This is a genomic window from Roseateles sp. (assembly GCF_039595295.1).
In the GTDB taxonomy this organism is placed as follows: Bacteria; Pseudomonadota; Gammaproteobacteria; order Burkholderiales; family Burkholderiaceae_C; genus Roseateles.
In genome coordinates this window covers 1-55,183 of the sequence record NZ_JBCNLU010000016.1, presented here as the reverse complement: position 1 = coordinate 55,183, position 55,183 = coordinate 1, and the positions used below count along the sequence as shown (strand labels likewise).

Sequence of the window (55,183 nt, the reverse complement as noted above, 5' to 3'; positions counted from 1 at the left end):
GGGCGCCAGCGCGGTCGCGCCGTGGAAGACCCAGCCGCGGCCCTCGGCCCGGCCCAGCGCGTCCACGTCCAGCACCAGGCGCCAGGGCGGGTCGGCCAGCTTGAACTCGGCCAGCGTGCAGCGCCGCCACAGACCGCGCGGATGGGCCTCGTCCTGCCAGAGGTTGTAGAACCAGTCGCCGCGGCGCGCGACATGCGGAATCCGGTCGCGCGCGTTGAGCACCTGCAGCAACTCCGCGTACAGCGTCTCGAACTCGGGTTGCGCCTTCAGCGTGGCCAGGGTCTGCTCGTTGCGCTCGCGCACCCATTGCAGCGCGCGTTCACCTTCGGCACCGTCCAGCGCCTCGAGCCAGAGGAAGGGGTCGTCGCCGGTCGGGGGCGCGCCGGCCGGGCCGGTCGGATGCTGCGGATCTGCTTGCACAACGGTCTCCTGATCGAGGACGGACACGGCATGGTCCGTGCCCGCGGGCGGGGGGCCGAAACGCCCCGATCGTGCGGAGCGCCCCGGCGCCTTCTTCTGCAATCACGCCTCGGCTTCCTTCACCAGCTGGGGCGTGATCTCCACGCTGCCCTTGTCGGTGCTGACGTAGGCGGTCCCGTCCTGGATGCTGACCTGCCACTGCATGCCGCGCTCGGCCAGCGCCGCCAGGGCCTGCGACTGCTCCGCCGGAATCTGCCACACCGCCAGCTTGGGCGTGCGCTGCAGCTTGTTCTGGATGCCCGTCCACCAGACCGGCTGGCTGGAGGCGTAGCCGATCACGGTGACGCGCTCGGCCCGGCCATGGGCCTGGCGCAGACGGCGTTCGTCGGGCTGACCCAACTCGATCCAGTGCACCACCTCCCCGGTCAGGTCCAGTTGCCACAGCGGCGGCTCGTCCACATCGGACAGGCCCTTGCTGAACTCCAGCTTGCCGCGCAAGTCGTCCGCCGGGACGTTCAGCGCGTAGGCCAGGATGCGGATCATCATGCGCTCGTCGGTCTCCGACGGATGGCGGGCGACGGTGAGGTTGTGCTCGCCATAGACATGGCGGTCCATGTCCGAGATCTGCAGCTGGGCTTTGTGGATGGTGGCCTTGAGCGCCATGGTGGGGATTCGCGGTAAGACGGGTCAGGGGGCGGCATGAGAACTGCCCGCCGAGCACCCGGTTGGAACGGAGGCCGCCCGGGTCCTGGGACGCGGAAACGACTTGAAGCCGCGCATTATCCGGGTCATGGCATCATGCCGACCGCGCCGCCCGGCCCAGGCCGGGCGAGCTCCGCAGGCCGCCGTCTGCGCGGACCCCAAACGGGCCCCGCGGCGGCCGACGTATCGACGAGACTCGGCGCCCATCCGGCGCCTCGACCCGAGAGCACCCCACATGAACACACTCCGCACCTCCGTTGCCGTGGCCGTCCTGCTGGCCAGCGGTCTGGCCGTCGCCCAGTCCACCGGCACCCCCGCCAAGCCGGCCGCCAAGCCCGCCGCGCAAAGCGCCGCCCCGGCCGCCAAGCCCGCCGCCAAGGGCAAGCTGATGACGCGCGACGAGCTGCGCAGCTGCATGGCCAGCAACCAGGAGATCGACGACCAGGCCGCCAAGCTCAAGACGCGCCAGGCCGACGTGCTCAAGGAGCGCGACGAGCTCAAGGCGCTCAAGGAAACGAACGCCAAGTCCGACTCCGACCTGGGCACCCAGGGCGATGCGCTCAAGGCGGAGATCGCCGCGACCAACGCCGCGGGCGAAGAGCTCAAGGTGGCCGCGCCCAAGATGGAGAAGGCCGAGCTCAAGGCCAAGCAGGAAGAGTTCAACGCCCGCGCCGCCGCGCTGCAGGCCAAGATCGACGCCTACAACGCCGCGCTGACCACGGCCCGCGCCGAGGCCGCCAAGGCCGTCGATGCCTACAACGCCCGCGTCGATGCCTTCCAGAAGCACACCGACGACTTCAACGAGGCCGTCGAGGACCTGAACGACAAGCGCAACGCCTGGAAGCTCAAGTGCGGCAACCGTTCGTACGACGAGAACGACGAGATCGCGATCAAGAAGGAACTCGCCGGCAAGAAGTAAGCCGACGGAGAGCGCCGCCAGGCGGGCGGCGACGCGCGACGCGATCCTCGGATCGCCATGGACAAGGGGGCCTCAGGCCCCCTTGTTCGTTTCGGATCGATCCGCCGGCTCGACCTCGGTCTCAATCGTCCTTGGCGTCGTCCACGCGGATCGCCCGGTCCAGCGCCGTGGGCGCGACGCGCGTCTGGCCGTGCGACTTGAAATAGTCCTCCAGCGCGTCCACCGCCAGCGGACCGGTCTGCACGAAGCGGGCCTGGGTGAACACGGTGAATCCGTCGCCGCCGACCTGCAGGAAATCGTTGATCGCCACGCGCAGGGTCTGCGTCGGCGACACCGGCTTGCCGTCGAGCATCAGGCTGCCCGGCACGAGACGTGAGCCCACCGGCCGGCGCTTGTCCCAGCGATAGGACAGGCCCTTGGAAACCTGCAGCGGCAGGAACTTGCTGTCGCCCGCCTGCCATTGCTGCTCCAGCAGTTGGTGCAGCTGGGCGCCGCTCATCTCCACCACGACCAGCGCGTTGGAGAAGGGCAGGGCCGCGAACAGGTCGCCGAAGGTCACATGGTCGTCGTCGCGATGAATGATGCCGGTGCGCACGCCGCCGATGTTGGTGAAGGCGACTTGCGCGCCGCCGTTCTCCGGCGTACGCATCACGGCGAGCATCGAGTCCGCCACCAGCTGCCCCACGGTCGAGCCGCCACCGGCGTTCTTGTCCTCGCCCTCCTTGCTCACCGCCTTGGACAGGAAGCCCACCGGCCGGTCGATCAGCGGCTGCGCCACGCGCTGGTAGCTGTTGATCAGCAGGGTCTGGCGCGGATCCTTGTCCAGCTCGGGTCGCACGACGACGTTGTCGGCGCGAGCCTCGATCAGCCGGCCGCTGGCGCGGTCCAGATTCAGGTCGATCTCGGTGACCAGGGTACCGTACTTGTCGCCGCTGGTGACCAGGCGGTCGTCGATGCGGCAGTTGTAGGCGCGGTGCGTGTGGCCCGAGACGATCAGCCCGACGCGCTTGTCCAGCTTCTTGACGATGTCCACGATGGGGCCGGAGATGCCGGGGCACTCGTTCATGCCGCCGGTGGGCAGGCCGCCCTCATGGATCAGCACGACGACCGCGTGCACGCCCTGTCGCTCGAGCTCCGGCACCAGGCGGTTCACCGTTTCCGCCTCGTCCTCGAAGCGGACGCCCGCGATGGCGCGTGGGCTGACCAGCTCCGGCGTGCCCTTGAGCGTCAGGCCGATGAAGCCCACCGCCACGCCGTCGAAGCGCTTGATGGCGTAGGCCGGCAGGATGGACTGGCCGGTCTGCTTGTCGAGGGTGGATGCGGCCAGGTACTGGTACTTGGCGCCCTTGAACTCGGTCGGGCCCTTGCAACCGTCGGTCGGATGGCAGCCGCCGCGCTGCTTGCGCAGCAGTTCGGCCACGCCCTGGTCGAACTCGTGGTTGCCGACCGAGGCCAGGTCCAGTCCCATCATGCCCAGCGACTCGATGGTCGGCTCGTCATGGAACAGCGCCGACAGCAGCGGGCTGGCGCCGACCAGGTCACCCGCGGCGACGAAGACGTGGTTGGGATTCTTGGCCTTGATCCGCGCGACCAGGGTGGCCATGCGCTCGGCGCCGCCGGCGGCGACGGTCACCAGCTTGGACGGGTCCTGCGGATCGGGCAGCTTGATGCCCCCGGACGGGGGCATCAGGTTGCCGTGGAAGTCGTTGATCGCCAGCACCTTGACGGCCACCGAGCCGGTGGCGACGGGCTTGGCGGGCGCGCTGGCGCCCAGGGTCGGCGGCATCGGCGCCGAGGCGGTCGGGCCGGTCGAGGAGGACGGGCTCAGCGAGCCGCAGGCGGCCAGCAGCGCCGCGCTCAGCAGCAGCGAGAGCGCGCCCAGCGGGCGGCGGATCAAGGGACGGTTCATCGGGGGAGGCTCCAGAAACCCGGGTCGCGGCGTCCGCAAATGTTTGCGGATGCAAAACGGCGGATTGTGCCTCGCGCGTTTGGCGATGCCGTGAGGGCGGCGTTCAGCTGCGCGGAGGGCGACCGGCGCCGCGGCTGGCGTGCTCGCAGTCCGGGTCGTCGCACAGCTCGCAGCGCCAGTCGCCACCGAGTTGCTCGCCCCGTTGCAGCAGGCGCCCGAAGAGGCCGTCCTCGCGGCCCAGGTGCGGGCGCAGCAGCGGACCCAGCGCGTTGAGCGCCTGCTGCAGGCGCTCCGGGCCGGCACCCGAGACCAGGCTGTAGCCCAGGCCCGCATCGCGCAGCGCGCGCCGCACCAGGCGGTCGGTGGGCTGCTGCGCATGCGGGCCGTCGCGCATCTCGTCGGCGATCCAGCCCAGGTCCAGCGCCATCAGCAGCGTGGCGTCCATGCGGGCCTGGACCTGGAGCGCGAAGGGATAGAGCGAGACGTCGTCGAAAAGCAGCTCGCTGTAGACGGCCGTCATCAGCGGCGTGGTGTCGTGGATCACCAGGTCGTGGGCGAGGGCGGCGGCTTCGGCTCGCCGCCATTGCTCCTCGGCGATGGCGCGCTGCTCGTCGGGGCGCGGGGTGCGCAGCTCGCGCTCGCACCATTCGCGCAGGTATTCCGGGATCAGCGCGCAGCGCAGGCGCGTCTGAGCGCTCAGGTGCGCGAGCAGCGCGACGCCGAGCTGGCTCTTGCCGGTGCTCTCGGCGCCGACCAGGGCGATGTGAAGCGCCATGGCGGGGCGCTCAGGCGGCGGCGGTCGCCGGCCGCAGCTGGCGCTGCCACGAGCGCCAGCCCGCCACCGACATCGGCACGAAGACCGCGTACAGCACCACCGTCAGCCAGTAGCCCTTGAACGCGAACAGCGCGATGCTGACCAGATTCACCATCACCCAGACGGGCCAGTTCTCCTGGTATTTGCGGCCCAGCAGCCATTGACCGGTGATGCTGGCCACCGTGGGGAGGGCATCCCAATAGGGGAGGGGCGAATCGGTGCGGTGCTGCAGGAACAGGCCCAGCAGCGGCCAAGCCGCCAAGGTCACCAGCAGGGCGGTCACGCGGCCGCGCGGACCCAGCGTGCGCACATGCAGCGAGTCGCCCTCGGCGGTGCGGCCGCGCATCCACTGCCACCAGCCCCACAGCGCCAGCCCCGCGAAGAGCAGCTGAAGCGTGGCCTCGCCATACAGCTTGCCGCTCCAGAACAGCAGGAAGTAGAGCAGCGAGCTGGTCAGCGCCAGGGGCCAGGCCAGCACCTGCACGCGCATGTTGCAGATCACCATCCAGATCGCCAGCACGAAGGCGACCAGCTCCAGCCAGCTGATGGGACTGCCCAGCGCGGTGAAGGCCGGCGCGAGCGCCGCGGCGATCGCCGCGTCCATCGACGTGACCATGGCGTGGAAGAGGGCGGGCAATGGCCCGATCAGGGCATCCATCGTCGACAGCATGCGGGACCCGGAGGATTCAGCGACGCAGCGGGACGAAGACCTCGTCCGGCTTGACCATGCCCAGCTCCATGCGCGCCTTTTCCTCGACCATCTCGAGGCCTTCGCGCAGGTCGAGCAACTCGGCCTGCAGCTGCGCGTTGCGCGCGCGAGCCTTCTCGTTGGCCTCCTCCTGCAGTCGCAGCTCGGCGCGCAACTGGACGCCACGCGCCAGTCCGCCCTTGCCGAGCCAGAGCTGGGCCTGGATGGCGCAAAGGAAGGCAGTGAGGACGATGGCCAGGGCTTTCACAGGCCGCGAGTGTAGCCGCCTGCGCGTGAAGAACACGTCCGCGGACGGATCGCGGACACCGGATTCATGGGAGGCGCGGGCTCGACGAGGCGTCGCAATGTCGCCATGAAAAAAGGCGAGCCCGTCGGACTCGCCTTTCGATGGGGGTGGGCCTCCCCCTGGGGAGGCAGCATCAGTCCGGATCAGCGCAGGTTGTAGAACGCCGCGCGGCCGGGGTACACGGCCACGTCGCCCAGGTCTTCCTCGATGCGCAGCAGCTGGTTGTACTTGGCCATGCGGTCCGAGCGCGACAGCGAGCCCGTCTTGATCTGGCCGGCGTTCAGGCCGACGGCGATGTCGGAGATCGTCGAGTCCTCGGTCTCGCCCGAGCGGTGCGAGATCACGGCGGTGTAGCCGGCGCGCTTGGCCATCTCGATGGCGGCGAAGGTCTCGGTCAGGGTGCCGATCTGGTTGATCTTGATCAGGATCGAGTTGGCGATGCCCTTGTCGATGCCTTCCTTCAGGATCTTGGTGTTGGTGACGAAGAGGTCGTCGCCCACCAGCTGCACCTTGGCGCCCAGCTTCTCGGTGATGTGCTTCCAGCCGTCCCAGTCGCCCTCGGCCATGCCGTCCTCGATCGAGATGATCGGGTACTTGTCGACCCAGGTGGCCAGCATGTCGGTCCATTGCTCGGCCGTCAGCTGGATGCCGCCTTCGCCTTCCAGAACGTACTTGCCGTCCTTGTAGAACTCGCTGGCGGCGCAGTCCAGGCCCAGGGCGATCTGCTCGCCGGCGGTGTAGCCGGCCTTGTCGATCGCTTCCAGGATCATCTGGATCGCGGCTTCATGGTTCTCGACGTTGGGAGCGAAACCGCCCTCGTCGCCGACCGCGGTGGACATGCCCTTGGCGTCGATGATCTTCTTGAGCGCGTGGAAGACCTCCGCGCCCCAGCGCAGCGCCTCGCGGAACGACGGGGCGCCCACGGGGATGATCATCAGCTCTTGCAGGTCCAGCGTGTTGTTGGCGTGAGCGCCGCCGTTGATGACGTTCATCATCGGGACGGGGAGCTGGTTGCCGCCCATGCCGCCGAAGTAGCGGTACAGGGGCAGGCCCGACTCTTCCGCCGCGGCGCGCGCCACGGCCATCGACACGGCCAGCATCGCGTTGGCGCCCAGGCGGCTCTTGTTCTCGGTGCCGTCCAGGTCGATCAGGGTCTTGTCCAGGAAGGACTGCTCCGAGGCGTCCAGGCCCAGCACGGCTTCCGAGATCTCGGTGTTGATGTGCTCGACGGCCTTCAGAACGCCCTTGCCGAGATAACGGGACTTGTCGCCGTCACGCAGTTCGATGGCTTCGCGCGAGCCGGTGGACGCGCCGCTCGGGACCGCGGCGCGGCCCATCACGCCGGACTCCAGCAGCACGTCGCATTCCACGGTGGGGTTGCCGCGGCTGTCGAGAATCTCTCGGCCGACGATGTCAACAATGGCGCTCATGGGAACAGTCTCCAGAAGTGAAAAAACTTGTCGGCGCGCATGGTGCCAGCAACGGGTTACCTGCGCTGAACAATCAGACGCCGTCCACGACCACCATGCGCATGACGCCGGCGTGCTCGCGCAGCGACTTGGCGTGCTGGTAGGTCTCGGAGTGATAGAAGCGCTTGGCCGCCTCGCGGTCCGCGAACTTCAGCACCACCAGGCGCGACGGGGTCCACGGGCCTTCCAGCACCTCGAACTCGCCGCCGCGCACCAGCACCTCCGCGCCGTGCTCCTGCATGGCTTTCGTGCTCCATTCACGGTACTTGGCCATCTGCTCGGGATCGGTCACGGTGACGTCGGCAATGATCAGTGCGGGCATGGAGAGGGGTCCTGGTGAATGCGGTGAGGGCGGTGATGCAGGCGAGTGGTTCGAAGGCCCATGCGCGAGCGGCTCCTCTCGGAGCCGCTCAGGGTCATGTCATCAAGCCACCTTGGCGGTGGCGCCGTGGCCGGCCTTGGCCTTGTGCTCCAGCGCCGCCTTGATGAAGGCGATGAACAGCGGGTGGCCGTCCCACGGGGTCGACTTGAATTCCGGGTGGAACTGCACGCCCATGTACCACGGGTGCACGGCACGCGGGAGCTCGACGATCTCGGTCAGCTTCTCGCGCTGGGTGATCGCGGAGATCACCAGGCCGGCGTCCTGCAGCTGGTCCAGATACTGCTCGTTGGCCTCGTAGCGGTGGCGGTGACGCTCGGTCACGACCGGGCCGTAGATCTCGTGGGCCAGCGTGCCCGGCTTGACGTCGGAGCTCTGGGCGCCCAGGCGCATGGTGCCGCCCAGATCGGACTTCTCATCGCGCTTCTGGATGGAGCCGTCGGCGTCCTGCCACTCGTCGATCAGCGCGATGACCTTGTGCGGTGCTTCGGGTTCGAACTCGGTGGAGTTGGCGCCGTCCAGGCCGGCCTTGTGGCGGGCGTACTCGATGGTCGCGACCTGCATGCCCAGGCAGATGCCCAGATACGGGGTCTGATGCTCGCGCGCGTACTGGGCGGCGAGGATCTTGCCCTCGACGCCGCGCTTGCCGAAGCCGCCGGGGACCAGGATCGCGTCGTACTTGCCGAGCTGCGCGACGTGGTCCGCGTCCAGCGTTTCCGAATCGACGTACTCGATGTTGACGCGGGCGTGGTTGTGGATGCCGGCGTGGCGCAGCGCCTCGTTCAGCGACTTGTAGCTGTCCGACAGATCGGTGTACTTGCCGCACATCGCGATCGTGACTTCGGTCTTCGGGTTCTCGACCTCGTTGACCAGCAGGTCCCAGCGCTTCAGGTCGGTGGACTTGGTGTTGAGCTGCAGCTTGGTGCAGATCAGCTGGTCCAGACCCTGCTCGTGCAGCACGCGCGGGACCTTGTAGATCGTGTTCACGTCCCACATGGAGATCACGCCGTACTCCGGCACGTTGGTGAACAGCGAGATCTTCTCGCGCTCGTCGTCCGGGACGCGGCGGTCGGCGCGGCACAGCAGCGCGTCGGGCTGGATGCCGATCTCGCGCAGCTTCTGCACCGTGTGCTGGGTGGGCTTGGTCTTGAGCTCGCCGGCGGCGGCGATCCACGGGACGTAGGTCAGATGCACAAACGCGACGTTCGTCGGGCCCATCTTGAGCGACATCTGACGCGCGGCTTCCAGGAAGGGGAGCGACTCGATGTCGCCGACCGTGCCGCCGATTTCCACGATCGCGACATCCACCGCGTCCGGCGTGCCGTGACCGGCGCCGCGACGGATGAAGTCCTGCATCTCGTTGGTGATGTGGGGGATGACCTGGACGGTCTTGCCCAGATAGTCGCCGCGGCGTTCCTTCTCCAGCACCGACATGTAGATCTGGCCGGTGGTGAAGTTGTTGCTCTTCTTCATCCGCGTGGTGATGAAGCGCTCGTAATGGCCCAGGTCCAGGTCGGTTTCCGCGCCGTCGTCGGTGACGAAGACTTCACCGTGCTGGAACGGGGACATGGTCCCCGGATCCACGTTGATGTAGGGATCCAGCTTGATCAGGGTGACTTTGAGGCCGCGGGACTCGAGAAGCGCCGCGAGAGAGGCCGATGCGATGCCCTTGCCGAGGGAGGACACGACACCGCCGGTGACGAAGACGTACTTGGTCATTGTCTTGCAGCGCCTGATTTGGCCGGGTGCGTCGTCCCGGATCTCAAAACGCCGTGGTGGTAAAGCGCGATTATAGCGACGTCGAATTGGCCTTCATCCGGCCCGCATTTCGCCGATCAGCTCGAGCACCAGATGCGCGGTGTCGTCGGGCCGTTCGAACGGATAGAGATGCGAGCCTTCGAACCAGCGGAACAGATCCTTGGCCAGCGCCTTGGAACCCGCGGCCGTCGCTTGCCGAAGTTCCTCTGACTGCGTGCCCGCGATGAAGGCCACCGGGCACTTCGGCGCATGGCGCTTGAGGATGCGGGGAAGGTTGTGCGGCAGCGTGTTGTAGATGCGGGTCTCGATCTCGCGGGTGAAGCCCAAACGGACCTGGCCGTCATCGTGCTCGTCGAAGCCGCTGGCGACGTAGTCCTGCAGTACGCGGGGATCCCAGCGCGCGAACTTGTGCTTGGACGCGAAATGCGCGTACACGTCCTCGCGGGAGGGCCATTCGTAGCGGCGTTGCTGCGAGATCTTGCCCGGCGAGACCCGCTTGATGAAGCCGGCCGTCTTCGCGACTTGCAAGCTGTGGGCGCGCCAGCCGTCGACGACCGGCGAATCCAGCATCACCAGGCCTTGCACCAGCGCCGGCTTGCGACAGGTCGCCAGCAGCGAGAGCAGGCCGCCGAGCGAGTGCCCGACCAGCGTGACCGGCCCCGCGGGCTTGACCTCGTGCTCGATGAAATGCAGCAGCTCGTCGCGCAGATGCGGCCAGTTGCTGGTGACCGGATAGCGCGGATCGTGGCCGATGCGCGGCAGCGCGTGCACTTGCCAGCCGGCTTCGCGCCAGATGTCGAAGAGCACCCGATAGCAGCCCGACGGGAAGCCGTTCGCGTGGGAGAAGACGAGCGTCTTCGAGCTCGGGGCGGGCAGCGTCATCGGCGTGGTCGGCGTCATCGGCATGTCGGGAGGCTTCGATCGTTCAGCGGGCGGTGGCCAGCGCCTTGAGTTGATAGAGCGCCGCGTGCGCCTCGCGCGGGCTGAGCGCGTCGGGATCAAGGTCCTGCAAGGCGTCCAGCAACTCCGAGGAACCGTGCGCCGCGGTTCCAGGCGCGGGTTCGGGTGGTGCGGCGAAGAGATCGATCTGCGTCTCGCCCTCGCTGGCGCGGGCCTCGAGCGCCTCCAGCGACGCCCGTGCCTGCCGCACCACCGGGCCGGGCATGCCGGCCAGTCGCGCGACCTGCACGCCGTAGCTGCGGCTGGCGGGGCCGGGCTGGATCTCGTGCAGGAAGACGATGTCCTCGCCGCTCTCCACCGCGGAGACATGCATGTTCGCCGCCTGCGGATGCTTGGCGGGGAACTCGGTCAGCTCGAAGTAATGGGTCGCGAACAGCGTGAAGGCGCGGCACTTGTCGTGCAGGTGCGTGGCGATCGCGCCGGCCAGCGCCAGGCCGTCGAAGGTCGAGGTGCCGCGGCCGATCTCGTCCATCAACACCAGCGACTGCTCGGTCGCGGCGTGCAGGATCGCCGCGGCCTCGGTCATCTCCAGCATGAAGGTGGACTGCGCGTTGGCGAGGTCATCCGCCGCGCCGATGCGGGTGTGGATCGCATCGATGGGGCCGAGCCGGCAGGCCGTCGCCGGCACGTACGAGCCCACCGCCGACAGCAGCGCGATCAGCGCGACCTGGCGCATGAAGGTGCTCTTGCCGCCCATGTTCGGGCCGGTGATGACCAGCAGCTTGGTGCGGGCGTCGAGCCGGCAGTCGTTGGCCATGAACTCGCCCGCGCCGGTCTCGCGCAGACGCGCCTCGACGACGGGATGGCGGCCTCCCTGGATCTCGATGCAGGGGTGCGAAACGAACTCCGGCCGGCACCAGTTCAGCGTACCGGCGCGCTCGGCGAGCGCCGACAGCACGTCCACCGAGGCCAGCGAACGGGCCAGCTTGCCCAGTGCTTGCAGCTCCTCGGTGAGCTGGTCGATGACCAGCTCATAGAGCATCTTCTCGCGCGACAGGGCGCGCTCCTGCGCCGACAGCGCCTTGTCCTCGAAGTCCTTGAGCTCGGGCGTGATGAAGCGCTCGGCGTTCTTCAGCGTCTGGCGGCGCTGGTAGTCGGACGGGACCTTGTCCAGGCCGCTGGTCGTGACCTCGATGTAGAAGCCGTGGACCTTGTTGTACTGGACGCGCAGATTCTGGATGCCGGTGCGGGCGCGCTCGCGGACTTCCAGCTTCAGCAGGAAGTCGTCGCAGTTGGTCTGGATGCCGCGCAGCTCGTCGAGCTGTTCGTCGAAGCCGGTGGCGATGACGCCGCCTTCGCGCAGCATGGCCGCGGGTTCCTCGGCGATCGCGCGGGTGAGAAGCTCCGCCAGATGCGGGGAGGCGCGCAGGCCTTCGGCCAACTGGTCCAGCAGGGTGCTGCCGACGGGCACGGTCTGCGCCAGTTCCGGCAGGATCTGCAGCGTCGCGCGCAGACCGGCGAGCTCACGCGGACGCACCTGGCGCAGCGCGATGCGGGCGGAGATGCGCTCCACGTCGGAGACTTGGCGCAGCGCCTCGCGCAGCGGCTCGAAACCGGTGGTCATCAGTTCGGCGATCGCATCCTGGCGCTCGCGGGCAGCGGCGCGGTCGCGCAGCGGATGCAGCAGCCAGTGACGCAGCGCGCGGCTGCCCATGCCGGTGCGGCAGGTGTCGAGCAGCGACAGCAGCGTGGGGGAGGTCTCGCCGCGCAGCGTCATCGTCAGTTCGAGGTTGCGCTGCGTCGCTGGAGGAAGGTCCAGCAGGTCGGTGGCGCGCTGCACCTGCAGTGTCTTCACATGCGACAGCGCGCGGCCTTGCGTGTGTTCGGCGAAGGAGAGCAAGGCGGCCGCGGCGGCATGCGCGGCGGGCATGTCGTGGGCGTTCAGGCCTTGCAGCGAAGCGACGCCCAGTTGCTCGCACAGCTTGCGCTGGCCGAGCTTGGCGTCGAACTGCCAGCCGGGGCGATTCGTGATGGGCGGGCGCGCGGCGAGCACGGCCTGCGGATGCTTTTCGCGATCGACCAGGACTTCGGCCGGCGACAGTCGCGCGAGCCAGGAGCCCAGCTCCCGCTCGCCGCACTGCGCCAGTCCAAGCTGGCCCTGCGTAAGCGACAGCCACGCCAGACCCAGCGTCTTGCCCTGCGCGGACACCGCCAGCAGCACCGAGTCCTGCTTGTCGGCCAGCAGCTCCGAGTCGGTGACCGTGCCCGGCGTCACCACGCGCACGACCTTGCGCTCGACCGGCCCCTTGTTCAAGCCGACCTCGCCGACCTGCTCGGCGATGGCGACGGACTCGCCCAGCTTGATCAGCTTGCCGAGATAGGACTCCAGCGCATGCACCGGAACGCCGGCCATGACGACCGGATTGCCGCCGCTCTGGCCGCGGGTGGTCAGCGTGACGTCCAGCAGCGCGTTGGCCTTGCGGGCGTCGTCGAAGAAGACCTCGTAGAAGTCCCCCATGCGATAGAAGACCAGCGTGTCGGGGAAGTCGGCCTTGATGCTGAAGTACTGCCGCATCATCGGCGTGTGCTGGCTGAAATCGTCGGTCTCGGCGCTGCTCATCGGGGACGGGGAATGAGCAACGCCCTCGCGCGGAGGGCGTTGCGGTGGGTGGCTGGGAGGCGAGTGTAGGGCATGGCCGGGGCGGTCCTGGGCATCACGCGTAGAGGCGGTGGTCGGGGTCAAGCCAGATGACATAGAAGACCTCGTTGATGAGCAGGCCATGCAGGCGGCCATGCGCGAAATGCTAAAACTGATAACGCCGCGTCGATGTCGCACCGATGCCGAAAGCCGCCAACCCCTTCTTCGGAACGAGGGCCAGGCAGTCCGGAAACGACGAAGCCCTCCAAAGGGAGGGCTTCGTCTTCAGCTTGAGACAAGCTCAAGAGGGCGACTCATGCGGCGCGGCGCATCTGCCGCGCGATGCCGGCATCAGGCCTGGTCGAGGTCCGACTTCTTGAGGCGCACCGGGCCCCGCTTCTTCGGCGCTTCGGCGTCGGCGGTCTTGGCCTTGGGCTTCTTGGGCGCGGCCACATCCGGCGCTTGCGCGGCGGCCGCGTCGGCTTCCAGCGCTTCCTGCGTGATCACGCGGGTGTAGGGGGCCAGCGTCGCGACCAACTGACCGTAGATCTTGGGCGTGCCCGCCAGGATCTCGCGCTGGAACAGGAAGTCCGGCTCGCCGGTGAAGTTGCCCACCAGGCCGCCGGCCTCGGCAATGATCAGCGAGCCCGCGGCCACGTCCCACGGGTTCAGGCCGGTCTCGAAGAAGGCGTCGTAGTAGCCCGCCGCCACGTAGCACAGGTCCAGCGCGGCCGCGCCCGGACGACGCAGGCCGGCGCATTGCGTCATGACCTCCTCGAACATCTTCATGTAGCGCTTGAAGTTGTCGCCGCGACGGAACGGGAAGCCCGTGCCGATCAGCGCGTCGCTCATGCGGGTGCGCTTGGACACGCGGATGCGCTTGTCGTTGAGATAGGCGCCGCGGCCCTTGGTCGCGTAGAAGAGATCGTTGCGGGTCGGGTCGTAGACCACCGCCTGCTGCACCACGTTGCGATGCGCCAGCGCGATCGACACGCAGTACATCGGCAGGCCGTGGATGAAGTTGGTCGTGCCGTCCAGCGGGTCGATGATCCACTGGAACTCGGAATGCTTGGCGCCGTATTCGCGGCCGGACTCTTCGGCCAGGATGCCGTGGTCGGGGTAGGCCTGCAGCAGCGTCTCGATGATCGCCTGCTCGGCGGCCTGGTCCACTTCGGTCACGAAGTCGTTGGGCGACTTGGTGTTGATCTTCAGGATGTCCAGGTCCATCGACGCGCGGTTGATGATGGCGCCGGCGGTGCGTGCCGCCTTGATGGCGACGTTGAGCATGGGATGGAGGGCGGCTTGCGTCATGCGGGACGATTCCTGTGCGAAGTGGACTGGCGAAAGGAAAGAGCAAGCGCCGGGAGAAGTCCTGGGACCTTCTGCCGGCGCGGATAATTCGCGATTTTGACACAGAGCCGTGGTTTTCCCTATGCCCCCCGCCGACGACACCCGATTCGTGCTGATCGAGACCAGCCATCCCGGCAATGTCGGCTCGACCGCGCGCGCGATGAAGGTGATGGGCTTCCGAGATCTGGTGCTGGTGCGGCCGCGCTTCGCGGACGTGCTCAGTCAGGAGGAGACGGTCGCCATGGCCAGCGGCGCCGCCGACATCCTGGCCCGCGCGCGCATCGTCGATCGGGTCGAGGATGCGCTGGACGGCTGCAGCTTCGTCTGCGCCACGGCGATGACGCCGCGCGACTTCGGTCCGCCGACGCGCGCGCCGCGTGAGCTCTTCGCGGAGCTCGCCCGCGGCGAGCCGGTGCGGCATCGCGTCGCGCTGATGTTCGGCTCCGAGCGCTACGGGATGAGCAACGAGGACGTCTATCGCGCTCATGCGGTGCTCTCGATCCCGACGCATCCGGAGTACGGCTCGTTGAATCTGGCGCAGGCGGTGCAGTTGCTGTCCTACGACTGGCGGCAGGCGCTGGGCGGCTTCGCGGTGGAGCCCCGCACCGCCGACGCGAACCTGGCCGACGCGCGCGCGGTGCAGGGGCTGCTCGCGCATCTCGAGTCCAGCCTGGTCCACCTTGGCTATCTGGATCCCGCGTCGCCCAAGAAGCTGATGCCGCGGCTGAATCAGCTGTTCAATCGCGCGGTGCTGACGCAGGAGGAGATCCACATCCTGCGCGGCATCGCCCGCGCGATCGAGAAGACCCGCCCGCACGACCCGTCCCCCGCGCTTGGGGGGGACGAGTAGGCGAGACGGGGGAGCGCACGGGGGAGTGTTGCGGCGGCGCAGAAGACCTGGGCCCGGCAAGGTCGGAGCCCGCCGCTAAACTGGCCGACCCGCATCACGAGCCCCTGGGCTCTGCCAGGTCCCGTCTATGTTCCAGCGTCTTCGCGAAGACATCGCCTGCATCCTCGAACGCGACCCCGCCGCCCGCTCGGCCTGGGAGGTGCTGACCTGTTACCCGGGTCTGCACGCGCTGACGCTGCATCGCCTCGCGCACTGGTTCTGGACGCGCGGTCTGCGCTGGCTGGGGCGCTTCACTTCGCACATCGGGCGCTTCTTGACCGGGATCGAGATCCACCCCGGCGCGACCATCGGCCGGCGGGTGTTCATCGACCACGGCATGGGCATCGTCATCGGCGAGATGACCGAGATCCATGACGAGGTGACCATCTATCAGGGCGTGACCTTGGGCGGCACCTCGCTGGTCAAGGGCGCCAAGCGGCATCCGACGCTGGAGCGCGGCGTGATCGTCGGCGCCAACGCCTGCATCCTCGGCGGCTTCAGCGTCGGCGAGGGCGCGCGAGTGGGGTCGGGCGCGGTGGTGACGAAGCCGGTTCCGGCGGGCGCCACGGCGGTCGGGAATCCGGCCCGGATCATCGAGGCCAAGGGCGATGCGCAGCGCGAAGAGGCGGCGGCCCGGATGGGCTTCTCGGCTTATGGCGTGACGCAGGGCGACGATCCGGTCGCTCAGGCGATGAAGGGCTTGATCGACAACGCGTCAGGACATGAGCATCAGATCGCGCTGCTGTGGCAGGCGATCGCGAAGCTGTCGGAGGAGCAGCGCCGGGATTGCGTGCCGCAAGGCGCGCAGCAGGGCGAGCACTTCGATGCGGACGAGCTGACGCGGTTGGTGAAGTGAGCGGGCGCTGGTGAGCGGACGATCTTCGATGTCGCGCTGATTTTCCTCCCGCCCCCCCTCCGCTCCCGCAGGTATGGCTCCCTCTCCCGCCGGGCGGGAGAGGGCAGGGGAGAGGGTCTTCCGGCCCTCTCTCGCGGAATCAATGATGGTGGCCGTGATCCCCATGCGCGTGGCCGTGGGCGATCTCTTCCTGCGACGCGGCGCGCACGTCCTTGACCTTGACCGTGATCTTCAGGTGCTGGCCGGCCAACGGATGATTGCCATCCAGGTGCACCGTGTCGCCCTTGATCTTGGCGACGGTGAAGACCTGGTAGCCCTCGTCGGAATTCGGATCATCGCCCTCGTTGGCCGCGCGCAGCTGCAGCTGGCCGCCGACCTTCACGCCGGGCGGGAAGTCCTTCTTGGGAATGGTGATCATCAGGCTCTCGTCGCGCTCGCCGAAGCCGGTCTCGGGCGTGAGCTCGATGGTCGTGGCGAAGCCCTTTTCCTGGCCTTCCAGCGCCGCCTCGATGGCCGGCAGCGTGTTGCCATAGCCGCCGATCAGCAGCGCCATCGGCTCATCCGTCTGCTCGATGACCTGGCCGAGCTTGTTGGCGACCTTGAGCTCGACGGTGGCGATAGTGTCCTTGGTGATCTTCATGGGAGTCGTTCCAGTTGGGGCCCGATGGGGCCTGATGGTCCTGTTGAGCGCTTCTTGCGGGGCGCGTGAAGGGGCGGTGGTTGAGAGCGGTCAGCCCTGGCGCGGCGGGCGCTGGGCGTTCTTGGGTCTGAAGGACGCGCAGACCTCGTCGCGCGTTTCCAGATACGGGCCGCCGATGAGGTCGATGCAGTAGGGCACCGCCGCGAAGATGCCCTTGGCGCCCGCGTGGCCGCTCAGCGTCTCGGCGATGGCCTTGGGCTGGCCCGGCAGGTTGATGATCAGCGCCTTGCCGCGGATCACCGCCACCTGCCTCGACAGGATGGCCGTCGGCACGAAGTGCAGCGAGATCTGCCGCATCTGCTCGCCGAAGCCCGGCATCTCGCGGTCGGCCACGTCCAGCGTGGCCTCGGGCGTGACGTCGCGCACCGCGGGGCCGGTGCCGCCGGTGGTCAGCACCAGATCGCAGCGCGCGTCGTCGACCAGCTCGCGCAGCGTGGCGGCGATGCCGGCCCGCTCATCGGGGATCAGGCGAGGCTGGAACTCGATCGGATTGAGCAGCGCGCTGCTCAGCCAGTTCTGCAGCGCGGGCAGGCCCTTGTCCTCGTAGACGCCGCTGGAGGCACGGTCGCTGATCGAGACGATCCCCACCCGTACCGGATCCGGCCCGAGCGGGTCGGCGCCCGATCCGAGTTCGGCGGGCTGGGTAGCGGCCTCACTCATCGTCGGCTTCCGCATCTTCGGCGTCGTCGGGCGTCGCGCCCTTGGACGCCAGCAGGTGCGACTTGATGAGCTGGAACAGCTCGCGCCAGGCGCGGCCGTTGCGCTGCTCGGGCGCCTGCGCGCGGTCCTTGCGGGCGGCGCGGATCAGGCTGCGCAGCTGCTGGACGTCGACCTCGTCGAAGCTGTCGATGAAGCCTTGCAGCGCGTTGTCGTCCTCGACCAGGCGCTCGCGCCAGCGCTCGGCCTGGTGCAGCTCCAGCGCGTCTTGCGCGCGGCCGAGCTTGAACTCGGCCACGGCTTCGCGGATGGGGGCGGGGTCGACCTGACGCATCAGCTTGCCGATCAGCTGCAGGTGGCGCTTCTTGCCGCTGCGGGCGGTGCCCGCCACGATGCGGCGGCCTTCCTTGATCGCATCCATCAGCGATTCGGGCAGGTTGAGCGCGGCCACGCGCTTCTCGGGCAGCGCGAGCAGCTCCTGACCCAGGTCCTGCAGCGCGTCCATGTCGCGCTTGAGCTGGCTCTTGCTGGGGCGGTCGTCGGCGAAGTCGTCGCCGGTGTCTTCGTAGTCGTCGTGCATGGGGGGAAAGCGAGAAGCCCCGACCGGGAGGGCGGGGCACAGCGCCCGTATGATAGTCGCCACCCCGCCGCGGCCTCGGATTCCCCCAGGCCGCGCTGCTTTCATAGAGACCGCATTCATGAGTCAAGCCGAGCAAGGATTCTCGTATAGCCAGGACCAGTTCCGCCAGTTGATCGAGGACGTCCTCGCCGAAGCCAAGGCGCTCGGCGCCAGCGACGCCGGCGCCGAAGTGTCCGAAGGCAGCGGGATGTCGGTGTCGGTGCGGCGCGGCCAGCTCGAGAACGTGGAGCGCAATCGCGACAAGTCGCTGGGCATCTCGGTCTATCTGGGCCAGCGCCGCGGCAACGCCAGCACCTCGGACTTCTCGCCCAAGGCGCTCAAGGACACGGTCCGCGCCGCCTACGACATCGCCCGCTTCACCGCGGAGGACGAATTCGCCGGCCTGCCCGACGAGCAGGACCTGTCGCTGGACGAGTCCGCGCGCCCGGCGCTGGACCTGTTCCACCCCTGGTCGGTGAGCGCCGAGCAGGCCGCGGAGCTGGCCCTGCGCTGCGAGGAGGCGGCGCTCAAGACCGACGCGCGCATCACCAATTCCGAAGGTGCCGCGGTGTCGGCGCAGCAGTCGCATTTCTTCTCGGGCAACTCGCGCGGCTTCCGCGGCGGGTATGCGAGCTCGCGCCATTCGCTCTCCGTCGCGCCCATTGCCGGCCGCGGCGCGGGCATGGAGCGCGACGCCTGGTACAGCTCCATGCGCGACGCGGCGGACCTGTCCTCCGCCGAGTCCATCGGCCGCTATGCCGCTGAGCGCGCGCTGGCGCGTCTCAAGGGCCGCAAGGTGAAGACGGCCAGCGTCCCGGTGCTGTTCGAGGCCCCGGTGGCCGCGGGCCTGCTGGGCGCGCTGGTGCAGGCTACCAGCGGCGGCGCGCTGTACCGCCGCGCCAGCTTCCTGCTGGACAGTCTGGACCAGCAGGTGCTGTCGAATCACGTCGAGGTCGTCGAGGATCCGCATGTCGTCAAGGGCAAGGGCAGCGCGCCCTTCGACGACGAGGGCGTGACGACGCGGGCCCGCACGGTGGTCGAGGCAGGCGTGCTCAAGGGCTACTTCCTGTCGACCTACTCGGCGCGCAAGCTGGGCCTGCGCACGACGGGCCATGCGGGCGGGTCGCACAACCTGACGATGCGCAGCACCGCGACCGCGCCGGGCGACGATCTGGCGACCATGCTGCGCCGTCTGGGCACCGGCCTGTTCGTGACCGAGCTGATGGGGCAGGGCGTCAACTACGTGACGGGTGATTACTCGCGCGGCGCCAGCGGCTTCTGGGTCGAGAACGGCGTCATCGTCCATCCGGTCAACGAGATCACCATCGCGGGCAACGTGAAGGACATGTTCAAGCAGATCGTCGGCATCGGCGCCGACGAGTACACGCTGGGCAGCAAGACCGTGGGCTCCATCCTGATCGAAAGCATGAAGCTGGCCGGCGCCTGATCCGGGCGCAAAACCTGACCCTTCAGCGTGAGCTTCGGTCGGGTCGTCCGCCGTCAACGGGGGCACCTTCGGGTGCCCCCGTTTGCATTTCGGCTGTCGCACTCGACACCCTCATTTCTCTAGTCACCCCTCTGGAAACCAGGGAGGGGACCGCCTTGTTCGGGCCGTGGGCACTGCCTCGTTTTCGCTGTTTCCCCTCGTCCTTGATATTTCCGTGGCGCCGTTTCGACCGGCCTGGGAAATTATCCGCTCCCGATGCACCCGCATCGCCTTCCGAGACCTGCCCACGTGCGACAACCGGCGCAGGGGCTCGCCGAAGGAATCCCTCCTCATCTCTCCTCAACCCGCCCCTGGATTGGAGTCAGCCCATGACCGTCCTCACTGCCGAACGTCCCGAGACCCGGGCCCCCGCCGCCGTCAGTTCCGCCACCCACGGCGCTACGGCCGCCTTCGCGCCCAGCGCCGCGCCCGCCAACGACCCGCTCCCCCACTCGCTCCCGGACTTCTCCGAGATCGAGCAGGATCTGCTCAGCTACCGCCCGCTGCGCCGTCTGAGCAGCGACGAGTTCGAGGAGTTCCTCTACCGCTCGCGCATGTACCCGACCTACAGCCGCTTCGCGCCGGGCAATGCCGAGTTCCTCGCGCCGCGCCGCGACATCTCGGTCGCCATGGCCATCGCCACGCTGCGCCAGCGCATGCAGCACGCGCTGGCCGTCGCCGAGATGGCGGCCCGCCTGGAGCGCGCGCTGATGGAAGGCGACTCGCGCCTGGAGGATGACGACGAGGCCATCCTCGCCGCGTCCGCCATCCGCGACACGCTGCGCGAGGCCCTGGGCATGCTGGGCGTGCTGGAACAGGCTTTCGGCGACGGCCGTGTCGTGCTCAAGACCATGGTGACCGCCCAATGAGGCCGATGGCGACACGCGGGCCTCACGGCGCGCGTGTCGCCCTGCCGCCATCGACGCGCGAATCCCCGCCATTCGCCGCATCGCGGGCCCGAGCCGACTTGCATCGATCAAGACTCGGTTTCCTCTTGCTCTGGAGATGACGCCATGAAGACCTGGCTCGGCGCGAACCGCAACTTCCTGCTGCTGATGGCGGGCTTCCTGTTCTTCCGGACCGCGATCGCGGATTGGAATCCGGTACCCAGCGGCTCCATGCGGCCGACGATTCTGGAGGGCGATGTCGTCTTCGTCGAGCGTGTGGCCTATGACTGGAAAGTCCCGCTGACCGAGATTTCCCTGCGCCGCGTCGATGATCCGCATCGCGGCGATGTGGTGACCTTCAGTTCGCCGCGCGACGGCACCCGGCTGATCAAGCGCGTGGTGGCCATTCCGGGCGACACGGTCGAGCTTCGCGGTGACCGCCTCATCATCAACGGCGAGCCTGCCCGGTATGCGCCGGTCGAGGAGGTCACCGAGCCGGTCGCGCCGGGTGTGGCGCTGCGCGGCGTGCGCGAGATCGAGGAATGGGGCGGACAGCGCCGCGTCGTCCAGTTCCTGCCCGAGGTGAACGCGCGTCGCGACTTCGGGCCGCTGCAGGTGCCGGCCGACGCGTACTTCATGATGGGCGACAACCGCGACAACAGCGAGGACTCGCGCTTCATCGGGCTGGTGCAACGCCGGCAGATCATTGGACAGGCGCATCGGGTGCTGGTCTCCGCCGACATCACCGGGCACTGGGCGCCGCGCTGGGATCGATTCGCGGCGCCGCTGCGATGAGCAGTGATCGACGAGGTGCTCTCGTGCGTCGGGCGCAGCCACATGTCCCATTGACCCGCGCCACGCAAGGTCTCTCGAGACCCGTTGAGAATTGCCCGTCATCACACTCGACGACCGCCTCTGGGCGGCTCCCGCAATGACGGATCTGTCTCGCTTCCCCATCACCCAGAAATGGCCCGCCCAGCATCCCGAGCGCCTGCAGCTGTATTCGCTGCCTACGCCCAACGGTGTCAAGGTGTCGATCGCGCTGGAGGAGCTGGGTCTGGCCTATGAGCCGCATCTGGTGAGCTTCCAGACCGATGACCAGCTGTCACCGGCTTTTCTCTCGCTGAACCCCAACAACAAGATTCCCGCGATCATCGATCCCGACGGTCCGGGCGGCGAGCCGCTCCCGCTGTTCGAGTCTGGCGCGATCCTGGTCTATTTGGCCGAGAAGACCGGTCGTCTGATCCCGCAGGATGCGGCGCGGCGCTACGAGACGCTGCAGTGGGTGATGTTCCAGATGGGTGGCGTGGGGCCGATGTTCGGCCAACTCGGTTTCTTCCATAAGTTCGCCGGGAAGGCATATGAGGACAAGCGTCCGCGCGACCGCTATGTCGCCGAGTCCAAGCGGCTGCTGGCGGTGCTGGAGCAGCGCGTCATCGGTCGCGACTGGATCATGGGCGACGAGTACACCATCGCCGACATCGCGATCTGGCCTTGGGTCAACAACCTGGTCGGGTTCTACGAGGCGGCCGAGCTGGTCGGGTACTCGGAGTTTTCCAATGTGCAGCGCGTGGTGAGCGCCTTCCTGGCGCGCGACGCGGTCAAGCGCGGGTTGAATATCCCGGCGCGACCGGCGGGCTGAAGACCCTCTCCCCAGCCCTCTCCCGCAAGCGGGCGAGGGAGAACGGTGAACGGAGCTCGGTGATGGTCGTGAGGCTGTCTTACCCCCTCTCCCGCTTGCGGGAGAGGGCGGGGGAGAGGGTCTTCGCGATCGATCAGCAGAGCGGGTGGGGGAGAGGGTCTTCGCGCCCGATCAGTAATGCGGCGGCAGCTCGTCCCGCAGGCTGCCAGGAGCGTCGCCGCGGCTCTCCGGCATCTGCCGGCGCAACTGCGTGATCTCCCGCACCAGCGCATCGATCTGATCCTGCTGCCGCGCCACCTGCGCGTTCAGGTGATCCACCAGATCCTCGGCGAAGCTGGCCTTGATCTCGAGCTCGGTCACCCGAGCCTCGAGCTGCTGGACGGTCTCGCCGCTCATGGCTTGCCCTTGGGCTGCGACATCAGCTCGGCGATCACCGGCACCGGCGCGTTCCCGTAGCTCAGGAACTGCTCATGGAAGTCCTTCAGCTTGAAGGACGCGCCCAGCGCCTGCTTGCGCTGATCGCGCAGCTCCATGATGTCGCTGTAGCCGCTGAAGTAGCTGGTCAGCTGCACCGAGGTCAGTTGCACCCGGCGCCACTTCTCACGCGCCTCGCGCTCGGTCTGGAAGGCCTGACGCTGCAGCAGGTCCAGCGCCTGCGCCTCGGTCATGCCCAGCACGTGGACGCTGTAGTCCAGGATGGTGTTGGTGACGCTGCGCAGATTCCACTTGCCCCACATCAGCCACATCTCGGGCGCGTTGTCGCCGTAGCCGGCCTCCAGCATCATCCGCTCGCCATAGACCGCCCAGCCCTCGACCATCGCGCCGTTGCCGAACAGCGTCTTCACCAGCGACGGTGATTTGTTGGCATGCACCAGCTGCGTGTAATGGCCGGGCACCGCCTCGTGGATGTTGAGGATCTGCAGGATCCAGCGGTTGTACTCGCGCAGCGAGCTCTCCGCCTGCTCCGGCGTCAGGTCGTCCAGCGGCGTGACGTTGTAGTAGGTACGGTCCTGCGGCCGATAGGGGCCGGGCGCTTCGATGCCGGCGCCGGCGACGCCGCGTTGATAGACTGGCGTCTCGCGCACGATCAGCGGCTTGGAGGCGTCCTGCGTCAGCAGGTCGTGCTTCGTGATGAAGCGCTCCAGCTCGGGGATCTGGGCGCGGATCTCCTTGACGAAGTCCTCGCGCTTGACGTGCTGCTCCGACAGCTTGCCGATCACCGCGCCGATGCGCGCGTAGCGGTCCTCGGGCTTGGGCGCGTCGCCCAGGGTCTGCGTCCACAGCTTGTCGGAGATCTCCGCCATCTGCGTGAGCAGCGCCTCACGCGCCTTCAGCGCGCGCTGGTACATCTGCTCCGCGGAATGCGAGGACTGGATGTCGTAGCCGAATTTCTTCTCGTACAGCGCCTGACCCAGCCGGAAGCTGCGCGCCTTGCCGCCGGCCTTGCCCGTCGCCAGCAGCCGCGTCAGCTGCGCCTTGTAGCCGTTGACGGCAACGCGCGCCGCGGCGATGCGGTCCAGCAGCTGCTTGCGCTCGGCGGCACCCAGCGAGGCCGCGTCCGGCCCCTGCGCGGCCTTGGCGATCTCGTCGAGCACGCTCAGCACGCCGGGCGCCTGATCGATGGCGAGCTGGGTGTGCTCCAGCGTCGGCTGCTTGAGCAGCGAGGCGCCTGCCTTGTAGTAGGCCGGCACCTGCACCAGTCGGGCCGAGATCACCTTGAGACGAACCGGCAGCGGCGCGTAGTCGGTGGTCAGCACGTAGTCCAGCGGACCGGCGATGTTGATGACCGACGGGTCCCATTCGAACTGACGCAGCTCGGTCAGCGCGAAGCGGTCGCTGCGCAGCTTGTTCAGCAGCTGGCCCAGATCGGTGCGCGAGGCCGCGCTCAGCGTCTTGGCGTCGACCGCCTCGAAGCGCTTGAGCCATTGCCCCGCGAAGGCCAGCGCCTGCGCGCGATTGGCGCGGTCGGGGGCGGGCAGGCGGTCGGCGAATTCATAACGGCCGGCGGCGATGGCGGCATCGGGCTCCTGCTTCCACAGGGCCTCGATGTAGTCGTTGGCCAGGCGTTGGAAACGGGTGTCGGCGTCGAGGTCCGCCTCAGCGGCGGCCTCGGGCGCGGACTTGGCCGCGGCGGCAGGCTGCGCGTCGGCGGCGAGGGCCGGGGCGCTCGCGCCGATGGCGATCAGCGCGGCCAGCGCCAGCAGGGAGAGGGAAGAGCGGTTCGTCATGGGCCGGGAGCATAGCGCTGCTCCCGGCGCGGCACGTGAGGGTGAGTGCGATGGCGAGTGCGATCAGCCGCCCACGAACCAGCGCGTGACGTGGAAGGTCACGTAGGACGCGGCGTAGGCCAGCGCGAACAGGTAGGCCAGCATGATCGCCGGGATCTTGTAGCCGCCGGTCTCGCGCTTGACGGCCGCGATCGTGGACAGGCACTGCGGCGCGAAGATGAACCAGGCCAGCAGCGAGAAGGCCGTCGGCAGGCCCCAGGTCGAGGCGATCAACGGGGTCAGGGCTTGCGCCGCGTCGTCGCCGCCGGACAGCGCGTAGACCGTGCCCAGCGCGCTGACGACGATCTCGCGCGCCGCCATGCCCGGCACCAGCGCCAGGCTGATCTGCCAGTTGAAGCCGATGGGCTCGAAGATCCAGGCCAGGCCGCGGCCCAGGTAGCCGGCGAAGCTGTACTGGATGGCCGGGCCCGTGGCGCCTTCCGGCGCGCCCGGGAAGGTCGACAGCAACCACAGCAGCAGGGTCAGCGCCAGGATGATGCCGCCCACGCGCTTGAGGAAGATCTCCGCGCGCTGCCACAGGCCGATGGCGATGTTGCGCACATGCGGCCAGTGGTAGCTGGGCAGCTCCATCATCAGCGGCCGCACCTGACGGCCCGCGTCGGTGAAGCGCTTGAGCAGCCAGGCCACCGCCATCGCCGCGATGATGCCGGCGAAGTACAGGACGAAGAGCACCAGCCCCTGCAGCTCGATGCCGCCCCAGAGCTCGCGCTGCGGGATGAAGGCGCCGATCAGTAGCGCGTACACCGGCAGCCGCGCCGAGCAGGTCATCAGCGGCGCGATCAGGATGGTCACCAGCCGGTCGCGCGAATTGGCGATCGAGCGCGTGGCCATGATCCCGGGAATCGCGCAGGCGAAGCTGGACAGCAGCGGAATGAAGCTGCGGCCCGACAGGCCCACCGAGCCCATGATCCGGTCCAGCAGGAAGGCCGCGCGCGGCAGGTAGCCCGATTCCTCGAGGATCAGGATGAAGAAGAACAGGATCAGGATCTGCGGCAGGAAGACCAGCACGCCGCCCACGCCCGCGATCAGACCGTCGACGACCAGGCTGCGCAGATGGCCGTCCGGCAGCAGCGCGGTCGCCTGCTCGCCCAGCCAGCCGGTGCCGGCCTCGATCCATTCCTTGGGCACCTCCGCCCACGCGAACACCGCCTGGAACAGGAAGAACAGCAGCACCGCCAGGATGATCGGTCCCAGCACCGGATGCAGCACCACGCGGTCGACCTTGTCGCTGGGCAGTTCGCCCTGCAGTGCGTCCAGGCCGAGTTCCTTGAGCACGTGGTTGATGCGCGCGGTGTCCTCGCCCTCGGGCACCGGCGTCGCGGTGGCCCACAGCTCGGGCTGGTCCAGCACCGAGCGCAATTCCTCAAGGCCGTCGCCGTCGGTCGCCACGGTGCGGATCACCGGCACGCCCAGCAGCGCGCTCATCTTGGCGGTGTCCACCTCGATGCCGCGGCGCTTGGCCAGGTCGGCCATGTTCAGCGCGACGACGCAGGGCAGGCCTTGGCGCTGCACGGACAGGAACAGGCGCAGGTTGCGGCGCAGGTTGGTCGCGTCCAGCACGCAGACGATGAGGTCGGGGCGCTTCTCGCCGGTGGCGCGGCCAGCCAGCACGTCGACAGTGACGCGCTCGTCGGGCGAGCGCGGATAGAGCGAGTAGGTGCCCGGCAGGTCCAGCACGCGCAGCAGCTTGCCGGCGGCGGTCTTGAGCTTGCCTTCCTTGCGCTCGACGGTCACGCCGGCGTAGTTGGCGACCTTCTGGCGGCTGCCCGTCAGGCGGTTGAACAGCGCGGTCTTGCCGCAGTTCGGATTCCCGACCAGCGCCAGCAGCGGCCCGGACGGATGGATGTGGACGACCGCCTCACGCATGCGCGGCTCCCGCGGGCAGGTCGACCGTCAGGCCGGTCGGCGAGCCCTCGGCCAGCTGCACGCAATCCGCTTCGGCGCGGCGTAGGGCAAAGGTCGACTGGCCGATGCGCACCACCAGCGGGTCGGCGCCGGGCATGGCGCGCGCCAGCACGGCGACGTGCTCACCGGGGACGAAACCCAGTTCTTCCAACCATTGCTTCCATTCCGGGGCATGGGCCGGGGCCTCGAGCGCCTTGACGCGGTGCGCCTGGCCGATGGCGGCCTGGGCGAGGGTGGGGATGGGGAGAACAGCGCTCATGTCAGCGGAAGCCTGCGAACCTGCGAAGCGAGAGATTCTAAATGATAGTAATTCTCAACTTGTTGTGGCAGGAGAAGGTGAGGCTTCGATGAATCCTGGGGCGCAGAGCGAGCGGCGCGAACGTGCCGCGCCGCGCTGCGCGGACATCGCCCCGGATCGGGTTTCCCAGAGCGGCGCAACGACCTGAATTAGTGAAGCGGCCCCAGCTTTGACGTGTCCGCAAACGTTTAGCGTTTTCCTTGACGTGGCTTACACTCCCGCCTTCTTAGAATGCGCCGCGTGCTCCATGCCAGCTGTTCATCGGTGGTCCTGGATGCGCGGCGTTCCGCTGGCCCTGGCAGGTCGAGGTGGTCCCTGTGGCCCGAATCGTGCATGCTCGCGGATCCCCCATTTGTCGCATTGAGACCGCAATGATGAAGCCCTCCCTGTCGCTCACTTCGATCACGCTGGCCGGCCTGCTGCTGGCGGTTTCCGGCACGGCGGCCGCTCAGGCCACGACGCCAGCGGTGATCTTCGACATGGGCGGCAAGTTCGACAAGTCCTTCAACGAGGCCGCCTACCGCGGCGTCGAGCAATGGAAGAAGGACACCGGCGGCAAGTACCTGGAGTTCGAGATCTCCAACGAGACCCAGCGCGTGCAGGCGATCCGCCGCATGGCCGAGCGCGGCGCCAGCCCCATCATCTCGGTGGGCTTCGCCCAGGCCTCGGCGCTGAACCAGGTCGCCAAGGACTTCCCCAAGACCAAGTTCGTCATCATCGACGAGCGCGTCAACCAGCCCAACGTGCAGTCGGTGCTGTTCAAGGAACAAGAGGGCAGCTTCCTCGTCGGCGCGCTGGCCGCGCTGACCAGCAAGACCGCCAAGGTCGGCTTCGTGGGCGGCATGGACATCCCGCTGATCCGCAAGTTCGAGTGCGGCTATGAGCAGGGCGCCAAGGCGGCCAACCCCAAGGTCGAGGTCTTCAAGAACATGACCGGCACGACCGCCTCGTCCTGGAACGACCCGACCCGCGGCGGCGAGCTGGCCAAGGCGCAGTTCGCCAAGGGCGTGGACGTGGTCTTCGCCGCGGCGGGCGGCACCGGCGTCGGTGTCTACCAGGCCGCCAAGGACGCGGGCAAATTCGCCATCGGCGTGGACAGCAACCAGAACCACCTGCAGCCCGGCACCATGCTGAGCTCCATGGTCAAGCGCGTGGACGTGGCCGTCTACAACGTGCTCAAGGAATGGAAGCCCGGCATCAACGTGCTGGGCCTGAAGGAAGGCGGCGTCGAGTACGCCGTCGACCAGAACAACGCCAAGCTGATCGCCCCGGCGGTCAAGGCCAAGGTCGACGCGCTCAAGGCCGACATCATCGCCGGCAAGATCAAGGTCGCCGACTACATGGCGGACAACGCCTGCAAGAACTGATTCCGCGCCCCGCGCTTCCGCACGCTTCCTCACCATGACAGAGCCCACACGCGGCGGCGCCGCGCCCGCGGTACGCCTGTGCGACATCTCCAAGCGCTTCGGCGCGGTGCAGGCCAACCGGGCGGTGTCGCTGTCGGTCATGCCCGGCACCGTGCACGGCCTGGTCGGCGAGAACGGCGCCGGCAAGAGCACGCTGATGGCCATCCTCTACGGCTACTACCACGCCGACGAGGGCCACATCGAGGTCGACGGCCAGCGCGTCTCCATCGCCAATTCGCACCAGGCCATCGCGCTGGGCATCGGCATGGTCCATCAGCATTTCATGCTGGTGGACACGCTGTCCGCGCTGGACAACGTGATGCTGGGCGCCGAGCCCGCGTTCTTCCTGTCGCGCGCCAAGAAGCAGGTGCGCCGGGAGCTGGAAGCGCTGATGCGCGACACCGGCCTGACGGTGCGCCTGGACGCGACCGTCGCGGATCTGCCCGTCGGTGAGCTGCAGCGGCTGGAGATCCTGAAGGCGCTGTATCGCGGCGCCCGCATCCTGATCCTGGACGAGCCCACCGCGGTGCTCACCCCGCAGGAGACGGACCAGCTCTTCGAGGTGCTGCGCCGTCTGCGCGAGCGCGGCACCACGATCCTGCTGATCACGCACAAGCTGCGCGAAGTCATGGCGCTGTGCGACGCGGTCACCGTGATGCGCGCGGGCACCGTGATCGAGACCGTCGCCATCGGCGACACCAGCCCCGAGGCGCTGGCCGAGAGCATGGTCGGCCGCAAGGTCAATCTGGGCCGCGACGGCGGCGCCGCCAAGCCGCACTCCGATCGACCGGTGCTGCGCGCCGAGGGCCTGACCGTGGCCAGCGGCGAGACCGGCTCCGGCGTTCACCTGCTGAGCAACGCGACGCTGTCGCTGCGCCCGGGCGAGATCGTCGGCGTGGCCGGCGTGTCGGGCAACGGCCAGAGCGAGCTGCTGGAAGTGCTGGCGGGCATGCGCGCGCCGGATGCCGGAACGCTGCATGTCGCGGGCCGCGACTTCCATGCCGCGTCCTGGATGGATCCGAGCACCGCGCGTGATCTGAAGCTCGCGCACGTGCCCGAGGACCGCCATGCGCTGGGCATGGTGCTGAGCTTCCCCGCGTGGGAGACCGCCGCGCTGGGTTATCACGAGCAGGACCAGTACCGCGCCGGCCCCTTCGGCCTGGGCATGGACCAGGGCCATCTGCGCGCCAAGACGGCCGAGATGATGGAGCGCTTCGACGTCCGCCCGCGCAATGCGGAGCTGGGCTCGTCCAAGTTCTCCGGCGGCAATCAGCAGAAGCTGATCCTGGCGCGCGAAATCGGCCAGCAGCCGGCCGTGCTGCTGGTGGGCCAGCCCACGCGCGGCGTGGACATCGGCGCCATCGAATTCATCCACAACCAGCTGCGCCGTCTGCGCGACGCGGGCTGCGCCGTGCTGCTGGTGTCCAGCGAGCTCGACGAGATCCTGGCCCTGGCCGACCGCGTGGTCGTCATGAACGCCGGCCGCATCACCGGAGAGCTCGCCATCGAGGACTGCTCCGAGAAGAACCTGGGCCTGCTGATGGCGGCCTCCCCGACCCAAGAGAAGACCGCCGCATGAGTAGCCAAGCCTTGCAGATGCCGCGCTGGATGGACCTGGTGCTGCTGCCGCTGTGGAACCTGCTGATCGCGATGGCGGTCGCCGGCGGCGTGGTGCTGCTGATCGGCGCGAGCCCGGTACAGGCGCTGACGGTGCTGCTCGACGGCGCGCTGGGCAGCGCCCGCGGCCTGGGCTACACGCTGTACTACACGACGACGTTCATCTTCACCGGCCTGGCCGTGGCCGTGGCCTTCCACGGCGGGCTGTTCAACATCGGCGGGGAAGGGCAGGCGACCCTGGGCGGCATCGGCGTGGCGCTGCTGTCGCTGTGGTTGGGGCCCAAGCTGCCCGGCGTCGTGATGATCCCGTTGGCCATCGTGGCCGCGGCCGTCTTCGGCATGCTGTGGGCCGCGGTGCCCGGCTATCTGCAGGCCTGGCGCGGCAGCCATGTGGTGATCACCACCATCATGTTCAACTTCCTGGCGGCCAGCCTGAACGGCTATCTGCTGGTGAACTGGCTGCGCCCGAACGGCTCGATGTCGGTGGAGAGCGATGCCTTCGCCGACTCCGCCCGCATGCCCGCGGTGCACGAGCTGCTGGCCAAGCTGGGCGTCGAATGGCCGTCCTCGCCGCTGAACCTGTCCATCCTGCTGGCACTGCTGGCCTGCGTCTTCGTCTGGTGGTTCCTGTGGAAGAGCCGCGCCGGCTACGTGCTGCGCGCGGTGGGCTCGAATCCGACGGCGGCGCATTACGCCGGCATCCGTCCGCGCTGGCAGGTGCTGGCCGCGATGGGCCTGTCGGGCGCGCTGGCCGGTCTGGTCGGCGTCAACGAGATCGCCGGCGTGCAGGGCAAGCTGACGCTGGACTTCGTTGCCGGCGCCGGTTTCACGGGCATTGCCGTGGCGCTGATGGGCCGCAATCACCCGGTGGGCATCGTGCTGGCCTCGCTGCTCTTCGGCACGCTGTATCAGGGCGGGGTCGAGGTTTCCTTCGAGGTGCCCGGTTTCAGCCGCGAGATGGTGGTGACGGTGCAAGGCCTGATCGTGCTGTTCGCCGGCGCGATGGCCATGGTGAGCGCGCCCATGTTCGCCAAGCTCTATGCGATGGTGGCGCGTCAGCGCGTCGCCGGGGGGAAGTCCAATGGATGAGGTGCTGATCGGCTCCGTGCTGGCGTCGACGCTGCGCGTCACCACGCCGCTGCTGTTCGCGGCGCTCGCGGGGTTGGTGTCGGAGCGCTCCGGCGTGGTCGACATCGGTCTGGAAGGGAAGATGCTGGCGGCGGCCTTCGCGGCCGCGGCGATGGCCAGCGTGTCGCACTCGACGACGCTGGGCCTGCTGGCCGCGATCGGCGTGGCGGTGGCGATGTCGATGATCCACGGCTTCGCGACGGTGACGCACCGCGGCGATCAGGTGGTCTCGGGCGTCGCGCTGAACATGGTGGCGGCCGGCCTGACCGTGGTGCTGGGCATCGCCTGGTTCGCGCAGGGCGGCCAGACGCCACCCATCGAATCCGCCCAGCGCATCACCGGCGTGCTGCCGCAGTTCGCCGAGCCGGTGGCCGGCAGCTGGTTCTCCTCGCTGATCGGTCACGGCCTGCTGAGCCACAACCTGCTGGTCTATCTGGCCTTCGCGCTGGTGGGCGTGGTGTGGTTCTTCCTGGAGCGCACCCGTCCCGGTCTGCGCCTGCGCGCGGTCGGCGAGAACCCCGCCATGGTCGACGCCGCCGGTGTGTCGGTCCCGCGACTGCGCTATGCGGCGCTGGCCATCAACGGTGTGCTGTGCGGTCTGGGCGGCGCGTATCTGACGCTGGCGCAGAACGCCTCGTTCTCGCCCAACATGACCGCGGGCCGCGGCTTCATCGCGCTGGCCGCGATGATCTTCGGCAAGTGGAAGCCGGTGCCCACGCTGTGCGCCTGCCTGCTGTTCGGCTTCCTGGACGCCGTCGCGATCCGCCTGCAGGGCGTGTCGCTGCCGGGCATCGGCGAGGTGCCGGTCCAGCTGATCCAGGCGCTGCCCTACATCCTGACCGTGATCCTGCTGGCCGGCTTCATCGGCCAGGCGATCGCGCCCAAGGCGCTCAGCAAGCCGTACGTGAAGGAGCGTTGATCATGAGCCAAGACCTGATCGCTTCGATTCCGCTGCCGGCGGATCTGATCCAGCAGATGCTGAAGGCCGCGCTGGACGCGCGTCAGCATTCGCATGCCCCGTACTCGAAGTACTTCGTCGGCGCCGCGGTGCTGGACGAGCACGGCCGCATCCATGCCGGCTGCAACATCGAGAACGCCGCCTATCCGCAAGGCTGGTGCGCCGAGACCAATGCGCTGGGTCACATGATCATGGGCGGCGGCCGCATCGCTCGCGCGGTGATGGTGACGGGCGCGGGCTCGGAGATCATCACCCCCTGCGGCGGCTGCCGGCAGAAGCTGCGCGAGTTCGCCCAGCCGCAGGACCTGATCGTGATCGCGGGCGACGCCAGCGGCGTGCGCGCGCACTGGACGCTGGAGCAATTGCTGCCCGCCAGCTTCGGTCCCGACCACCTGACGAGCTGAGCGCCTCACAGACGACCGGCCGGGCCCACGAGGCCCGGTCTTCACATGAAACGCCGCGCGCCCGTCGCGCGCGACCAGGAGAGAGAACCATGTCCACGCCCCTGCAAGGTGCCGAACTCGCGGCCGCCATCACCACCAGCGTCGAGCGCCTGAAGTCCGCGTTCGGCGAGCACGCCCCGGACGTCGCCGTGGTGCTGGGTTCCGGCTGGGCCGGCGCCGTCGACCAACTGCACGAGGTCAAGAACCTCGCCTATGCCGAGCTGCCCGCCTTCCCGCAGCCCAAGGTCGAGGGCCACGTGGCCGAGATCGCGGTGGGCCGCGTCGGCCAGCAACGCGTGGCGATGCTGCGCGGCCGCGCGCACACCTACGAGAGCGGCGACTGCACCGGCATGGCCGGCGCGATCCGCAGCCTGAAGGCCTGGGGCGTGAAGGTGCTGGTGCTGACGAACGCGTCGGGCAGCCTGCGCTCGCACCAGCCGCCGGGCAGCCTGATGCTGATCTCGGACCACATCAATGCGCCGCAGCGTTCGCCGCTGACGGGTCTGAGCGGCAGCGACCGCTTCTGCGACCTGAGCGTGGCCTACGACAAGGAGCTGCGCCAGCAAGGCTTCAGGGTCGCGCAGCAGCACAACATGGTGCTGACCGAGGGCGTGTACGTGTGGGCCGTGGGCCCGCACTTCGAGACGCCGGCCGAGATCCGCATGTTCGCCGCCTGGGGTGCCGATGCCGTGGGCATGAGCACCGTGCCCGAGACCATCCTGGCCCGCCATGCGGGTCTGCGCGTGGCCGGTCTGGCGCTGATCACCAACATGGCCGCCGGCATGTCCGACGAGGCGCTGACGCACGCGCTGACGCTGCAGCAGGCCAAGGCCTCGGGCGAGCGCGCCGCCGCCTTCCTGGGCCAGTATTTGGCCTCGCTGGCGACGCTGGAATCGCTCAAGGACTGAGGTCCGGCGGGCGCAAGATCGGGGCCGGAGAAGCCCCGGCGGCGAGCCGCGTGAGCGGGTCGCTGCGCCCGGGCGTTCCTCCGTCCGCAACGTGGCCGGCGCGGCGCCACCGACAGCCGCGCGCAGCCTCCGATCGTCGAGGCGTGAGAGCAGTAGGGAGCAGTAGATGAAGACCGAGATGAGTCTGGAACAAGCGGCGCGACTGGCGCTGCAATGCCTGGATCTGACCAGCTTGAACGACGGCGACACGGCCGCCGACATCGAGGCGCTGTGCGCCCGCGCCGTCGGCGCGCCGGAGCGCGGTCATGTGGCCGCCGTGTGCGTGTGGCCGAAGTTCGTGGCGCAGGCCCGGGCGACCTTGCCGGCGGACATCCGCGTCGCCGCGGTCGCCAACTTCCCCGACGGCAGCCTGGATCTGCCGCGCGTGCTGGCCGAGATCGAATCGATCGCGCAAGCCGGCGCGCAGGAAGTGGACGTGGTGCTGCCTTACCGCGCGCTGATCGCGGGTCAGTCCAGCGAGGTCGCCGAGTTCCTGGCCGAGGTGCGTCATGCGACGCGTCCGCTGACGCTGAAGGTCATCATCGAATCGGGCGAGCTGCACTCGTCCGAGCGCATCGCCGAGGCGACGCGCCTGGCGCTGATGGCGGGGGCTGATTTCGTGAAGACGAGCACCGGCAAGAGCTCGGTGTCGGCGACGCCGGCGGCGGCCAAGACCATGCTGCACGAGATCGCGGTGAGCGGTCTGGGCAATGCGGGCTTCAAGGCCTCGGGCGGGATCCGCTCGGTGGCGGATGCGCGCGGCTATCTGCAGCAGGCGGCAGCCGAACTGGGCGTGGACGCGCTGACCGCGCGCCGCATGCGCTTCGGCGCGAGCGGCCTGCTGAGCGACATCGAAGCGGTGCTGGCCGGGCAGGACAGCGCGGCGGTGAGCGCGGCGTACTGAGCCCTGAATCGGCCGGACGCGTGGTTGGGCACGCGGCGAGACAACGGCGACGACAACAACGACAACGACAAGCAGGCAGACATGCTGGTTCAGGAAATCATCCGCGCGAAGCGCGAGGGCCTCGCGCTGGACGAGGCGCAGATCAATCACTTCGTGCGTGGTCTGGTGGACGGCAGCTGGAGCGAGGGTCAGGTGGCGGCGCTGGGCATGGCGGTGTTCCTGCGCGGCATGGGCCGCGACGAGGCGGTCGCGCTGACGCGCGCGATGATGAACAGCGGTCGGGTGCTCGCGTGGCCGGACATGCCGGGCCCGGTGCTGGACAAGCATTCCAGCGGCGGCGTGGGCGACAAGATCAGCCTGATGCTGGCGCCGCTGGTGGCGGCCTGCGGCGGCTACGTGCCGATGATCGCGGGTCGGGGTCTCGGCCACACGGGCGGCACGGTCGACAAGCTGGAGGCGATCCCGGGCTACACGACGGCGCCTGACTTCGCTGATTTCGACAAGCTGGTGCGCACGCTGGGCGTGGCCATCATCGGCCAGACGGCGGATCTGGCGCCCGCCGATCGCCGCTTCTATGCGACGCGCGACGTCACCGCCACGGTCGAGAGCGTGCCGTTGATCACCGCGAGCATCCTGTCCAAGAAGCTGGCCGCCGGCCTGCAGGGACTGGCGATGGACGTGAAGTGCGGCAACGGCGCTTTCGCCGCGACGCGCGAGTTCGGCGAGGAGCTGGCGCGTAGCATCGTCGACGTCGCCACGGGCGCGGGGCTGCGGACTCGGGCGCTGATCACGGACATGAACCAGGTGCTGGGGCGTGAGGTCGGCAACGCGCTGGAAGTGCGCGGCGCGATCGAGTACCTGACCGGCAGCAAGCCGCGCGAGTCGCGTACCCACGCGCTGACGCTGGCGCTGGGCGCGGAGATGCTGGTGCTGGGCGGCCTGGCGCCGGACACGCAGGCGGCGACTGTGAAGCTGCAGGCGGCGCTGGACAGCGGCGCGGCGGCGGAGCGCTTCGCGAAGATGGTGACCGCGCTGGGCGGGCCGGCGGATTTGCTGGAGAAGCCGGATGCCTACTTGGCGTCCGCGCCGGTGGTGCGCGCGGTACCGGCATTGCGCGCCGGCCGCTTGAGCGCGATGAAGACGCGCGACGTGGGCCTGGTGATCGTGGAGCTGGGCGGCGGACGCCGCCTGCCGGGCGATGCGCTGGACATGCGCGTGGGGTTGAGCGAGGTGCGCCAGCTGGGTGATGTCGTCGCCGCGGGCGAGCCGCTGGCGATGGTGCATGCCGCCGACGAAGCCGCCGCCGAGCGCGCGATCGCGCAGGTGCAGGCGGCGATGACGGTCGAGGATGCGAGCGGTGCGTGGAGCTCGTCGCCGCTGGTGCTGGCCGAGCTGGGCTGAGCCCGAGTCTGCCTCCGGGCCTTCGGGCCCGCTCGCTGCTCGGAGCACGGGCAACTGCCAAATCCAGGCAGGGCGCCCGCGCACACTGGCCGCCGTTCCCACTGCGACCCGAGGCCTCCCATGAGCAGCTTCGCCATTCCCGGCGCCGACGACTTCGATTTCGAGTTCGGCGACTGGACCGTGCAGCACCGCCGCTTGAATGAGCGCTTGAGCGGCTGCCAGGACTGGACGTCCTTCGAGGGGCGCGCGTCGACTCGTCCGATCCTGGGCGGGCTGGGAAATCTCGAGGACAACGAACTCGACTTGCCCGGAGGCCGCTATCGCGCGGTGGCGATGCGATCGTTCGATCCGTCGACGGGGCAATGGGCGATCTGGTGGCTGGATGGCCGCGCGCCGCATGCGCTGGACGTCCCGGTCAAAGGCCGCTTCGAGGGCGGCATCGGCTTGTTCTTCGCCGAGGACGAATTGGACGGTCGTCCGATTCGAATCCGCTTCACCTGGGACAAGCAGGATGCGACTGCGCCCCGATGGGAGCAGGCCTTCTCCGCTGACGACGGGGCGACCTGGGAGACCAATTGGGTGATGCGGTTCAGCCGGTCAGGGACGAACTAGACGTTGGCGTCGATCAGCTCCGGCACCATCACCTTCAGCTTCGCTTCCAGCGCCTCCAAGGTCTCGGCCTCGGTGACAAGGCCTGGCACTTCGTCCGAAGTCGCCAGCCAGACGGATGCGTCTGGATCCCATTCGGCAGGGCAGGGAAGACGTGACGGATCACGTGGCCGGGCAAGCCGACCGGGATCGTGAAATGGGTGCCGTGATCGACGGCGGGCGGCGCGTTGCGGGAGACGATCCAGCCGCGGACCCAGGCCGTGGCGACATCGGCCGGACTTGGCCGCGCCTCGCCATCCAGTAGCTCGGCCGGACCGGTCACGGCTTGATGAACCCGCTCTCCACCCACTTCGCCGCGCTCGCCTCGCTGAACCTGAAGTTCGGCTGCACGCGGACCTGGGCGAGCTGCTCGCCATCGGCATTGCGGGCGGTCAGCGTGGCGTAGGGGTTGTCCTCGTCAGGGATGATGTCCAGCAGGATCTCCAGCCGGCCTTCTTCCGTGTCCAGCTTCAGCGACTTGTGCAGCTGCGCATGCAATTGCTGCTCATGACGGCGCAGCACTTCGCTGGCCGTCTTTACCAACGTGTTGAAAGCCGCCGTGTCCAGCGGCTTGGGGTTCTTCTTGTCGCGGCCCATGGTCCAGGGGCCGACGAGGGCGGGTTCCGCCTCGCCGCGCAGCGTCATGGCGACGGCCCAGCCGTCGTCGTCCTCGTTCTTGATCACCTGCGCCGTCCAGCGCTCGTCGCGCCACAGGCGCGGCTCTTGAATGATGGTGACTTCGTCTTCAGGGAAATTCGTGCTCATCCGGTCGAAGGTATCACGGCCTCACTCCTTGGGACGACAGGAGGCGCCGCCAGCCACGTGGCCAGAACCAGCCAGCATCTTTAAGTCAGCTCCCGCAGAGCGCTTCCCCCCGCAGCATCCACCCATCGGCAGGTCCGTCTTCCCGGGGACGTCGACCCACCGAAGCGGGTATGCGCCATCCGCGCGCATACAGTGTGGACTTCCGTGACGACTCGGGCGCCAGGCGCCCGGATCGCGCGGCCTGCAGGAGAAGTAGTTTTGAGTCTGTTCCGTACCAAGAATCTCGATGAGCTGCTGGCGCATGCCAGCTCCCCCGGCCACGGCCTGAAGAAAGTGCTCGGGCCCGTCGACCTCGTGCTCATCGGCATCGGCGCCATCGTCGGCACCGGCATCTTCGTGCTCACCGGCACCGGCGCGCTGACCGCCGGCCCCGCGCTGACCATCTCGTTCGTCATCGCCGCGCTGGCCTGCGCCTTCGCCGCGCTTTGCTATGCGGAGTTCGCCAGCTCCATCCCCGTCGCCGGCTCGGTCTACACCTACAGCTACGCCACGCTGGGCGAACTGGTCGCCTGGATCATCGGCTGGGACCTGATGCTGGAGTACGGCCTGGCCGTCTCCGCCGTCGCGGTCGGCTGGTCCGGCTATTTCCAGTCGCTGCTGTCGGGCCTGGGCGTGACGCTGCCCACCGTGCTCAGCGCCGCGCCCGGCGCGCAGCCCGGCGTGCAGACCTGGTTCAACCTGCCGGCCTTCGCCATCGTGCTGGTGCTGACCTGGCTGCTGTCCCTGGGCATGCGCGAATCCAGCCGGCTCAACAACATCATGGTGGCGCTGAAGATCGGCGTCGTGCTGCTGTTCATCGTCGTCGGCGCCCGCCACGTCAGGCCCGAGAACTGGCAGCCCTTCGCGCCCTTCGGCGCCAACGGCGTGCTCAGCGCCGCCGCCTTGGTGTTCTTCGCCTTCATCGGCTTCGACGCCGTCTCCTCCGCCGCCGAGGAGGTCAAGCGACCCGACCGCGACCTGCCCATCGGCATCATCGGTTCGCTGCTGGTGTGCGCCGCGCTCTACGTCGTGGTGTCGCTGATCATGACGGGCATCGTGCCCTTCCAGGACTTCGCCGGCGTCGACCATCCGGTCTCGCTCGCGCTGCAACGGGCCAACGAGCTCTGGGTCGCCGGATTCGTCGACCTGGGCGCCATCGTCGGCATGACCACGGTGATCCTGGTCATGGCCTACGGCCAGACCCGCATCATCTATGCGATGTCGCGCGACGGCCTGCTGCCCGCGCGCCTGTCGACGCTGCATCCGCGCCATGGCACGCCGTACTTCGCGACCTGGCTGGTAGGCATCGTCTTCGGCCTGATCGCGGCGCTGGTGCCGCTGAACGTGCTGGCCGAGCTGATCAACATCGGCACCCTGGCCGCCTTCTGCCTGATCGCCATCGCGGTCATCGTGCTGCGCCGCACCCGACCCGACCTGCCGCGCGCCTTCCGCTGCCCGGCCGTGCCGGTGGTGCCGCTGCTCGCGGTCGCCCTGTGCGTGACGCTGATGAGCTTCCTGCAGGCCACCACCTGGATCGCGTTCGCGGTCTGGGTGGGGCTGGGATTGATCGTCTACTTCGGCTATGCGCGCCGGCGCTCGCTGCTGCATCGGGCCAAGTAGGCGGAATCGAAAGGGGGCCCCGTCAGGGCCCCCGGCCTGCTCAGAGGCTCGTCACAGGCTCTTGAGCGGCACGACGTCCTTGCCCTTGAAGGTGAACACCGTCACCGCCGAGGACTTCAGATCGTGCTTGGCGTCGTACGCGTACTCGCCAGCCACGCCCGCGAAGCTGGACTTGGCCAGGTGGTCCGCGACTTTCTTCGGATCGGTGGATTGCGTGGCCTCCATCGCGGTCGCCAGCAAGTAGGCGCCGTCATAGAACGCCGCGGCGTAGGTCAGCGGATCGCGCTTGAACTCGGCCTTGTACTTGTCCATGAACTGCTTGCCCTTGGCGCTGCGGTCGATCAGTGCACCGCCTTGCGTGCAGAACACGTTCATGTCGCCGGCGATCTGCGACAGCGTCGCCGTCTCGGTCGAGCAGATGCCGTCGCCGCCCAACATCGGCGCGGTCACGCCCAGACCGCGCAGCTGACGCAGCATCGGGCCGGCCTGCGCCGAATAGCCGCCGTAGAAGATCGCGTCGGGCTTGGCCGCCTTGATGGCGGTCAGGATGCTGCTGAAGTCCGTCGCCTTGTCGTTGGTGAACTCCTTGGCCACGACCTTGATGCCCAGCTTCGCGGCCTGCGCGGTGAACTCCTGTGCCACGCCCTGGCCGTAGGCGGTGCGGTCGTCGATGACGGCCACCGTCTTGACCTTCAGGTCCTGCGCCGCGTACACGGCCATCTTGGCGCCGAGCTGGTTGTCGGTCGCGCCGATGCGGAACAGGTTGGTCTGGTTCTGCGTCGTGATCTTGGGGTTGGACGCCACCGTCATCACGACCACGCCGCCGTCCGCGAACACGCGCGAGGCGGGCATCGTGACGCCCGAGTTGTAGGGCCCCAGGACGAAGCGGATCTTCTTGTCGACCAGCGTCTGCGCGACCTGCACGCCCTGGCGGGGATCGGCCGTGTCGTCGTTGATGTCGAGCTCGAACTGAACCGGCTTGCCGGCGATCTTCAGGCCCTTGGCGTTGAGTTCCTTGATCGCGAGTGCCGCGCCGTCGCGGTTGTCGATGCCGTAACCCGCTTGCGGGCCGGTGATGGGGCTCATGAAGCCGATGCGCACGCGCTCCTGCGCCTGGCAGCCCAGCGCGGCCATGCCGGCCGCGAGCGCCAGCAGTTTCAATGTCGTCTTGTTCATGTGACTTCCTCGGAGAGGTGGACGGTGAGACCACAGGCCCGCCGCGTCTCCAGGCCGCGGGCCGATCCGCCGCGCCCGGGAATCGCCCAGACGCGGAGACCACGATGGTAGTCCCGGCCCTCCGACTCGGGACCTCGCTTGAACAGGCTACTTGCTTGGAGTAACACGCGTGGTGCAGCGACCCGATCGCTGCAATCGACCGGCGCCTCGGAGCCTCGGGAGGCTCCGGCGACTAGGCCGCCGGCACCTCGCCCAAGGCCGCCCGCAAATGCGGCGCGGTGCGGGAATCCGCACTTGCCGCGACGGCCTCCGGCGTGCCGGCCGCGACGATGCGTCCCCCGGCATCGCCCGCGCCCGGCCCCAGGTCGATGACCCAGTCCGCCGCCGCGACCACGCGCATCTCGTGCTCCACGACGACCACGCTGTGACCGGCCTCGACCAGATCGCGCAGCTGCGCCATCAGCTTGTCGACGTCGGACGGATGCAGCCCGGTGGTGGGCTCGTCCAGCACGTAGAGCGTGTGGCCGCGCTGCGTGCGCTGCAGCTCGGTGACCAGCTTGATGCGCTGCGCCTCGCCACCGGAGAGCTCCGTCGCCGGCTGCCCCAGCCGCAGATAGCCCAGCCCGATGCCGCGCAGCAGACCCAGCGGCCGCGCCAACGCCGGCTCGTCGGCGAAGAACTCGAAGGCGCCGTCCACCGTCATGCCGAGCACGTCCGCGATGCTGCGATCGCGGTAGCGCACCTTCAGCGTGGCCTCGTTGTAGCGGGCGCCGTGGCAGCTGGGGCAGGGCGCGAACACGCTGGGCATGAACAGCAGCTCCACGCTGACGAAGCCCTCGCCCTCGCAAGTCTCGCAGCGGCCCTTGGCCACGTTGAAGGAGAAGCGTCCCGCATCGAAGCGGCGCGCGCGCGCCGCGGGCGTCGCCGCGAAGAGCTTGCGCACGTGGTCGAACAGGCCGGTGTAGGTCGCGAAGTTGGAGCGCGGGGTCCGGCCTATCGGTTTCTGGTCGACCTGAACAAGGCGGCGGATGCCGTCCGCGCCGCCGGCGATGCGGCCGCCGGCGGCCTGCGGCAGGTCGCTCTCGACCTCGTCCTCGTCGTCAACGGAGACGGGCTCATGGCCCAGATGCGCGCCGACCAGGTCCACCAGCGCACGGCTCACCAGCGAGGACTTGCCCGAGCCCGACACGCCCGTCACCACTGTGAACACGCTCAGCGGAAAGGCCGCGTCCACGCCGTCGAGGTTGTTTTGCGTGACGCCTTCCAGCCGCAGCCAGTCCTTGGGCACGCGACGTGCGCGCGCGCGGCTCGCATCGGAGGCTTCGCCCGCCTGGGCGCTGCGGCCGGCCGGCGCACGCTCGCTCGCGGGCGGGAACAGATAGGCCGCCGTGCGCGATTCCTCGACGTCGCGCAGGCCCTCGGGCGGTCCGCTGTAGAGCACCCGTCCGCCGAGCTCACCCGCCGCCGGCCCCACGTCGACGATCCAGTCGGAGGCGCGCATCAGCGTCAAATCGTGCTCGACGACGAAGACCGAGTTGCCCGACGCCTTCAGCGCCCGCAGCGAGGCGAGCAGCGATTCGCTGTCGGCCGGATGCAGGCCGGCGGAAGGCTCGTCCAGCACGTAGACGACGCCGAACAGGTTGGAGCAGATCTGCGTCGCCAGGCGAAGCCGTTGCAACTCGCCGGGCGAGACCGACGGCGTCGCGCGGTCCAGCGAGAGGTGTCCGAGTCCCAGGCTCAGCAGCGGACGCAGCCGCATCAGCACGTCGTCGACCAGACGCCGCGCCGCGAGGCGCTTCTCTTCGCTGAGGCCGTCCACCGCGCCGGCATCGTCCAGCGTCGCCGCCAGTTTGTCGAGCGGCAGCTGCGCCAGCGTGCCGATGTCCAGTCCGCCGAAGGTCACCGACAACGCCTCGCGCTTGAGGCGCCGTCCGTCGCAGACCGGGCAGGCGCCGCCGATCAGGTAACGCGAGACGCGGCGCTTCATCAGCGCGCTCTGCGTCGTCGCGAAGGTGTGCATCACGTAGCGCCGCGCGCTGCTGAACGTGCCCTGGTAGCTGGGCTCCATCTTGCGGCGCAACGCATCGCGGGTCTCCTCGGGCGTGAAGCCGGCGTAGACGGGCACGGTGGGCTGTTCGTCGGTGAACAGGATCCAGTCGCGCGTCTTGCGCGGCAGCGCGCGCCAGGGCTTGTCGACGTCGATGCCCAGGGTGACCAGGATGTCGCGCAGGTTCTGGCCGTGCCAGGCCGGCGGCCAGGCGGCGACGGCGCGCTCGCGGATGGTCAGTGTGTCGTCGGGGACCATCGAGGCCTCGGTGGCCTCGTAAACGCGTCCCAGGCCGTGGCAGTGCGGACATGCGCCTTGCGGTGTGTTGGGGGAGAAGTCCTCCGCGTACAGCATCGGCTGCCTGGCCGGATAGCGGCCGGCGCGCGAGTAGAGCATCCGCAGCAGCGAGGACAGCCCCGTCACGCTGCCGACCGAGGAGCGCGCGCTGGGCGTGCCGCGCTGCTGCTGCAAGGCGACCGCCGGCGGCAGACCGTCGATGGCGTCGACGGCGGGCACGCCGACCTGATCGATCAGCCGGCGCGCGTAGGGCGCGACCGATTCGAAGTAGCGGCGCTGGGCTTCCGCGTAGATCGTGCCGAAGGCGAGCGAGGACTTGCCGGAGCCGGACACGCCGCTGAAGACCACCAGCGCGTCGCGCGGCACGTCGACATCGACGTTCTTGAGGTTGTGCTCGCGGGCGCCGCGCACCTGAACGAAGGCGGCTCGGGCCGGGCGATCGGCGCCGTTCGAGCGACTGGCGCTGCCGACGCTGTCGGAGCGATGGACCGGCGATGTGGCAGGGCGGGTAGGACGTCGGGCCAAGGTGTGATCTCCGGGCGGATGCTGTGCGCGTTCGGGGGCGAAAGGGGCTGGAGTATCGGCCCCTCCGGCTCGGTAGCAGGCGGTGTGCCGGGCGGTGATTGCGCTGGCGACGTGCCGTCTGTAGGTCATCGCCCGACAGGCCGGTCGGTCATTTCCCGCTAGACGATGAATTGATAAATATGGAAAATTCGCTCCATGCCGCCGACACTCCCGTGCTGACGGCATCCTGCTTTTCCTCCCTGAGCAGGGACCGCGGACAGCGGTCTTCGGGCCCGATCTGCCAAGCGATCGGGCCTTTTTCTTTGGGCGAATGGATTGCGCCTTTTAGCGTTTTCTGCTGCCGCTGCCGCTGCCGCTGCCGCTGCCGCTGCCGCTGAAGCAGCAGATGCGGGCCGGAACTCGCGCCGGCGCTCAGCGCGGCTTGATGGGACCTTCGCCCATGCGGGCCAGGCCGGCCGCGCGCAGCTTGTCCTTCTTGCTCGGACGCTTGCCCTTGATGCCCCCGGTGGCCTGCTCGGGCGTGGCCGTCTGCGTCGGCTCGAAGCCGGCGATGCGCTCGCGTGGGACGCGCTGGCCCTGGCGCTTCTCGATCAGGCGGAAATGCGATTCCATGTCCGCGGTGATGAAGGACACGGCCAGCCCGCTTGCGCCGGCGCGTGCGGTGCGGCCGATGCGGTGCACGTAATCGGCCGCCGCGCGCGGCAGGTCGTAGTTGACGACCACCGGCAGCTGCGCGATGTCGATGCCGCGCGCGCCCAGGTCGGTGGACACCAGCACCCGCAGCTCGCGACTCTTGAACTCGGACAGGATGCGGGCGCGCGCGCCCTGGCTGGCGTCGCCGTGGAAGGCCTCGGCGCTCAGGCCGGCGCGGCGCAGCTTGTCCGCGACGTGGTCGCAGGCATAGCGGGTCGCGACGAAGACCAGCACCCGCGACCACTCGCCTTGTTCGATCAGATGCCGCAGCAGCGGGGTGCGGCGATCGGTGTCGACCTCGATGGCGCGCTGCTCGATGTCGGCCTTGGACAGCGGCTCATCCGAGACATCCACCCGCACCGGATCGCGCAGCAGCTCGTCGGCCAGGGCCTGGACCTCGGCGGGGAAGGTGGCAGAGAACAGCAGGTTCTGCCGACGACGCGGCAGCAGCGCCAGCACCTCCGCGACCTCGTCCGCGAAGCCGCCGTCCAGCAGTCGGTCGGCCTCGTCCAGCACCAGGCATTCCAGGCGGGACAGGTCCAGGCCGTTCTTGTCGACGATGTCCAGCAGCCGGCCCGGCGTGGCCACGACGATGTCGGTGCCGCCGCGCAGCGCCATCAGTTGCGGGTTGATGGACAGGCCGCCCACCAGCACCGAGATCTTCACCGGCTCGTCCAGCGAGCGGCCGATCGCGCGCAGCGTGTCGCCGACCTGGGCGGCGAGCTCGCGCGTGGGGACCAGCACCAGCGCCTGCGCGCGGCGCAGCGCGGGGCGCACCTCGACGTCGAAGCGCTGCATCAGCGGGAAGGCGAAGGCGGCCGTCTTGCCGGAGCCGGTCGAGGCGCAGGCGCGCAGGTCCTTGCCGGCGAGCGCCGCCGGAATGACGGCGGCCTGCACGGGGGTCGGAACTTCGTAGCCCTGGGCGTCGGCGGCCTCCAGCAGGCGGGGGGACAGGCCCAGCGCGGCGAAGTCGGCGGGGGCGTTCACGGGCGCGACGGACTCCGGATCAGGGGCGGACGCGGCCGATGCCGGATCGGGCTTGACGTCGTTCACAGCAGCCTCGCCTTCACCGACTTGCCCTTGACCTTGCCGGCGTTCAGCGCGCGCAGCACCTTGGGAGCGATGTCGCGCTCGACGGCGACGTAGGTCGAGAACTCGTTGACGTTGATCTTGCCGATCTGCGCGCCTTCGAAGCCCATGTCCTTGGTCAGCGCGCCCATCACGTCGCCGGGACGGATCTTCTCCTTGCGGCCGCCCAGGATCTGCACCGTGGCCATGGGCGGGCGCAGCGGCCCGGCGCCGGGCGCGGTGGCAAGCTCGGTCAGCGAATGCCAGGGGCTGACGCTGCCCTGCATTTGATCGATGCGGCCGACGCGGCCCATTTCATCGAGACTCGCCAGGCTGAAGGCCCAGCCGGCCTCGTCGGCGCGGCCGGTGCGGCCGATGCGGTGGACATGGACCTCGGGGTCGGGCGTGATGTCGACGTTGATGACGGCCTCGAGCTGCGCGATGTCCAGGCCGCGCGCGGCGACATCGGTGGCGACCAGCACGCTGCAACTGCGGTTGGCGAAGCGCACCAGCACCTGATCGCGGTCGCGCTGATCCAGGTCGCCATGCAGCTCGAGCGCGACGATGCCCTGGGCCTGCAGTACGGCCACCAAATCGCGGCATTGCTGCTTGGTGTTGCAGAAGGCCAGGGTGCTGGCCGGACGGAAGTGATTCAGCAGCAGGCCGACGGCGTGCAGGCGCTCGTTCTCCTTGACCTCATAGAAGCGCTGGCGGATCTTGCCGGCGGCATGGCGCTCGGTCAGCGTCAGCTGCTGCGGGTCGCGCATGAAGCGGCCGGCCATGGCGGCGACGCCGTCCGGATAGGTGGCCGAGAACAGCAGCGTCTGGCGCTGCTTGGGGCAATGGGCGACGACCTGGGCGATGTCCTCGGCGAAGCCCATGTCGAGCATGCGGTCGGCCTCGTCGAGCACCAGCGTGTTCAGCGCCTCGAGCGAGAGCGTCTCGCGCGAGAGGTGGTCGAGGATGCGGCCCGGCGTGCCGACAACGATGTGGGCGCCGTGGGCCAGGCTGGCGAGCTGGTTGCGGATGGGCGCGCCGCCGCACAGCGTCAGGGTCTTGATGTTGTCCTCGGCGCGGGCCAGGCGGCGGATCTCCTGCGTGACCTGCTCGGCGAGCTCGCGGGTGGGGCACAGGACCAGGGCCTGGACCGCGAAGCGGCGCGGATTCAGGTTGGCCAGCAGCGGCAGCGTGAAGGCGGCGGTCTTGCCGCTGCCGGTCTTGGCTTGCGCGATCAGGTCGCGGCCGGCCAGCGACAGCGGCAGGCTGGCGGCCTGGATGGGCGTCATCGACAGGTAGCCCAGCTGCTGCAGGGTGGCCTGCATCGAGGGCGGCAGGGGCAGGCTGGCGAAGGAACTCGCGTCGGCGGCCGGCGTCGTCGCGGGGGCTGTCGAGGGGGCGGAGGCGGGGGCCTGAGCGGGCGCGGCGGTCGCGCCGGCGGCGGAGGGATCGGTCGGGAGCATGCGCGATTGTCCCTCAGGCGCCGCCTTCCAAGCCTTCCGAGGCGATGTCCAGGCGGAAGCCCCCTGCAAAACGTCCGGGCGAACCTCCCATGCGTCAAACAGGAACCGGCGTGGCGCGCATTGACAATGCGCCGATGGAAACCACCTGGACCGCGCGCAAGGCGCTCCCCGGCGACGCCGAGCTGATCGCCTCCCATGCCTGTTATCGGGAAGACGATGTGGCGCGCCGCGCCGGCTATGCCGAGTGGGTGAAGCCGCGCATCGGCGCGCGCAAGTACCTCGGCCTGATCGCGATGCAAGGCGGCGAGGTCGTCGGCGGCGCGGGCATCGTGCTGCTGGACTGGGGCCCGACGCGGGCCAACCCGAGCGGTCAGATGGGCCGCGTCGTCAATGTGTTCACCGCGGCCCACTGCCGCGGTCAGGGCATCGCGCGCACGCTGGTGGCGCGGCTGCTCGAACAGTGCGAAGCGCTGGGCGTGCGTGAGTTCAACCTCGGCGCCACGCCAGAAGCCCGCGCGCTCTACGCGGGATTGGGCTTCGCGGATTACGCGCCGGAGATGCGGCGCCGGGTGGCGATCGAAGCCGCTTAAGCGACCCTTCCCAAGCGCATGTTGATCGGCCACCGGACCTCGCGCCGCGTCGCCGGATCGCCCCACATCGCCGAGAACTCCGCGGCGAAGCGATGGAGCAGGGCCTTCTGCCCCGCCTCACGGGCGCTGCGGATCGCCGACCAGGTCGAGACGTAGCCCAGCATCTCGTCCAGCGACCAGCGCTTGCGAATCTCCAGCGCCGGCCCGGGCTGCTCGTCGAAGGGAAACTCGATGCTGGCGTAGCCTGAGTCCACCAGACGTCGCTCCGCGGGCCAGTAGCGGCCCACCTCGTCCGCATAGAAGCGCTGGATGCGGCCGTCCAGCGCGCGATCCTGCGGCCCGTCCAGCGCGAGGACGCCGTAGCTCAGCAACGACACGACCGCGCCGGGCGCGGCCACCCGCCGGACTTCCTCGTAGAAGCGCGGCCGGTCGAACCAGTGCGCCGCCTGCGCGGCGGTGATCAGGCTGGCGCTGCCGGCATCGGCTTGCAGCTGCTCGGCGGGCGATTGGCGGTACTCGACCTTGGGGTGGGGGACCGCATTGGCGAGTTGATCGGCACTGGGATCCAGGCCGAGGACCCGATCGAAGTGCTCGCCCAGCTGCGTGGTGAGCTGGCCGTTGCCGCAACCGACGTCGACCGCCAGTCCGCGCGTCGGCGCCAGTTGAGCGAGGAAGGCGGCCAGGGAGGGCGGGTACTCCGGGCGGAAGCGGGCGTAGGCGGCGCCGCCTTGGTCGAACCAGTTCTTGGATGAAGAAGCCGTGGACATCAGGGAGCTCCTCGTGCGCTGTGACAGCGAGGATTCTGCGACCAGACCGCCGCGCCAGGGGCGACAGGCAGCGCGCCTGGACACGTGCCCGACGATCAAGCCGCGAAACCCCGGGGCGCTCAGCGACAGGCGGAGTTCAATGCGCCATCCACGCGTCGTGCGAGTCCTTGCACAGGTCGGTGACCAGGCGCTCGAAGTCGGAGGACTTGTCGTAGAAGGCGTCCGCGCCGCAGGAGATGACGCGGGCCTCGTAGGTCGCGCGGTCCTCGGAGCTCAGCACCAGGATGCGGCCGCGGAAGCGCGCCGCCCGCAGGCGCTCGATCAGCCCCATGCCGGAGCCCCCGTCGATCCGCAGGTCCACCAGCACCACGTCCGGGGCGCTCAGCGCGATGCTGCTCATGCCGGCGTTCTCGCTGGAAGCCTGGGCCACCACGCGGATGGAGGTCTCGGATTCCAGGCGGGCCACCATCAGGCGGCGCAGCAGCGGGCAGTCCTCGATCAAAGCGACTTTCATGATGTTCTCCCTGGTATGGGATCAATCATGGGTGACGGACCTCACGATGGCGAGGCCGCGCCTGCGTCAGCGTCGGTGCGCTCGGGCGCCGACGCCCTGTAGTCGGATGGACTACACGTCCCTTGCGATGGGACATCGCGCCCCTTCCATTCCCCCCGCGATCCCCCCGCGATGAAGGGGCGGGCAGGGCGGCCGCCCATGGACGCCCAGGGCGCCGCCCCTTAGTAGGTCGCCCGTCCGCCGGTCGCGTCGAAGACCGCGCCGGAGTTGAACGAGCATTCCTCGCTCGCCAGCCAGCCGACCAGGGCGGCGATCTCCTCCAGCGTGCCGAAACGCCCCTGGGGGATGTGCGACAGCATGAAGGCCACATGGGCCTCGCTCATCTGGTCGAAGAGCGGCGTGCGCACCGCCGCCGGGGCGACGCAGTTCACCCGGATCTGCGTTGTCGCCAGCTCCTTGCCCAGCGCCTTGGTCAGACCGATCACTCCGGCCTTGGAGGCGCTGTAGGCCGCGGCGTTGGGGTTGCCCTCCTTGCCGGAGATGGACGCGATGTTGACGATGCGGCCATAGCCGTTGCGCTCCATGTGCGGCACCGCTGCGCGGTCGCAGTAGAAGACGCCGTGCAGGTTGACGTCCACCACCTGCCGCCAGGCGGCCAGCGGATAGTCGCGGACCGGCGCGTTGGGCCCCGAGATGCCCGCGCTGGCGATCAGGATGTCCAGCTTGCCGCCCAGCGCGGCCACGCTGGCGTCCATGCCGCGGGCGACCTGGTCCGCATCGGACACGTCCAGCGCCGCGATGTGCGCCGCGCCGCAGGCCTGCCGGGCCGCGAGCAGCGCGTCCTCGTGCAAGTCCCACAGGCTGACGCGCGCGCCTTCGGCGATCAGCCGTGCAGCGATGGCCTGACCGAAGCCGGACGCACCGCCCGTGACGATGGCCGTCCGGCCCTTGAAGCGATCGGGGAAATTCATGCCGATGCTCCCGGGAAGGACCGCACGACTTGGCGCTGCTCGCCGAGACCGGTGATGCCCAGGGTCATCACGTCGCCCGGCTTCAGGAAGATCGGATCAGGCTTGTGGCCCAGGCCGACGCCCGCCGGCGTGCCGGTGATGATCAGGTCGCCCGGAAGCAGCGTCATGAAGCGGCTGACGTAGCTCACCAGTTGCGCGCAGCTGAAGATCATGTTGCCGGTGTGGCCGTCCTGCAGGCGCCGACCGTTCACCTCCAGCCGCAGCGCGAGCGCCTGCGGATCGGGGACCTCGTCGGCGGTGACCAGCCAGGGACCGACCGGCCCGAAGCTGTCGCAGCCCTTGCCCTTGTCCCAACTGCCGCCGCGCTCGAACTGGTAGGTCCGCTCGCTGACGTCGTTGACCACGCAATAGCCTGCCACGTGGTCCAGCGCGGACGCCTCGTCCACGTGGCTCGCGCGACGGCCGATGACGATGCCCAGCTCGACCTCCCAGTCGCCCTTGACCGCGCCCGGCGGCAGCACCACCGCATCGTCAGGGCCCGAGAGCGAGCTGGTCGCCTTCAGGAAGACCAGCGGCTCGGCGGGAATGGGCAGGTTCGCTTCCTTCGCGTGGTCGACGTAGTTGAGGCCGATCGCGACGATCTTGCCGATGCCGGCGACGGGCACGCCCAGACGGCCCGCGGGGACGACGGGGAGCGTCTCGGGATCGACGGCGCGCAGACGGGCGAGCGTCGCGGCGTCCAGCGTGGCGGGAGCGATGTCGTCGATCAGCGTCGACAGATCGCGGACGATGCCGGCGGCATCGAGCAAGCCGGGCTTCTCTTGGCCGGGTTCGCCGTGGCGGAGCAGTTTCATGGGGAACTCCTTGGATGTAGGATGAAAGGCGGGATCGATGTCGATGTGGCGATCAGGCTCGGGGGTGAGGTCCAGCGCTCAGCTGTTGGCCGGCGCGTCGCGGACGGCGGCGCGCACCAGGGCCGAGCCGACCGCGCGCACCGCCTTGTCGGCGCCGGCGTCCTTGAGCGCGCCGCGCTCGTCGAAGGCCTGGTGGGCGGCCGGCAGGGCGAACGAAGCCGGCACGATGGCGACGCCCAGCTTGTTCAGCACGATCTGCAGCGAGACCTGCGAGCGGATGCCCGCCAGCAGGCCCGGCGAGGCCGACACCATGGCCGCGCACAGATGCGAGAACGAGCTGGTCCCGGGGCGTTCCTGCGGCGCGGGACGGCTGGCCCAATCGAGCGCGTTCTTGAGCAGCGCCGTGACGGCGCCGTTGTGTTCGGGTGTGGCGATCAGCAGCGCATCGTGCGACGCGAGCAGTCGCTTGAAATCGAGCGCGCCGGCCGGCAGGCCGGCGGCCGCTTCGAGGTCGCCGTCGTAGAGCGGCAGGTTCAGGTCGGCCAGGCGCAGCATCGTCACGTCGGCGCCGGCCGCGTCCGCGCCGGCCGCGGCGATGGCCAGCAGTTGCTGATTGAGCGAGCCGCGGCGCGAGCTGCCCGAGAAGGCCAGGATCTTGATGGTCATGGGAGCCTCGATGAGATCGGGAATGTGGGGATCGGAAATCGGAAATCAGAAATCAGAAATCGAGCCCGGGCATGGGCACAGGCATGGGCACAGGCATGGGCTTAGGAAGGGGCTCAGGGAGGAGGCGCGGCACTCGTGCCTTGCCCCGCTTGAGCGGCGCCGAAGCGCTCGCTGGCGAGCTCGGCGGGCGGCGGCCGGTACTCGATGGCGCCGCCGGGCAGGAAGAACAGGATCAGCGCCTGTCCGCCCTCGGTGGTCGGAAAGTGCTCGCTGCCCGGCGGGTACACGACCCAGCCCGCGCCATGGCCGCACCAGCGCGCGCCGGCGTCGAGCGGGATCACCAGATCGATCTCGCCGCGGATGTGGCGGTGGTGCTGCCCGACGACGTCGCGCATCAGGCCGCTCTCGACCCGCATGCCGCGCGTGTCCTCGGACACCTCCGCAATATGGCCGCGGCTGTAGCCCGCGCCCTCGACCGGCGCGTAACCGGCCCAGCCTTCGGCGATGCCCGCCTTCATCAGCGTCGCCAGCCGATCGTGAAAGGCGCCGTAGGGACCGAAGCGGCGGTTGAGCTCGAACTCCAGCGCGCCGTCCAGCGGCCGATCCCCGATGAAATCGAGCACCTGACGGATCAGCGTCATCGCCTCGGACTTGTGCGGCCCGGTGGGCAGCGGGGCATGAGAGAGGGAAGAGGTCGTGCTCATACGCGCTCGTCGAACCTGTAGTTGAAGAAGCGGCCCGCGTTCTCGCCGAGGATGCGGGACTTCTGCTGGCAGGTGAGGCAGCCGGTGCCGCGCACCAGCGAGCCCATCGGCAGCTCGCCCAGCGGGTAGGGGTAGTCGGTGCCCAGCATCACGCGGTCGTCGCCCATCACGTCGACGAGGAACTTCAGCGCGCGCTCGTCGAAGACCGCGCTGTCGCACCAGAAGCGCTTGACGTAGCTGGAGGGCAGGTGGGGACAGTCCTCGCGCACGATGTCGCGGTTGCGCCAGGCGTTGTCCGCGCGGCCCAGCGCCCAGGCGAAGTTGCCGCCCCCGTGCGCGAAGCAGATGCGCAGGCTGTCGGGGATGCGCTCCAGCGCGCCGGACAGGATCAGCGACAGCATGGACAGCTGCGTCTCCGCCGCCATCGCCACCAGCCAGGGCAGCATGTATTTCTTCATGCGCCGGCCCTGGCCCATCATGTCCCAGGGGTGCTCCAGCACCGGGCAGCCGATGGCGGCGCAGTGCTGCAGGAAGGTCACGATGCCCTCGTCATCGAAGTCCTTGTCCCCGACGTGATTGCCCAGCTCCACGCCGATGTGGCCGTTGGCCATTGCGCGCTCGACCTCGCGGCAGGAGGCGTCGATGTCCTGCAACGGCACCTGCGCGACCGCATGGATGCGGCCGTCGGACTTGGCGCACATCTCCAGCGCCATGTCGTTGAACATGCGCGCGCAGTCCAGCGCGTGCTCGGGCTTGCGCAAGTAGGCGAAGAGCACCGGCGTGACGCTCATGACCTGGTGGTCGATGCCGTCCCGGTCCATCTCCTCGAGTCGCTTCTCGGCGTCCCAGGTGGCGGAGTAGACGGGCCGGAACTCCTGGTCCCCGACCATCAGCATGGCCTTGCCGCAGCCCAGGTGCTTCATCCAGGGCCAGTCGGGCGTGCCGTAGCGCTCGGCCAGGTCCGGCCAGGAATGGGGCAGGAAGTGGTTGTGGATGTCGACGGCGACGGTCATGACGCGGTCCTCACAGCACGACCCAGCCGGCCGGCGGCAGCTTGCCGGGGTGGAGGCTCCCGCAGTGCGGGCACTTGTGGAGCTCGGTGGCGGCGTAGAAGTCGGCGTAGACCTTGGGGATGTCCTCGACGATGGACTCCAGGTCCACCTCGGTGCGGTGCACCAGGTGCTGGCAGTTGAAGCAGTACCACTCGAAGCCGTCGAGCAATCCGTCCGGACGCGCCGGCTCGACGACGAGGCCGATGGAGCCGGGCATCGGTCGCTGCGGCGAGTGACGCACGTGCGGCGGGATGCGGAAGATCTCGCCCTCGCGCACGACCACGTCGTAGGCCTGGCCGCGGTCGATCAGCTTGAGCACCATGTCGCCCTTGAGCTGATAGAGGAACTCGTCGACGGGATCGTCGTGGAAGTCGGTGCGCTGGTTGGGGCCGCCGACGATGGTGACCATCAGGTCCGCGTCGGGCCAGATCTGCGCGTTGCCCACCGGCGGCTTGAGCAGGTCGCGGTGATCGGCGATCCAGTTGTCGAGGCTGAAGGCGGACAGGCGCATCGCGCCGTCATGGGCCCGCGTGGACGCGGTCTTGGGACTGTGGGTCTTGAAGCACATGGGATTACTCCAGGGAGGAGGGGGAGGCGGAGAGAGGTGCGGCATCAGGCGGGGCGCCGGGCGGCGAGGAGGACGGCGATCCCGCCGGCCGGTAGGCGATGCCCTTGATCTCGATCAGCAGGTGCGGATGCGGCAGCTGATGGACGGCCATCGTGGTGCGCGTGGGACCGTCGACGTCGAAAAATTCGGCGTAGGTCTCGTTGTAGCCCTTGAAGTCGTTCATGCTGGCCAGGAACACGGTCACCTCGACCAGGTCCTCCAGCACCGCGCCCTCGCTGGCGAGGATGTCGGCGATGTTGCGGATCACCGCGCGGGTCTGCACGCGGATGTCGAGTTCGGTGACGCCCATGGCATCGGCCGTCGCGCCTTCGAAGCTGTTGTCCGCGCGCCGTGAGGACGTGCCCGAGACGAAGAGGAAGTCGCCCGCCCGCTTGAGGTGCGGGAAGCGGCCGCGCGGCGTTGCCTTGCCGGCGACGACCGTGGCCTTGGCGGCCGACGCTGAAACGCCGCCAGGGATCCCGTCGGCGTGCGCGTCGGTGGAGGTTCGAGTGACCGCGCTCATGACTCGGTTCCTCCGACCTGGAAGGACACCGCGCCCAGCGACTGGAACGCCGCGCTGACCCGCATGCCGGCGCGCAATGCGACGGCCTCGGTCGCGGCGCCCGCCAGCACCAGGTCGCCCGGCTGCAGCGACTCGCCGGCCTCGCCGGCCAGCCGCGCGGCCGCGACCAGGGATCGCACCGGATGGCCGAGGATGGCCGCCGACGATCCCGCCTGCACCACGCGGCCGTCCACCCGCATCACGATGCCGAGGTTGGCGACGTCGGTGCTTGCCGGCTGCAGCGGTCCGACCAGGAAGCCGGAGGAGGACGCGTTGTCGGCGACCACGTCGGCGAGATGGAAACGGAAGTCGCGGTAGCGGCTGTCGATGATCTCGATGCCGCCGGCGACGGCCTCCACCGCGGCCATGGCCTCGGCGGCGCTGACGCGGCCGGCGAGCGGCTTCCTCAGCAGGAAGACGATCTCGGGCTCGGCGCGGGGATGGACGTAGCGATCGAGCGCCAGCTCGCCGCCTTCGTCCAGTCGCATGTCGTCGGTCAGGCGGCCCCAGATCATCTGGTCCACGCCCATCTGACGCATCTTGGCGACCGAGGTGAAACCCATCTTCATGCCGACGCGCCGCGCGCCGCGTCGCAGGCGCTGCTGTACCAGCAGTCGCTGCACCGCATAGGCGGTCTCGACGTCAAAGTCCGGGTGCTGATCGCTGAGCTGCGCGACCGCCTGCCGCGTCAGCGCGGCCTGGTCCAGCGCGAGGGCGAGTTGATTCAATCCGCTCATGAGGTCCGTCCTTGCTCGGAGCCGAAGCTGACGCGCACCGAGCCCAGGCCCTGGATGCGCGCTTCGAAGCTGTCGCCGGGGCGCGCGGGCACGACCGGCCCGAGCGCGCCGCTGAGCACGAGGTCGCCGGCGCGCAGCGGCCGTCCGGCCTGCGCCATCACGCGGGCCAGCCACAGCGTCGCGTTGATCGGCGAGCCCAGGCAGGCGACGCCGGCGCCGGTCGAGGCGAGCTCGCCGTTGCGCTCGAGCGCCATGCCGCAACCGACCAGGTCCACCGCGTCGATGCGGCGCGCGTCGTGGCCGAGCACGAACAGGCCCGAGGACGCGTTGTCCGCGATCGTGTCGGTGATGCGGATGTCCCAGCCGGCGATGCGGCTGTCGACGATCTCCAGCGCGGGCAGCACCCAGTCGATGGCGTCGACGATGTCGGCGGTGGTGAGCCGCGGCTCGCTCAGATCGCGGCCGATCAGGAAGGCGATCTCGGCCTCCACGCGCGGCTGGATCAGTCGTCCGTGTGCGATCTCGCCGCCGTGGGGCACGTCCATGTCGTCGAAGAGCATCCCGTAGTCGGGCTGCGAGACGCCGAGCTGGCGCTGCACGGCCGTGGCGGTGAGGCCGATCTTGCGGCCGACCAGGCGGGCGCCGTCGGCGAGGCGGCGTTGGGTGACTTCTTCCTGCACTGCGTAGGCCGCGGCGACGTCGCTGTCGCCGAGCTGGCCGCGCACGGGGGCGCAAGGCGCGGCGCTGCGCGCCGCCTGCCACAGCGCGGCGGCCGATGGGGAGAGGGCTTGCATCGCGCGCTCCCTCAGAACTTCACGCAAATGTTGGAGGGCTCGGAGTAGAAGTTGAGCGAGTGCATGCCGCCCTCGCGTCCGATGCCGGACATCTTCACGCCGCCGAAGGGGGTGCGCAGGTCGCGCAGGTACCAGCTGTTGACCCACACCAGACCTGCTTGCACCGCATGCGCGACGCGATGGCCGCGCGCCAGGTTCTGCGTCCAGATCGTCGAGCACAGGCCGTAGCGGGTGTCGTTGGCGCGGGCGATGACCTCGTCCTCGCTGTCGAAGGGCGCGACGTGGCAGCAGGGGCCGAAGATCTCCTCGCGGCAGATGCGGGCGGTGTCGCCCAGGCCGGTCCAGATGGTGGGCTGCACGAAGAAGCCCTGATCGCGCTCATCGCCGAAGCTCGGCACGCCACCGCCCGTGACGACGGTGGCGCCCTCGCTCACCGCGAGGCGGTAGTAGGACAGCACCTTGTCGCGATGCTCGGCCGAGATCATGGGCGGCATGTCCACGCCGGGGTCGGCGGGGCGGCCGGGGATCAGGGCTTCGGCCTTGCGCTTCAGCGCGGCGACGAACTTGTCGAAGATCGGGCGCTCGACGTAGACGCGCTCGGTGCACATGCAGATCTGGCCACCGTTGGAGAAGGTCGCCTTGGCGATGCCGTCCACCGCCGCGTCGAAGTCGCAATCGGCGAAGACGATGCCGGGGTTCTTGCCGCCGAGCTCGAAGGACACGGGCTTCACCCGCTCCGCCGC

55 protein-coding genes (1 of these 55 cut by a window edge) are annotated in these 55,183 nt (G+C 69.0%); 18 read left to right on the top strand and 37 right to left on the bottom strand.

The features are described from left to right. On the bottom strand, positions 1-420 hold the 5' end (the start) of the coding sequence (locus tag ABDW59_RS13700; RefSeq protein WP_343630395.1) for a prolyl oligopeptidase family serine peptidase. Its footprint begins 1,779 nt before the window's first position; 420 of the gene's 2,199 nt are visible here — the first part of the coding sequence; it begins with the start codon at positions 418-420; its stop codon lies beyond the left edge, outside the window. A 102-nt stretch (positions 421-522) separates the two neighbouring features. Continuing rightward, positions 523-1,083: a YaeQ family protein gene (locus tag ABDW59_RS13695; RefSeq protein ID WP_343630394.1), complete on the bottom strand. Its 561-nt coding sequence runs from the start codon at positions 1,081-1,083 to the stop codon at positions 523-525. A gap of 274 nt (positions 1,084-1,357) precedes the next feature. On the opposite strand from ABDW59_RS13695, the gene ABDW59_RS13690 reads away from it, so the two are divergent. After that, a complete protein-coding gene (locus tag ABDW59_RS13690; protein ID WP_343630393.1) occupies positions 1,358-2,041 on the top strand; it encodes a hypothetical protein in 684 nt (227 codons plus the stop codon). Positions 2,042-2,162: 121 nt separating this feature from the next. On the opposite strand, the gene ABDW59_RS13685 is transcribed toward ABDW59_RS13690, so the two are convergent. The 10 genes from ABDW59_RS13685 to ABDW59_RS13640 all read right to left on the bottom strand — a co-directional run bounded on the left by ABDW59_RS13685 (position 2,163) and on the right by ABDW59_RS13640 (position 14,214). Further along, positions 2,163-3,950 (bottom strand): bifunctional metallophosphatase/5'-nucleotidase, encoded by a 1,788-nt coding sequence (locus ABDW59_RS13685; RefSeq protein ID WP_343630392.1) that lies wholly within the window; start codon positions 3,948-3,950, stop codon positions 2,163-2,165. Between the two features lie 103 nt (positions 3,951-4,053). Beyond that, a complete protein-coding gene (locus tag ABDW59_RS13680) occupies positions 4,054-4,725 on the bottom strand; it encodes an AAA family ATPase (RefSeq protein ID WP_343630391.1) in 672 nt (223 codons plus the stop codon). A 10-nt stretch (positions 4,726-4,735) separates the two neighbouring features. Further along, positions 4,736-5,434, bottom strand: a complete 699-nt coding sequence (pnuC, locus tag ABDW59_RS13675; protein WP_343630390.1) for a nicotinamide riboside transporter PnuC — start codon at positions 5,432-5,434, stop codon at positions 4,736-4,738. Between the two features lie 16 nt (positions 5,435-5,450). Next, complete coding sequence (locus ABDW59_RS13670; protein ID WP_343630389.1) at positions 5,451-5,720, bottom strand: septum formation initiator family protein; 270 nt, start codon at positions 5,718-5,720, stop codon at positions 5,451-5,453. A gap of 182 nt (positions 5,721-5,902) precedes the next feature. Beyond that, complete coding sequence (gene eno / locus ABDW59_RS13665; protein WP_343630388.1) at positions 5,903-7,189, bottom strand: phosphopyruvate hydratase; 1,287 nt, start codon at positions 7,187-7,189, stop codon at positions 5,903-5,905. A 73-nt stretch (positions 7,190-7,262) separates the two neighbouring features. Further along, complete coding sequence (locus ABDW59_RS13660; RefSeq protein WP_067063348.1) at positions 7,263-7,550, bottom strand: DUF1330 domain-containing protein; 288 nt, start codon at positions 7,548-7,550, stop codon at positions 7,263-7,265. A gap of 102 nt (positions 7,551-7,652) precedes the next feature. Next, positions 7,653-9,326 (bottom strand): CTP synthase, encoded by a 1,674-nt coding sequence (locus ABDW59_RS13655; RefSeq protein WP_343630387.1) that lies wholly within the window; start codon positions 9,324-9,326, stop codon positions 7,653-7,655. A 93-nt stretch (positions 9,327-9,419) separates the two neighbouring features. Then, on the bottom strand, positions 9,420-10,271 hold the full coding sequence (locus ABDW59_RS13650) for an alpha/beta hydrolase (protein ID WP_343630386.1): 852 nt from the start codon (positions 10,269-10,271) through the stop codon (positions 9,420-9,422). Between the two features lie 19 nt (positions 10,272-10,290). Then, positions 10,291-12,885: a DNA mismatch repair protein MutS gene (gene mutS / locus ABDW59_RS13645; RefSeq protein WP_343630385.1), complete on the bottom strand. Its 2,595-nt coding sequence runs from the start codon at positions 12,883-12,885 to the stop codon at positions 10,291-10,293. Positions 12,886-13,254: 369 nt separating this feature from the next. Further along, on the bottom strand, positions 13,255-14,214 hold the full coding sequence (locus ABDW59_RS13640; RefSeq protein ID WP_343630384.1) for an inositol monophosphatase family protein: 960 nt from the start codon (positions 14,212-14,214) through the stop codon (positions 13,255-13,257). Positions 14,215-14,335: 121 nt separating this feature from the next. On the opposite strand from ABDW59_RS13640, the gene ABDW59_RS13635 reads away from it, so the two are divergent. Continuing rightward, a complete protein-coding gene (locus tag ABDW59_RS13635) occupies positions 14,336-15,103 on the top strand; it encodes an RNA methyltransferase (protein ID WP_343630383.1) in 768 nt (255 codons plus the stop codon). A gap of 127 nt (positions 15,104-15,230) precedes the next feature. Continuing rightward, a complete protein-coding gene (gene cysE / locus ABDW59_RS13630) occupies positions 15,231-15,998 on the top strand; it encodes a serine O-acetyltransferase (protein WP_343630382.1) in 768 nt (255 codons plus the stop codon). A 139-nt stretch (positions 15,999-16,137) separates the two neighbouring features. Here cysE and ABDW59_RS13625 read toward each other — a convergent pair whose 3' ends face one another. The 3 genes from ABDW59_RS13625 to yjgA form a co-directional block, all read right to left on the bottom strand. Continuing rightward, on the bottom strand, positions 16,138-16,638 hold the full coding sequence (locus tag ABDW59_RS13625; RefSeq protein ID WP_343630381.1) for a peptidylprolyl isomerase: 501 nt from the start codon (positions 16,636-16,638) through the stop codon (positions 16,138-16,140). Between the two features lie 90 nt (positions 16,639-16,728). Further along, complete coding sequence (mog, locus tag ABDW59_RS13620; RefSeq protein WP_343630380.1) at positions 16,729-17,358, bottom strand: molybdopterin adenylyltransferase; 630 nt, start codon at positions 17,356-17,358, stop codon at positions 16,729-16,731. Next, complete coding sequence (gene yjgA, locus ABDW59_RS13615) at positions 17,351-17,935, bottom strand: ribosome biogenesis factor YjgA (RefSeq protein ID WP_343630379.1); 585 nt, start codon at positions 17,933-17,935, stop codon at positions 17,351-17,353. The genes mog and yjgA overlap by 8 nt, the downstream gene beginning before the upstream one ends. Positions 17,936-18,053: 118 nt before the next feature. On the opposite strand from yjgA, the gene pmbA reads away from it, so the two are divergent. The 4 genes from pmbA to ABDW59_RS13595 all read left to right on the top strand — a co-directional run bounded on the left by pmbA (position 18,054) and on the right by ABDW59_RS13595 (position 21,989). Next, positions 18,054-19,421, top strand: coding sequence for a metalloprotease PmbA (gene pmbA / locus ABDW59_RS13610; RefSeq protein ID WP_343630378.1), 1,368 nt, complete (start codon positions 18,054-18,056; stop codon positions 19,419-19,421). A 368-nt stretch (positions 19,422-19,789) separates the two neighbouring features. Beyond that, on the top strand, positions 19,790-20,329 hold the full coding sequence (locus ABDW59_RS13605) for a hypothetical protein (RefSeq protein ID WP_343630377.1): 540 nt from the start codon (positions 19,790-19,792) through the stop codon (positions 20,327-20,329). Between the two features lie 144 nt (positions 20,330-20,473). After that, a complete protein-coding gene (gene lepB, locus ABDW59_RS13600; protein WP_343630376.1) occupies positions 20,474-21,142 on the top strand; it encodes a signal peptidase I in 669 nt (222 codons plus the stop codon). Positions 21,143-21,278: 136 nt separating this feature from the next. Then, positions 21,279-21,989, top strand: a complete 711-nt coding sequence (locus ABDW59_RS13595; RefSeq protein WP_343630375.1) for a glutathione S-transferase N-terminal domain-containing protein — start codon at positions 21,279-21,281, stop codon at positions 21,987-21,989. 171 nt (positions 21,990-22,160) lie between these two features. Here ABDW59_RS13595 and ABDW59_RS13590 read toward each other — a convergent pair whose 3' ends face one another. The 4 genes from ABDW59_RS13590 to ABDW59_RS13575 form a co-directional block, all read right to left on the bottom strand. Further along, positions 22,161-22,385 (bottom strand): SlyX family protein, encoded by a 225-nt coding sequence (locus ABDW59_RS13590; RefSeq protein ID WP_343630374.1) that lies wholly within the window; start codon positions 22,383-22,385, stop codon positions 22,161-22,163. After that, complete coding sequence (locus ABDW59_RS13585) at positions 22,382-24,217, bottom strand: DUF885 domain-containing protein (protein WP_343630373.1); 1,836 nt, start codon at positions 24,215-24,217, stop codon at positions 22,382-22,384. Before ABDW59_RS13585 ends, ABDW59_RS13590 begins: the two co-directional genes overlap by 4 nt. 63 nt (positions 24,218-24,280) lie before the next feature. Beyond that, the gene (locus ABDW59_RS13580; protein ID WP_343630372.1) at positions 24,281-26,143 is read right to left on the bottom strand and encodes a ferrous iron transporter B; all 1,863 of its coding nucleotides are present in this window, start codon (positions 26,141-26,143) and stop codon (positions 24,281-24,283) included. After that, a complete protein-coding gene (locus tag ABDW59_RS13575) occupies positions 26,136-26,441 on the bottom strand; it encodes a FeoA family protein (protein ID WP_343630371.1) in 306 nt (101 codons plus the stop codon). Before ABDW59_RS13575 ends, ABDW59_RS13580 begins: the two co-directional genes overlap by 8 nt. 410 nt (positions 26,442-26,851) lie before the next feature. Between ABDW59_RS13575 and ABDW59_RS13570 the strand changes: the two genes are divergently transcribed. The 9 genes from ABDW59_RS13570 (at position 26,852) to ABDW59_RS13530 (ending at position 35,896) form a co-directional block, all read left to right on the top strand. After that, positions 26,852-27,847: a BMP family ABC transporter substrate-binding protein gene (locus tag ABDW59_RS13570; protein ID WP_343630370.1), complete on the top strand. Its 996-nt coding sequence runs from the start codon at positions 26,852-26,854 to the stop codon at positions 27,845-27,847. Positions 27,848-27,881: 34 nt separating this feature from the next. Next, entirely contained in the window at positions 27,882-29,465 is a 1,584-nt protein-coding gene (locus ABDW59_RS13565; protein ID WP_343630369.1) for an ABC transporter ATP-binding protein, read from the top strand. Then, positions 29,462-30,592 (top strand): ABC transporter permease, encoded by a 1,131-nt coding sequence (locus ABDW59_RS13560; protein WP_343630368.1) that lies wholly within the window; start codon positions 29,462-29,464, stop codon positions 30,590-30,592. The genes ABDW59_RS13565 and ABDW59_RS13560 overlap by 4 nt, the downstream gene beginning before the upstream one ends. Continuing rightward, entirely contained in the window at positions 30,585-31,550 is a 966-nt protein-coding gene (locus ABDW59_RS13555; RefSeq protein WP_343630367.1) for an ABC transporter permease, read from the top strand. Before ABDW59_RS13560 ends, ABDW59_RS13555 begins: the two co-directional genes overlap by 8 nt. 2 nt (positions 31,551-31,552) lie before the next feature. Continuing rightward, positions 31,553-31,993 (top strand): cytidine deaminase, encoded by a 441-nt coding sequence (cdd, locus tag ABDW59_RS13550; RefSeq protein WP_343630366.1) that lies wholly within the window; start codon positions 31,553-31,555, stop codon positions 31,991-31,993. 89 nt (positions 31,994-32,082) lie between these two features. Further along, positions 32,083-32,940, top strand: coding sequence for a purine-nucleoside phosphorylase (locus ABDW59_RS13545; protein ID WP_343630365.1), 858 nt, complete (start codon positions 32,083-32,085; stop codon positions 32,938-32,940). 166 nt (positions 32,941-33,106) lie between these two features. Further along, entirely contained in the window at positions 33,107-33,883 is a 777-nt protein-coding gene (gene deoC, locus ABDW59_RS13540; protein ID WP_343630364.1) for a deoxyribose-phosphate aldolase, read from the top strand. Between the two features lie 81 nt (positions 33,884-33,964). Beyond that, positions 33,965-35,284, top strand: a complete 1,320-nt coding sequence (deoA, locus tag ABDW59_RS13535) for a thymidine phosphorylase (protein WP_343630363.1) — start codon at positions 33,965-33,967, stop codon at positions 35,282-35,284. 120 nt (positions 35,285-35,404) lie between these two features. Then, the gene (locus ABDW59_RS13530; RefSeq protein ID WP_343630362.1) at positions 35,405-35,896 is read left to right on the top strand and encodes a DUF1579 domain-containing protein; all 492 of its coding nucleotides are present in this window, start codon (positions 35,405-35,407) and stop codon (positions 35,894-35,896) included. Here the strand turns inward: ABDW59_RS13530 and ABDW59_RS13525 are convergent. Together ABDW59_RS13525 and ABDW59_RS13520 are read right to left on the bottom strand one after the other, a co-directional pair. Further along, positions 35,893-36,309: a DUF1902 domain-containing protein gene (locus ABDW59_RS13525; protein ID WP_343630361.1), complete on the bottom strand. Its 417-nt coding sequence runs from the start codon at positions 36,307-36,309 to the stop codon at positions 35,893-35,895. The genes ABDW59_RS13530 and ABDW59_RS13525 overlap by 4 nt on opposite strands. Continuing rightward, on the bottom strand, positions 36,212-36,697 hold the full coding sequence (locus ABDW59_RS13520) for a hypothetical protein (RefSeq protein WP_343630360.1): 486 nt from the start codon (positions 36,695-36,697) through the stop codon (positions 36,212-36,214). Before ABDW59_RS13520 ends, ABDW59_RS13525 begins: the two co-directional genes overlap by 98 nt. A gap of 258 nt (positions 36,698-36,955) precedes the next feature. On the opposite strand from ABDW59_RS13520, the gene ABDW59_RS13515 reads away from it, so the two are divergent. Beyond that, on the top strand, positions 36,956-38,356 hold the full coding sequence (locus tag ABDW59_RS13515) for an amino acid permease (RefSeq protein ID WP_343630359.1): 1,401 nt from the start codon (positions 36,956-36,958) through the stop codon (positions 38,354-38,356). A gap of 51 nt (positions 38,357-38,407) precedes the next feature. On the opposite strand, the gene ABDW59_RS13510 is transcribed toward ABDW59_RS13515, so the two are convergent. The 4 genes from ABDW59_RS13510 to dbpA form a co-directional block, all read right to left on the bottom strand. Next, complete coding sequence (locus ABDW59_RS13510; RefSeq protein WP_343630358.1) at positions 38,408-39,532, bottom strand: branched-chain amino acid ABC transporter substrate-binding protein; 1,125 nt, start codon at positions 39,530-39,532, stop codon at positions 38,408-38,410. A 232-nt stretch (positions 39,533-39,764) separates the two neighbouring features. Next, positions 39,765-42,287, bottom strand: a complete 2,523-nt coding sequence (locus tag ABDW59_RS13505) for an excinuclease ABC subunit UvrA (RefSeq protein WP_343630433.1) — start codon at positions 42,285-42,287, stop codon at positions 39,765-39,767. Positions 42,288-42,812: 525 nt separating this feature from the next. Further along, positions 42,813-44,081: a DEAD/DEAH box helicase gene (locus ABDW59_RS13500; protein ID WP_343630432.1), complete on the bottom strand. Its 1,269-nt coding sequence runs from the start codon at positions 44,079-44,081 to the stop codon at positions 42,813-42,815. A 62-nt stretch (positions 44,082-44,143) separates the two neighbouring features. Next, on the bottom strand, positions 44,144-45,484 hold the full coding sequence (dbpA, locus tag ABDW59_RS13495; RefSeq protein ID WP_343630431.1) for an ATP-dependent RNA helicase DbpA: 1,341 nt from the start codon (positions 45,482-45,484) through the stop codon (positions 44,144-44,146). 272 nt (positions 45,485-45,756) lie between these two features. On the opposite strand from dbpA, the gene ABDW59_RS13490 reads away from it, so the two are divergent. Beyond that, positions 45,757-46,212, top strand: a complete 456-nt coding sequence (locus ABDW59_RS13490; protein WP_343630357.1) for a GNAT family N-acetyltransferase — start codon at positions 45,757-45,759, stop codon at positions 46,210-46,212. Here the strand turns inward: ABDW59_RS13490 and ABDW59_RS13485 are convergent. From ABDW59_RS13485 to ABDW59_RS13430, 12 genes are all read right to left on the bottom strand, one after another. Beyond that, positions 46,209-46,979 (bottom strand): class I SAM-dependent methyltransferase, encoded by a 771-nt coding sequence (locus tag ABDW59_RS13485; protein WP_343630356.1) that lies wholly within the window; start codon positions 46,977-46,979, stop codon positions 46,209-46,211. The genes ABDW59_RS13490 and ABDW59_RS13485 overlap by 4 nt on opposite strands. A gap of 136 nt (positions 46,980-47,115) precedes the next feature. After that, a complete protein-coding gene (locus tag ABDW59_RS13480; RefSeq protein WP_343630355.1) occupies positions 47,116-47,493 on the bottom strand; it encodes a response regulator in 378 nt (125 codons plus the stop codon). 221 nt (positions 47,494-47,714) lie between these two features. Then, entirely contained in the window at positions 47,715-48,464 is a 750-nt protein-coding gene (locus ABDW59_RS13475) for an SDR family NAD(P)-dependent oxidoreductase (protein ID WP_343630354.1), read from the bottom strand. Then, positions 48,461-49,318, bottom strand: a complete 858-nt coding sequence (locus tag ABDW59_RS13470) for a fumarylacetoacetate hydrolase family protein (RefSeq protein WP_343630353.1) — start codon at positions 49,316-49,318, stop codon at positions 48,461-48,463. Before ABDW59_RS13470 ends, ABDW59_RS13475 begins: the two co-directional genes overlap by 4 nt. 78 nt (positions 49,319-49,396) lie before the next feature. Next, the gene (locus tag ABDW59_RS13465; RefSeq protein WP_343630352.1) at positions 49,397-49,984 is read right to left on the bottom strand and encodes an NAD(P)H-dependent oxidoreductase; all 588 of its coding nucleotides are present in this window, start codon (positions 49,982-49,984) and stop codon (positions 49,397-49,399) included. Between the two features lie 113 nt (positions 49,985-50,097). Further along, complete coding sequence (locus ABDW59_RS13460; protein ID WP_343630351.1) at positions 50,098-50,688, bottom strand: DUF4863 family protein; 591 nt, start codon at positions 50,686-50,688, stop codon at positions 50,098-50,100. Continuing rightward, on the bottom strand, positions 50,685-51,701 hold the full coding sequence (locus tag ABDW59_RS13455) for an amidohydrolase family protein (RefSeq protein ID WP_343630350.1): 1,017 nt from the start codon (positions 51,699-51,701) through the stop codon (positions 50,685-50,687). Before ABDW59_RS13455 ends, ABDW59_RS13460 begins: the two co-directional genes overlap by 4 nt. 10 nt (positions 51,702-51,711) lie before the next feature. After that, positions 51,712-52,251, bottom strand: a complete 540-nt coding sequence (locus tag ABDW59_RS13450) for a 3-hydroxyanthranilate 3,4-dioxygenase (protein WP_343630430.1) — start codon at positions 52,249-52,251, stop codon at positions 51,712-51,714. 61 nt (positions 52,252-52,312) lie between these two features. After that, positions 52,313-52,870, bottom strand: a complete 558-nt coding sequence (locus tag ABDW59_RS13445) for a RidA family protein (protein WP_343630349.1) — start codon at positions 52,868-52,870, stop codon at positions 52,313-52,315. Further along, positions 52,867-53,646, bottom strand: coding sequence for a fumarylacetoacetate hydrolase family protein (locus tag ABDW59_RS13440; protein WP_343630348.1), 780 nt, complete (start codon positions 53,644-53,646; stop codon positions 52,867-52,869). The genes ABDW59_RS13445 and ABDW59_RS13440 overlap by 4 nt, the downstream gene beginning before the upstream one ends. Further along, entirely contained in the window at positions 53,643-54,440 is a 798-nt protein-coding gene (locus tag ABDW59_RS13435; RefSeq protein WP_343630347.1) for a fumarylacetoacetate hydrolase family protein, read from the bottom strand. The genes ABDW59_RS13440 and ABDW59_RS13435 overlap by 4 nt, the downstream gene beginning before the upstream one ends. Before the next feature lie 11 nt (positions 54,441-54,451). Continuing rightward, positions 54,452-55,183: aldehyde dehydrogenase family protein (locus tag ABDW59_RS13430; RefSeq protein WP_343630346.1), on the bottom strand; the 732-nt coding region annotated here is incomplete at its 5' end.

Excerpts from the sequence above, each read along its gene's own strand:
- ABDW59_RS13695 (WP_343630394.1), bottom strand. The coding sequence starts at position 1,083 with ATGGCGCTCAAGGCCACCATCCACAAAGCCCAGCTGCAGATCTCGGAC.
- ABDW59_RS13690 (WP_343630393.1), top strand. The coding sequence starts at position 1,358 with ATGAACACACTCCGCACCTCCGTTGCCGTGGCCGTCCTGCTGGCCAGC.
- ABDW59_RS13685 (WP_343630392.1), bottom strand. The coding sequence starts at position 3,950 with ATGAACCGTCCCTTGATCCGCCGCCCGCTGGGCGCGCTCTCGCTGCTG.
- ABDW59_RS13680 (WP_343630391.1), bottom strand. The coding sequence starts at position 4,725 with ATGGCGCTTCACATCGCCCTGGTCGGCGCCGAGAGCACCGGCAAGAGC.
- pnuC (WP_343630390.1), bottom strand. The coding sequence starts at position 5,434 with ATGCTGTCGACGATGGATGCCCTGATCGGGCCATTGCCCGCCCTCTTC.
- eno (WP_343630388.1), bottom strand. The coding sequence starts at position 7,189 with ATGAGCGCCATTGTTGACATCGTCGGCCGAGAGATTCTCGACAGCCGC.
- ABDW59_RS13660 (WP_067063348.1), bottom strand. The coding sequence starts at position 7,550 with ATGCCCGCACTGATCATTGCCGACGTCACCGTGACCGATCCCGAGCAG.
- ABDW59_RS13655 (WP_343630387.1), bottom strand. The coding sequence starts at position 9,326 with ATGACCAAGTACGTCTTCGTCACCGGCGGTGTCGTGTCCTCCCTCGGC.
- ABDW59_RS13650 (WP_343630386.1), bottom strand. The coding sequence starts at position 10,271 with ATGCCGATGACGCCGACCACGCCGATGACGCTGCCCGCCCCGAGCTCG.
- mutS (WP_343630385.1), bottom strand. The coding sequence starts at position 12,885 with ATGAGCAGCGCCGAGACCGACGATTTCAGCCAGCACACGCCGATGATG.
- ABDW59_RS13640 (WP_343630384.1), bottom strand. The coding sequence starts at position 14,214 with ATGACGCAAGCCGCCCTCCATCCCATGCTCAACGTCGCCATCAAGGCG.
- ABDW59_RS13635 (WP_343630383.1), top strand. The coding sequence starts at position 14,336 with ATGCCCCCCGCCGACGACACCCGATTCGTGCTGATCGAGACCAGCCAT.
- cysE (WP_343630382.1), top strand. The coding sequence starts at position 15,231 with ATGTTCCAGCGTCTTCGCGAAGACATCGCCTGCATCCTCGAACGCGAC.
- ABDW59_RS13625 (WP_343630381.1), bottom strand. The coding sequence starts at position 16,638 with ATGAAGATCACCAAGGACACTATCGCCACCGTCGAGCTCAAGGTCGCC.
- mog (WP_343630380.1), bottom strand. The coding sequence starts at position 17,358 with ATGAGTGAGGCCGCTACCCAGCCCGCCGAACTCGGATCGGGCGCCGAC.
- yjgA (WP_343630379.1), bottom strand. The coding sequence starts at position 17,935 with ATGCACGACGACTACGAAGACACCGGCGACGACTTCGCCGACGACCGC.
- pmbA (WP_343630378.1), top strand. The coding sequence starts at position 18,054 with ATGAGTCAAGCCGAGCAAGGATTCTCGTATAGCCAGGACCAGTTCCGC.
- ABDW59_RS13605 (WP_343630377.1), top strand. The coding sequence starts at position 19,790 with ATGACCGTCCTCACTGCCGAACGTCCCGAGACCCGGGCCCCCGCCGCC.
- lepB (WP_343630376.1), top strand. The coding sequence starts at position 20,474 with ATGAAGACCTGGCTCGGCGCGAACCGCAACTTCCTGCTGCTGATGGCG.
- ABDW59_RS13595 (WP_343630375.1), top strand. The coding sequence starts at position 21,279 with ATGACGGATCTGTCTCGCTTCCCCATCACCCAGAAATGGCCCGCCCAG.
- ABDW59_RS13590 (WP_343630374.1), bottom strand. The coding sequence starts at position 22,385 with ATGAGCGGCGAGACCGTCCAGCAGCTCGAGGCTCGGGTGACCGAGCTC.
- ABDW59_RS13585 (WP_343630373.1), bottom strand. The coding sequence starts at position 24,217 with ATGACGAACCGCTCTTCCCTCTCCCTGCTGGCGCTGGCCGCGCTGATC.
- ABDW59_RS13580 (WP_343630372.1), bottom strand. The coding sequence starts at position 26,143 with ATGCGTGAGGCGGTCGTCCACATCCATCCGTCCGGGCCGCTGCTGGCG.
- ABDW59_RS13575 (WP_343630371.1), bottom strand. The coding sequence starts at position 26,441 with ATGAGCGCTGTTCTCCCCATCCCCACCCTCGCCCAGGCCGCCATCGGC.
- ABDW59_RS13570 (WP_343630370.1), top strand. The coding sequence starts at position 26,852 with ATGATGAAGCCCTCCCTGTCGCTCACTTCGATCACGCTGGCCGGCCTG.
- ABDW59_RS13565 (WP_343630369.1), top strand. The coding sequence starts at position 27,882 with ATGACAGAGCCCACACGCGGCGGCGCCGCGCCCGCGGTACGCCTGTGC.
- ABDW59_RS13560 (WP_343630368.1), top strand. The coding sequence starts at position 29,462 with ATGAGTAGCCAAGCCTTGCAGATGCCGCGCTGGATGGACCTGGTGCTG.
- ABDW59_RS13555 (WP_343630367.1), top strand. The coding sequence starts at position 30,585 with ATGGATGAGGTGCTGATCGGCTCCGTGCTGGCGTCGACGCTGCGCGTC.
- cdd (WP_343630366.1), top strand. The coding sequence starts at position 31,553 with ATGAGCCAAGACCTGATCGCTTCGATTCCGCTGCCGGCGGATCTGATC.
- ABDW59_RS13545 (WP_343630365.1), top strand. The coding sequence starts at position 32,083 with ATGTCCACGCCCCTGCAAGGTGCCGAACTCGCGGCCGCCATCACCACC.
- deoC (WP_343630364.1), top strand. The coding sequence starts at position 33,107 with ATGAAGACCGAGATGAGTCTGGAACAAGCGGCGCGACTGGCGCTGCAA.
- deoA (WP_343630363.1), top strand. The coding sequence starts at position 33,965 with ATGCTGGTTCAGGAAATCATCCGCGCGAAGCGCGAGGGCCTCGCGCTG.
- ABDW59_RS13530 (WP_343630362.1), top strand. The coding sequence starts at position 35,405 with ATGAGCAGCTTCGCCATTCCCGGCGCCGACGACTTCGATTTCGAGTTC.
- ABDW59_RS13525 (WP_343630361.1), bottom strand. The coding sequence starts at position 36,309 with ATGGCGAGCAGCTCGCCCAGGTCCGCGTGCAGCCGAACTTCAGGTTCA.
- ABDW59_RS13520 (WP_343630360.1), bottom strand. The coding sequence starts at position 36,697 with ATGAGCACGAATTTCCCTGAAGACGAAGTCACCATCATTCAAGAGCCG.
- ABDW59_RS13510 (WP_343630358.1), bottom strand. The coding sequence starts at position 39,532 with ATGAACAAGACGACATTGAAACTGCTGGCGCTCGCGGCCGGCATGGCC.
- dbpA (WP_343630431.1), bottom strand. The coding sequence starts at position 45,484 with ATGCAGGCCACCCTGCAGCAGCTGGGCTACCTGTCGATGACGCCCATC.
- ABDW59_RS13490 (WP_343630357.1), top strand. The coding sequence starts at position 45,757 with ATGGAAACCACCTGGACCGCGCGCAAGGCGCTCCCCGGCGACGCCGAG.
- ABDW59_RS13485 (WP_343630356.1), bottom strand. The coding sequence starts at position 46,979 with ATGTCCACGGCTTCTTCATCCAAGAACTGGTTCGACCAAGGCGGCGCC.
- ABDW59_RS13480 (WP_343630355.1), bottom strand. The coding sequence starts at position 47,493 with ATGAAAGTCGCTTTGATCGAGGACTGCCCGCTGCTGCGCCGCCTGATG.
- ABDW59_RS13475 (WP_343630354.1), bottom strand. The coding sequence starts at position 48,464 with ATGAATTTCCCCGATCGCTTCAAGGGCCGGACGGCCATCGTCACGGGC.
- ABDW59_RS13470 (WP_343630353.1), bottom strand. The coding sequence starts at position 49,318 with ATGAAACTGCTCCGCCACGGCGAACCCGGCCAAGAGAAGCCCGGCTTG.
- ABDW59_RS13465 (WP_343630352.1), bottom strand. The coding sequence starts at position 49,984 with ATGACCATCAAGATCCTGGCCTTCTCGGGCAGCTCGCGCCGCGGCTCG.
- ABDW59_RS13460 (WP_343630351.1), bottom strand. The coding sequence starts at position 50,688 with ATGAGCACGACCTCTTCCCTCTCTCATGCCCCGCTGCCCACCGGGCCG.
- ABDW59_RS13455 (WP_343630350.1), bottom strand. The coding sequence starts at position 51,701 with ATGACCGTCGCCGTCGACATCCACAACCACTTCCTGCCCCATTCCTGG.
- ABDW59_RS13450 (WP_343630430.1), bottom strand. The coding sequence starts at position 52,251 with ATGCGCCTGTCCGCCTTCAGCCTCGACAACTGGATCGCCGATCACCGC.
- ABDW59_RS13445 (WP_343630349.1), bottom strand. The coding sequence starts at position 52,870 with ATGAGCGCGGTCACTCGAACCTCCACCGACGCGCACGCCGACGGGATC.
- ABDW59_RS13440 (WP_343630348.1), bottom strand. The coding sequence starts at position 53,646 with ATGAGCGGATTGAATCAACTCGCCCTCGCGCTGGACCAGGCCGCGCTG.
- ABDW59_RS13435 (WP_343630347.1), bottom strand. The coding sequence starts at position 54,440 with ATGCAAGCCCTCTCCCCATCGGCCGCCGCGCTGTGGCAGGCGGCGCGC.